The 56,228-nt window shown below is 62.9% G+C and carries 55 protein-coding genes and 1 pseudogene (2 of these 56 cut by a window edge); 20 read left to right on the forward strand and 36 right to left on the reverse strand.

Annotation, left to right across the window (positions count from 1 at the left end):
* The 3 genes from G3N94_RS03975 to G3N94_RS42180 form a co-directional block, all read right to left on the reverse strand.
* Window positions 1–1,173: the 5' portion of a Na/Pi cotransporter family protein gene (locus tag G3N94_RS03975; protein ID WP_205790797.1), read on the reverse strand. Its footprint begins 489 nt before the window's first position; the window shows 1,173 of its 1,662 coding nt (coding positions 1–1,173); its start codon is at window positions 1,171–1,173; its stop codon lies off the left edge, out of view.
* 118 nt (window positions 1,174–1,291) lie between these two features.
* Window positions 1,292–1,999, reverse strand: a complete 708-nt coding sequence (gene phoU, locus G3N94_RS03980; protein ID WP_205790798.1) for a phosphate signaling complex protein PhoU — start codon at window positions 1,997–1,999, stop codon at window positions 1,292–1,294.
* A gap of 80 nt (window positions 2,000–2,079) precedes the next feature.
* Entirely contained in the window at window positions 2,080–2,490 is a 411-nt protein-coding gene (locus tag G3N94_RS42180; protein WP_241021563.1) for a hypothetical protein, read from the reverse strand.
* 336 nt (window positions 2,491–2,826) lie between these two features.
* Between G3N94_RS42180 and G3N94_RS03990 the strand changes: the two genes are divergently transcribed.
* On the forward strand, window positions 2,827–4,002 hold the full coding sequence (locus G3N94_RS03990; protein WP_205790799.1) for a hypothetical protein: 1,176 nt from the start codon (window positions 2,827–2,829) through the stop codon (window positions 4,000–4,002).
* A gap of 94 nt (window positions 4,003–4,096) precedes the next feature.
* Window positions 4,097–4,477 (forward strand): hypothetical protein, encoded by a 381-nt coding sequence (locus tag G3N94_RS03995; protein ID WP_241021564.1) that lies wholly within the window; start codon window positions 4,097–4,099, stop codon window positions 4,475–4,477.
* 80 nt (window positions 4,478–4,557) lie between these two features.
* Here G3N94_RS03995 and phoU (G3N94_RS04000) read toward each other — a convergent pair whose 3' ends face one another.
* Complete coding sequence (gene phoU / locus G3N94_RS04000) at window positions 4,558–5,265, reverse strand: phosphate signaling complex protein PhoU (RefSeq protein WP_205790800.1); 708 nt, start codon at window positions 5,263–5,265, stop codon at window positions 4,558–4,560.
* 525 nt (window positions 5,266–5,790) lie between these two features.
* Here phoU (G3N94_RS04000) and phaP (G3N94_RS04005) point away from each other — a divergent pair.
* The 3 genes from phaP (G3N94_RS04005) to G3N94_RS04015 all read left to right on the forward strand — a co-directional run bounded on the left by phaP (G3N94_RS04005) (window position 5,791) and on the right by G3N94_RS04015 (window position 7,198).
* On the forward strand, window positions 5,791–6,141 hold the full coding sequence (gene phaP, locus G3N94_RS04005; RefSeq protein WP_205790801.1) for a TIGR01841 family phasin: 351 nt from the start codon (window positions 5,791–5,793) through the stop codon (window positions 6,139–6,141).
* A gap of 183 nt (window positions 6,142–6,324) precedes the next feature.
* Complete coding sequence (locus G3N94_RS04010; protein WP_205790867.1) at window positions 6,325–6,522, forward strand: hypothetical protein; 198 nt, start codon at window positions 6,325–6,327, stop codon at window positions 6,520–6,522.
* Window positions 6,523–6,985: 463 nt separating this feature from the next.
* Window positions 6,986–7,198, forward strand: a complete 213-nt coding sequence (locus G3N94_RS04015) for a hypothetical protein (protein ID WP_205790802.1) — start codon at window positions 6,986–6,988, stop codon at window positions 7,196–7,198.
* A 20-nt stretch (window positions 7,199–7,218) separates the two neighbouring features.
* On the opposite strand, the gene G3N94_RS04020 is transcribed toward G3N94_RS04015, so the two are convergent.
* On the reverse strand, window positions 7,219–7,518 hold the full coding sequence (locus G3N94_RS04020; protein WP_205790868.1) for a hydrogenase maturation factor: 300 nt from the start codon (window positions 7,516–7,518) through the stop codon (window positions 7,219–7,221).
* A 67-nt stretch (window positions 7,519–7,585) separates the two neighbouring features.
* Window positions 7,586–8,008: an NUDIX hydrolase gene (locus tag G3N94_RS04025; protein ID WP_205790869.1), complete on the reverse strand. Its 423-nt coding sequence runs from the start codon at window positions 8,006–8,008 to the stop codon at window positions 7,586–7,588.
* A 430-nt stretch (window positions 8,009–8,438) separates the two neighbouring features.
* Between G3N94_RS04025 and G3N94_RS04030 the strand changes: the two genes are divergently transcribed.
* Both G3N94_RS04030 and G3N94_RS04035 read left to right on the forward strand, forming a co-directional pair.
* Entirely contained in the window at window positions 8,439–11,378 is a 2,940-nt protein-coding gene (locus tag G3N94_RS04030) for a Tn3 family transposase (protein WP_205790803.1), read from the forward strand.
* 106 nt (window positions 11,379–11,484) lie between these two features.
* Window positions 11,485–11,895 carry a hypothetical protein gene (locus G3N94_RS04035; protein WP_241021565.1) on the forward strand — a complete coding sequence of 137 codons (411 nt, stop codon included), beginning with the start codon at window positions 11,485–11,487 and terminating at the stop codon, window positions 11,893–11,895.
* On the opposite strand, the gene G3N94_RS04040 is transcribed toward G3N94_RS04035, so the two are convergent.
* The gene (locus G3N94_RS04040) at window positions 11,892–13,373 is read right to left on the reverse strand and encodes a tyrosine-type recombinase/integrase (RefSeq protein WP_205790805.1); all 1,482 of its coding nucleotides are present in this window, start codon (window positions 13,371–13,373) and stop codon (window positions 11,892–11,894) included. The genes G3N94_RS04035 and G3N94_RS04040 overlap by 4 nt on opposite strands.
* A 42-nt stretch (window positions 13,374–13,415) precedes the next feature.
* Window positions 13,416–14,366 carry a DNA-binding protein gene (locus tag G3N94_RS04045; protein WP_205790806.1) on the reverse strand — a complete coding sequence of 317 codons (951 nt, stop codon included), beginning with the start codon at window positions 14,364–14,366 and terminating at the stop codon, window positions 13,416–13,418.
* A gap of 517 nt (window positions 14,367–14,883) precedes the next feature.
* Between G3N94_RS04045 and G3N94_RS04050 the strand changes: the two genes are divergently transcribed.
* Together G3N94_RS04050 and G3N94_RS04055 are read left to right on the forward strand one after the other, a co-directional pair.
* On the forward strand, window positions 14,884–17,748 hold the full coding sequence (locus G3N94_RS04050; protein WP_205790807.1) for a phosphoesterase: 2,865 nt from the start codon (window positions 14,884–14,886) through the stop codon (window positions 17,746–17,748).
* A gap of 182 nt (window positions 17,749–17,930) precedes the next feature.
* Window positions 17,931–18,215 (forward strand): annotated as a pseudogene (locus G3N94_RS04055) (hypothetical protein); the annotation flags it as partial.
* Between the two features lie 98 nt (window positions 18,216–18,313).
* Here the strand turns inward: G3N94_RS04055 and G3N94_RS04060 are convergent.
* The 6 genes from G3N94_RS04060 to G3N94_RS04085 all read right to left on the reverse strand — a co-directional run bounded on the left by G3N94_RS04060 (window position 18,314) and on the right by G3N94_RS04085 (window position 23,179).
* Window positions 18,314–19,255 carry a CopD family protein gene (locus G3N94_RS04060; RefSeq protein ID WP_205790808.1) on the reverse strand — a complete coding sequence of 314 codons (942 nt, stop codon included), beginning with the start codon at window positions 19,253–19,255 and terminating at the stop codon, window positions 18,314–18,316.
* Window positions 19,255–19,629, reverse strand: coding sequence for a copper homeostasis periplasmic binding protein CopC (gene copC / locus G3N94_RS04065; RefSeq protein WP_205790809.1), 375 nt, complete (start codon window positions 19,627–19,629; stop codon window positions 19,255–19,257). The genes G3N94_RS04060 and copC overlap by 1 nt, the downstream gene beginning before the upstream one ends.
* Window positions 19,630–19,691: 62 nt before the next feature.
* Entirely contained in the window at window positions 19,692–20,039 is a 348-nt protein-coding gene (locus G3N94_RS04070) for a copper-binding protein (RefSeq protein ID WP_205790810.1), read from the reverse strand.
* 65 nt (window positions 20,040–20,104) lie between these two features.
* Window positions 20,105–21,400 carry a copper oxidase gene (locus G3N94_RS04075; RefSeq protein WP_205790811.1) on the reverse strand — a complete coding sequence of 432 codons (1,296 nt, stop codon included), beginning with the start codon at window positions 21,398–21,400 and terminating at the stop codon, window positions 20,105–20,107.
* Window position 21,401: 1 nt separating this feature from the next.
* Window positions 21,402–22,883 carry a TolC family protein gene (locus G3N94_RS04080; RefSeq protein ID WP_205790812.1) on the reverse strand — a complete coding sequence of 494 codons (1,482 nt, stop codon included), beginning with the start codon at window positions 22,881–22,883 and terminating at the stop codon, window positions 21,402–21,404.
* The gene (locus G3N94_RS04085; RefSeq protein ID WP_205790813.1) at window positions 22,880–23,179 is read right to left on the reverse strand and encodes a hypothetical protein; all 300 of its coding nucleotides are present in this window, start codon (window positions 23,177–23,179) and stop codon (window positions 22,880–22,882) included. The genes G3N94_RS04080 and G3N94_RS04085 overlap by 4 nt, the downstream gene beginning before the upstream one ends.
* A gap of 266 nt (window positions 23,180–23,445) precedes the next feature.
* Here G3N94_RS04085 and G3N94_RS43135 point away from each other — a divergent pair, with 266 nt between their 5' ends.
* A complete protein-coding gene (locus G3N94_RS43135; RefSeq protein WP_205790814.1) occupies window positions 23,446–23,682 on the forward strand; it encodes a hypothetical protein in 237 nt (78 codons plus the stop codon).
* 185 nt (window positions 23,683–23,867) lie between these two features.
* Here G3N94_RS43135 and G3N94_RS04095 read toward each other — a convergent pair whose 3' ends face one another.
* Window positions 23,868–24,470 (reverse strand): phosphatase PAP2 family protein, encoded by a 603-nt coding sequence (locus G3N94_RS04095; protein ID WP_205790815.1) that lies wholly within the window; start codon window positions 24,468–24,470, stop codon window positions 23,868–23,870.
* Between the two features lie 18 nt (window positions 24,471–24,488).
* On the opposite strand from G3N94_RS04095, the gene G3N94_RS04100 reads away from it, so the two are divergent.
* Window positions 24,489–24,956, forward strand: a complete 468-nt coding sequence (locus tag G3N94_RS04100; protein ID WP_205790816.1) for a hypothetical protein — start codon at window positions 24,489–24,491, stop codon at window positions 24,954–24,956.
* A gap of 183 nt (window positions 24,957–25,139) precedes the next feature.
* On the opposite strand, the gene G3N94_RS04105 is transcribed toward G3N94_RS04100, so the two are convergent.
* The 7 genes from G3N94_RS04105 to phaP (G3N94_RS04130) all read right to left on the reverse strand — a co-directional run bounded on the left by G3N94_RS04105 (window position 25,140) and on the right by phaP (G3N94_RS04130) (window position 30,293).
* Window positions 25,140–25,439, reverse strand: a complete 300-nt coding sequence (locus tag G3N94_RS04105) for a hydrogenase maturation factor (RefSeq protein ID WP_205790870.1) — start codon at window positions 25,437–25,439, stop codon at window positions 25,140–25,142.
* A gap of 70 nt (window positions 25,440–25,509) precedes the next feature.
* Entirely contained in the window at window positions 25,510–25,929 is a 420-nt protein-coding gene (locus G3N94_RS04110) for an NUDIX hydrolase (RefSeq protein WP_205790817.1), read from the reverse strand.
* 583 nt (window positions 25,930–26,512) lie between these two features.
* Complete coding sequence (locus G3N94_RS04115) at window positions 26,513–26,776, reverse strand: hypothetical protein (protein ID WP_205790818.1); 264 nt, start codon at window positions 26,774–26,776, stop codon at window positions 26,513–26,515.
* A 161-nt stretch (window positions 26,777–26,937) separates the two neighbouring features.
* On the reverse strand, window positions 26,938–27,117 hold the full coding sequence (locus G3N94_RS43140) for a hypothetical protein (RefSeq protein WP_346778642.1): 180 nt from the start codon (window positions 27,115–27,117) through the stop codon (window positions 26,938–26,940).
* 158 nt (window positions 27,118–27,275) lie between these two features.
* Window positions 27,276–28,019, reverse strand: a complete 744-nt coding sequence (phbB, locus tag G3N94_RS04120; RefSeq protein ID WP_205790819.1) for an acetoacetyl-CoA reductase — start codon at window positions 28,017–28,019, stop codon at window positions 27,276–27,278.
* A gap of 234 nt (window positions 28,020–28,253) precedes the next feature.
* Window positions 28,254–29,435 carry an acetyl-CoA C-acetyltransferase gene (locus tag G3N94_RS04125; RefSeq protein WP_205790820.1) on the reverse strand — a complete coding sequence of 394 codons (1,182 nt, stop codon included), beginning with the start codon at window positions 29,433–29,435 and terminating at the stop codon, window positions 28,254–28,256.
* A 294-nt stretch (window positions 29,436–29,729) separates the two neighbouring features.
* Window positions 29,730–30,293 (reverse strand): TIGR01841 family phasin, encoded by a 564-nt coding sequence (gene phaP, locus G3N94_RS04130; protein WP_205790821.1) that lies wholly within the window; start codon window positions 30,291–30,293, stop codon window positions 29,730–29,732.
* A 595-nt stretch (window positions 30,294–30,888) separates the two neighbouring features.
* Between phaP (G3N94_RS04130) and G3N94_RS04135 the strand changes: the two genes are divergently transcribed.
* The 3 genes from G3N94_RS04135 to G3N94_RS04145 all read left to right on the forward strand — a co-directional run bounded on the left by G3N94_RS04135 (window position 30,889) and on the right by G3N94_RS04145 (window position 33,066).
* Window positions 30,889–31,401 carry a hypothetical protein gene (locus G3N94_RS04135; RefSeq protein ID WP_205790822.1) on the forward strand — a complete coding sequence of 171 codons (513 nt, stop codon included), beginning with the start codon at window positions 30,889–30,891 and terminating at the stop codon, window positions 31,399–31,401.
* Window positions 31,402–32,052: 651 nt separating this feature from the next.
* Entirely contained in the window at window positions 32,053–32,250 is a 198-nt protein-coding gene (locus tag G3N94_RS04140) for a hypothetical protein (protein WP_205790823.1), read from the forward strand.
* 249 nt (window positions 32,251–32,499) lie between these two features.
* The gene (locus G3N94_RS04145) at window positions 32,500–33,066 is read left to right on the forward strand and encodes a phasin family protein (protein ID WP_205790824.1); all 567 of its coding nucleotides are present in this window, start codon (window positions 32,500–32,502) and stop codon (window positions 33,064–33,066) included.
* A 787-nt stretch (window positions 33,067–33,853) separates the two neighbouring features.
* Here G3N94_RS04145 and G3N94_RS04150 read toward each other — a convergent pair.
* Both G3N94_RS04150 and G3N94_RS04155 read right to left on the reverse strand, forming a co-directional pair.
* Window positions 33,854–34,390 (reverse strand): dirigent protein, encoded by a 537-nt coding sequence (locus G3N94_RS04150; RefSeq protein ID WP_241021567.1) that lies wholly within the window; start codon window positions 34,388–34,390, stop codon window positions 33,854–33,856.
* 608 nt (window positions 34,391–34,998) lie between these two features.
* Window positions 34,999–35,802 (reverse strand): hypothetical protein, encoded by an 804-nt coding sequence (locus G3N94_RS04155; RefSeq protein ID WP_205790825.1) that lies wholly within the window; start codon window positions 35,800–35,802, stop codon window positions 34,999–35,001.
* A 416-nt stretch (window positions 35,803–36,218) separates the two neighbouring features.
* Between G3N94_RS04155 and rpoD the strand changes: the two genes are divergently transcribed.
* Entirely contained in the window at window positions 36,219–38,087 is a 1,869-nt protein-coding gene (gene rpoD / locus G3N94_RS04160) for an RNA polymerase sigma factor RpoD (RefSeq protein ID WP_241021568.1), read from the forward strand.
* Between the two features lie 105 nt (window positions 38,088–38,192).
* Here rpoD and G3N94_RS04165 read toward each other — a convergent pair whose 3' ends face one another.
* Window positions 38,193–38,396, reverse strand: a complete 204-nt coding sequence (locus G3N94_RS04165) for a cold-shock protein (protein WP_205790872.1) — start codon at window positions 38,394–38,396, stop codon at window positions 38,193–38,195.
* Between the two features lie 552 nt (window positions 38,397–38,948).
* Between G3N94_RS04165 and G3N94_RS04170 the strand changes: the two genes are divergently transcribed.
* The 5 genes from G3N94_RS04170 (at window position 38,949) to G3N94_RS04190 (ending at window position 42,490) form a co-directional block, all read left to right on the forward strand.
* The gene (locus G3N94_RS04170) at window positions 38,949–39,230 is read left to right on the forward strand and encodes a hypothetical protein (protein WP_205790827.1); all 282 of its coding nucleotides are present in this window, start codon (window positions 38,949–38,951) and stop codon (window positions 39,228–39,230) included.
* Between the two features lie 87 nt (window positions 39,231–39,317).
* Entirely contained in the window at window positions 39,318–39,530 is a 213-nt protein-coding gene (rpsU, locus tag G3N94_RS04175; RefSeq protein ID WP_205790828.1) for a 30S ribosomal protein S21, read from the forward strand.
* Window positions 39,531–39,807: 277 nt separating this feature from the next.
* Window positions 39,808–40,092, forward strand: a complete 285-nt coding sequence (locus tag G3N94_RS04180; protein WP_205790829.1) for a hypothetical protein — start codon at window positions 39,808–39,810, stop codon at window positions 40,090–40,092.
* A gap of 427 nt (window positions 40,093–40,519) precedes the next feature.
* Window positions 40,520–41,269 carry an MgtC/SapB family protein gene (locus tag G3N94_RS04185; RefSeq protein WP_205790830.1) on the forward strand — a complete coding sequence of 250 codons (750 nt, stop codon included), beginning with the start codon at window positions 40,520–40,522 and terminating at the stop codon, window positions 41,267–41,269.
* Window positions 41,270–42,202: 933 nt separating this feature from the next.
* Window positions 42,203–42,490 carry an HU family DNA-binding protein gene (locus G3N94_RS04190; protein WP_205790831.1) on the forward strand — a complete coding sequence of 96 codons (288 nt, stop codon included), beginning with the start codon at window positions 42,203–42,205 and terminating at the stop codon, window positions 42,488–42,490.
* A gap of 289 nt (window positions 42,491–42,779) precedes the next feature.
* Here the strand turns inward: G3N94_RS04190 and G3N94_RS04195 are convergent, their stop codons facing one another.
* The 11 genes in view from G3N94_RS04195 to G3N94_RS04245 are tightly spaced (at most 40 nt apart) and all read right to left on the reverse strand, a layout consistent with a single transcriptional unit that may run on beyond the window.
* Window positions 42,780–45,839 carry an LPD7 domain-containing protein gene (locus G3N94_RS04195; RefSeq protein ID WP_346778643.1) on the reverse strand — a complete coding sequence of 1,020 codons (3,060 nt, stop codon included), beginning with the start codon at window positions 45,837–45,839 and terminating at the stop codon, window positions 42,780–42,782.
* Window positions 45,829–46,230, reverse strand: a complete 402-nt coding sequence (mobC, locus tag G3N94_RS04200) for a plasmid mobilization relaxosome protein MobC (protein WP_205790832.1) — start codon at window positions 46,228–46,230, stop codon at window positions 45,829–45,831. Before mobC ends, G3N94_RS04195 begins: the two co-directional genes overlap by 11 nt.
* Before the next feature lie 13 nt (window positions 46,231–46,243).
* Window positions 46,244–46,444 carry a hypothetical protein gene (locus G3N94_RS04205; RefSeq protein WP_205790833.1) on the reverse strand — a complete coding sequence of 67 codons (201 nt, stop codon included), beginning with the start codon at window positions 46,442–46,444 and terminating at the stop codon, window positions 46,244–46,246.
* Window positions 46,445–46,484: 40 nt separating this feature from the next.
* Entirely contained in the window at window positions 46,485–46,991 is a 507-nt protein-coding gene (locus G3N94_RS04210; protein ID WP_205790834.1) for a hypothetical protein, read from the reverse strand.
* The gene (gene stbB, locus G3N94_RS04215; protein WP_241021569.1) at window positions 46,984–47,721 is read right to left on the reverse strand and encodes a StbB family protein; all 738 of its coding nucleotides are present in this window, start codon (window positions 47,719–47,721) and stop codon (window positions 46,984–46,986) included. Before stbB ends, G3N94_RS04210 begins: the two co-directional genes overlap by 8 nt.
* A 35-nt stretch (window positions 47,722–47,756) precedes the next feature.
* On the reverse strand, window positions 47,757–50,315 hold the full coding sequence (locus G3N94_RS04220; RefSeq protein ID WP_205790835.1) for a DUF5710 domain-containing protein: 2,559 nt from the start codon (window positions 50,313–50,315) through the stop codon (window positions 47,757–47,759).
* The gene (locus G3N94_RS04225) at window positions 50,308–52,608 is read right to left on the reverse strand and encodes a type IV secretory system conjugative DNA transfer family protein (RefSeq protein WP_205790836.1); all 2,301 of its coding nucleotides are present in this window, start codon (window positions 52,606–52,608) and stop codon (window positions 50,308–50,310) included. The genes G3N94_RS04220 and G3N94_RS04225 overlap by 8 nt, the downstream gene beginning before the upstream one ends.
* A complete protein-coding gene (locus tag G3N94_RS04230) occupies window positions 52,605–53,333 on the reverse strand; it encodes a GntR family transcriptional regulator (protein ID WP_205790837.1) in 729 nt (242 codons plus the stop codon). The genes G3N94_RS04225 and G3N94_RS04230 overlap by 4 nt, the downstream gene beginning before the upstream one ends.
* Window positions 53,330–54,448: an ATPase, T2SS/T4P/T4SS family gene (locus G3N94_RS04235; protein WP_205790838.1), complete on the reverse strand. Its 1,119-nt coding sequence runs from the start codon at window positions 54,446–54,448 to the stop codon at window positions 53,330–53,332. The genes G3N94_RS04230 and G3N94_RS04235 overlap by 4 nt, the downstream gene beginning before the upstream one ends.
* A gap of 32 nt (window positions 54,449–54,480) precedes the next feature.
* On the reverse strand, window positions 54,481–55,683 hold the full coding sequence (gene virB10 / locus G3N94_RS04240) for a type IV secretion system protein VirB10 (protein WP_346778644.1): 1,203 nt from the start codon (window positions 55,681–55,683) through the stop codon (window positions 54,481–54,483).
* Window positions 55,676–56,228: the 3' portion of a TrbG/VirB9 family P-type conjugative transfer protein gene (locus G3N94_RS04245; RefSeq protein WP_205790839.1), read on the reverse strand. 284 nt of this gene lie beyond the right edge of the window; only the last 553 of its 837 coding nucleotides appear in the window; its start codon lies off the right edge, out of view; its stop codon occupies window positions 55,676–55,678. Before G3N94_RS04245 ends, virB10 begins: the two co-directional genes overlap by 8 nt.

The raw sequence follows: 56,228 nt of genomic DNA on the forward strand, positions 1-56,228 counted from the left end.
GCTCAGGTAGGTCTTGATTGCGGTATTCAGACTGTCCAGGATGTCGTCGCGCTGGCGGGTCTCCGCGATCAGCTTACGATCACCAAAGGCCAGGACTGCGCGGGTACCTGCCAGCATCTCGCCGAGCACATCAGCCAGTCGAAGTGCCTCACGTGCCGCGTTGCCGAGCGCCACCATCGGAATTTGCTGCGCGGCCGGATCCAGGTACAGTGGCCGCGACGGATCGGTGGGGTCCGTGCGCTGCGGCAACAGCCGCCCTAACAGTCCCGCATATGGAGAAAGGACTGGCAGGAAAAGGCAGGCAAGAATCAGGTTGAACAGCGTATGAAAATCGGCCACCACCCGCGCATTGTCCGGCTCGATCACAACCATGAAACGACCGATCGGCCCGAGCGCCGCGAGCGCCAGTACGACGCCCGCTGCCCGCGAGAGCAGGTTGCCAATCGGCAAGCGCTTCGATGCGGGGTCGGCTGTCGCCGTTCCCTCCAGCACCGGGTTGATCGCGGTGCCGAGATTTGCGCCCAGCACCAGTGCAAAAGCAGTATCAGGCGGCACGACGTTCTGCGCACACAGCGACATGATGAGCAGCACGATCGCGACGCTCGAATGTGCGGCCCAGGTCAGCCCCGCGGCCAGCAGCACGTCCACGAGGGGCACGGTGGATGCCGCACCCAGCAGCATGCGAAGACTGGGTGCATCCTCGTAGTCCGTCATCAGACCAAGCAGCTGGTGCAGCGCGAGTAGCATCAGGCCCAGGCCGATCAGCACACGTCCCAGGTCGTGTGCACGCGTATTCGATACCTTGCGAAACATCAGCACGCCAACGAGTATCAGCGCAGGCGAGACCGCCGCAACATCGAACGACAACACCTGCACGATTAGTGTGGTACCGACATTTGCGCCGAGCATGACAGCGAGCGCCGGAACCAGTTCGACATGCCCGCCTGCGGCAAAGCCGGCGGTCATGAGCCCGGTCGCTGTACTGCTTTGCAATACTGCGGTGACGCCCAATCCAGCCAGAAAGGCGCGCAGTCGCCCATGCAGGGCCCGCCCGAGCAGGGAACGCAGCCCGGCACCGAGGGCACGCTGGATGCCGGTCTGAACCATATGGGTGCCCCACAGCAGCAGCGCAACGGATCCGGCCAGATCGATCAGTGTGAACGTAAATGTCATGACCCAGAGCCCTCGATGCCGAGCGATTGCTCATCTGACGTTGACCCAGGGGCGTGCCCAGTATTCCCGGACCACGGGTCCTTACGGACCTTGATCGGTCTTCCTTGCTGCCCGGTGCTCAATCACGCAGTGCTTCGCGCTCAAGTTGCTCCTTGGAAAGGTGGCGTACGTCCGTGCCCTTGGCGACATAAATGACGAGCTCCGCCAGATTCGTTGCATGGTCTCCGATACGCTCGATGGCCGACGCGATGGACAGATAGTCCAACGCAGAGGTGATGCTGCGGGGATGTTCGGGCATATACGTCGCGAGCTTGCGCACGAAAGCGCGGTATTGCTCGTCGATCGCTTCGTCCTCGCGGACAATCTGGGCGGCAGCGACGACATCGAGTCGAGCGAATGCATCGAGTGCGTGATGGAGGATGGCTGCCGCCAGCTGACCGGATAACTGGATTTCCGCTATGTCGATAGTCTTGCCCGCATCGTCATTCGCGATCCGTCGAGTCCGCTTCGCGATCTTGTGTGCTTCGTCGCCAGCCCGCTCGAGATTGGTAATGGCTTTCGAGATCGCCATCAGTAGGCGTAGATCGGATGCCGCCGGCTGGCGCCGCGCGATGATGTTGCCGCACTCCGCGTCAATTTCGACTTCCATCGCATTGAGTCGATGCTCCACGGCAATGACTTGATCGACCAACTCCAGGTCAAAGCGGCTGAGGGCCTGCATCGCATTGGTCAACTGCGACTCAACGAGCCCGCCCATCTCGAGTACCTTGGACGAAATGTGGTGAAGGTCCGTGTCGAATTGGCTGGTGATGTGTTTGTCTGACACGAGAAGTTCCTCCTTAACCGAAACCAGGAGCCGGGCGGGGACGCTTCGCAAGCCCCTGTCCGAGCAACCCCAAGACCGATCTAACGCGATTTTGGTGGCCGGCCAGTCTTGACTCTTTCGACCGCCGATACGGCTTCAAGCAGGTGCTTCTGCGGAGCGGACGCCAGCAGAATCAGGGCAGCCCGAAGCAGCTCGCCCTTTTTCACCGATACGCCTGCGTCGAGACACCGCTGGATCAGCACCGTAATTTTCTCGTAGTCCGAGCGCGGCATCGTGAAGGTGTCGCGTACAACCTTCTCCTTCGTCAGACGCTCCTTGCCATGCGGAGCAATGTTCGCGGAATCTGCCTCAATATGCGCTGTTCGCCTCTTTCCAGGTTTCGCTGGAGCGGATTGCCTGTCGGCAGCGGACTCCGGTATTTCCCTGTCACTTGCACGCTTGCGCGACGAGGGGACTTCCTGGCCTTTTTCCCTGGTGGCCCGGTGCTTCATAGTTGTTCGCAATCTTGACAATACTGTACAAACAGTATAGCTATTTTTACATCAAATGAATTCGGCAATGGCCTATACGGGGGCAGATCCCCCTTGCGGCAAAGCGTTTCAATTCTGAAACGCATTCGGTTGATTTTTCCATCCTCACTCCCTGCTTAACCTCGTATATCCCCGCAAAGCAATGAATTACCTAAGCGGGAACGATACATGCGTGGCAAGTGCTGTCGACGATGCGCGACCCATCCTGTTGGACCAGTAGTCGGGAGGCACGGGACCGGAATGTCGAACAGTGGAAGCTGATGGCGAGATAACAACGAATCATTGAAGGGGATTCACTTGCGCAATCCATTTGGCGCCTTGCTGCACTTGTGGGCACGACATGCGTGTCGACTGGCAACGGTGATTGCGGCCCTGGCTTTCGCCGCGGCGGCGCCAGACACCCACGCCCAAGAGAACTCCACGCCCGTCATGGACGGAACCTACCTTTATGCGGCAGTGCCGGGCGTCGGAAACCACTTTGAGAAAGGCGGCGACGGGATAGTCGTGTTCGACGTTGATCATGGATTCAAATTCGTCAAACGCATCCCGCTGCCGACCCTGCGAAACCGGCCGCCGGAGCTCGCCAAGGGCATCGTCGCAAGCCTGGCGACGCGAATGCTTTATGTCGCCGAGACCAACCGTTTGATCGCACTCGATCTCGAGACCGACAAGCTGTTGTGGATGCAGGCATATGACGGCTGGTGTTGCGATCGGCCGGACATCTCCCCGGACAGTCAGATCCTCTATTTGCCCGCGCTGGATCATCCCGCCTGGAATGTCGTCAGCGCACTCAACGGTCAACTGATCACCGTGATTCCGGCAGCGGCACGCAGCCACAATACGGTTTTTTCTCCACGAGGCGATCGCGTCTATCTGGTGCCCGAGAGCCCGACTATCTACGTCGCGGATGCGAGACGCGCCCGTATCGTCGGCGAGATCGGCCCGTTCAGCGGGCGCGTCCGACCGATCGTGATCAATGGCGCGGAGACACGCGTTTTCGCCAGCGTGAACGGCCTGCTCGGTGTCGCGGTCGGCGATCTCCAAACCGGCAAGGTCATCGCCGAAGCGAGGGCCCCGAGCCAGTACCCATGTCTGATGGACCATCACGATCACAAGGGCGCATGCACGCACGGCGTGGCACTCACCGCGGATGAACGGGAGGTATGGGTCGCCGACGTGAACGCCTTCGTGCACGTCTTCGACGCGACGAGCACGCCACCCAAATACGAGAGGTCCATCGCTACACGCACCTCCGTCGGTTGGCTCAGTTGCAGTATCGACGGACGGCGGATGTACCCGTCAAGCGGCGACGTGATCGATATCGCCAGCAAGCAGATCATCGCCCGCCTGACTGACGAAAACGGGCGTGCGCTCGAGAGCGAGAAGCTGCTGGAAGTCAAGTTTGCGAAGGGAAAGCTGGTCGCCGTGGGCGATCAATGGTGCAACGGCAGGGTCGACAGGCCGCCGAGGTGATGCCTGTCTGATAAAGCACCGCTCTTGCCAAGGTGAAGGCGACACTCGAGCGTCCACATTAGGGTGGGCATGGTGCGACGTGCCCGCCAGCAGCATGCAGGCGCTTGCCGGCGGCGTTGAGGCGGGACGGGTGACTGCTGTCAAGGCAGGGCTATGCCTGCGGGGCATCTACACTTCGGTTCCGTCTGGCGCCGCACTTGCCGGCGGATTCCGCGTGTTTCTGAGGCCCGGCAAGGGCGGTGGTACGGTGGAGGCTCCAGCAACTGCCGGCGGGTATGTCGTGTATCTCGCCATCGATCTCCCAAAAGTCAGCCTGCCGGGAGAAGGCCGGTTAGCGCAGGTGCCGGTGCGCACGGACGACAGGAATCCCATCGGAGCGCTGACGGAACGGCTCGACAAGGTGTTCACCGGCTTGAAGTGGCTTGCTGCGCTGGTCGTAATCCTGGTTATCGTGCTTCTGATCAAGGGGCGGTGACAACCGGCGAGCCCGGGTCTGCGGATCAAGTTCTGGCTAATTCAACCGACCGCTCGAAGTCGCCGCGTCGTCAGCGAGCTTTATTGGCGCAGGGCTTCTTGCTCGATTTGCTCGCGTGGCATGTGCCGGACATCCGTTCCCTTAACGATATAGATGACGAGTTCCGCCAGATTCGTCGCATGGTCACCGATGCGTTCGATGGCCGATGCGATGGCCAGATAGTCAAGCGCGGCGGAGATGACACGCGCATCCTCGGCCATGTATGTCACCAACTTACGCATGAATCCGCGGTACTGGTCATCGATCGCATCGTCTTCGCGCAAGGTTTGAGCGGCGGCGCTGGTATCGAGGCGTGCGAAGGCATCGAGTGCATGGCGCAGGATGGCCGCGGCCAACTGACCGGACAACAGAATTTCTGCGATGTTGATCTTCGTGCCGGCGCTCTCTTGGGCAATACGGCGGGTCTGCTTCGCAACCTTACGCGCTTCGTCGCCGGCGCGCTCGAGATTGGTGATGCCCTTCGAGATCGCCACCAGCAGACGCAGGTCGGATGCGGCGGGTTGGCGTCGCGCGATCACGTTGCAGCACTCGGCGTCGATCTCGACTTCCATCTCGTTGAGCCGATGCTCCGTGGCAATGACTTTCTCGACCAGATTCGAGTCGAAGTGGTTAAGCGCTGCGATCGCATCATTCAATTGCGACTCAACGATGCCCCCCATCTCGAGAAATTTGGACGACAGGTGCTGCAGCTCCGCGTCGAAGTGGCTGGAAATGTGTTTGTATGGCATGGAGAACTCCCGTCGACGAATCGACCGGCAATGTCATCGTCGTTTTTAGTTCGGTGACTGCCCGCAAGAGGCAACCGCCCGTGCGTCCGGGCTGCAGGCGGCGACCAAGAAACTTGGTTGCATCATTGTGGTCAGAAGAATGCGTCACTGTCTATCGCGACAAAGATTCACGGCTTCGACATCAGCGGGGCACAGCTCGCTGGTCGCCCCTCAGCGCGATCGACGTCTTGTGCAGGAACGACCGACGCCGAGTGGATTGTTGGGTGACGGACGTCGGACGATCCGAGCCTCCTGTCGTTTCGCATCTCTGTTCAATCGGTGCGACTGGGAACGTTTTGGAACTGGGGCATCTACTTACAGGGCGGCACCCCCGATTCAATCATATCAAGTTATGATGTTTCCACTAAATGAACATTGTGTTCTGACGGGAAATAGTCGGGGATGCCCAGCTTGCCCTTGCCGCCCGCGTACCTTTCCGGCGGGCAAATGCAAGGTCTGCGTCGAACCACACAAGGGAGCGTACGAATGACGGGTTCCACGCCGGATCAACTGGTTGCGTCAAGCAAAGCCACTGCGGTCGCCATGTTTGCGCTCGCGAACCAGGCGTTCCAAGGTTGCGAGCAAATGATCCAGCTCAACCTGCAGGCGGCTCGACAGGCGCTTGCCGAAAGCCGGTCATATTGGTCTGAAGCGCTGTCGTACCAGGCGCCGGAGCAAGCCATCGCACACCATACGAAGCTCTTGGAGTCGAGCACGAAGAACACGTTGTCGTATGGCGGTCAACTTGCTGCCATTGCCTCGAACAGCCACGCGGAATGGTTGAAGATCGTCGGATCGCAAGTCGAATTTCATTCCCGCAGCCTTCCGCGCTTCTAACCGTCTTGCGTGGCACACACCGGCCCGCACGGGCGTTACGACGAGCACGCTGACTGCGTCGTTTCAGCCGCGGTCATTGACCTGCGTCGCGTTGTTGTTGGCACCACAGCGATGTGGTGCCGCCATGTGTCGGCGCATGCATCCCTAACCCGAATGTTTCGATGCGAGGCCCCTATGCTCACGATGCTAAGCCCGCACGAAATCACCACGTTGATGATGGTGTGGGACGCCCCGGATCAGATTGGATCTGACCGCGAGGAGCTTTTCACATTACTGGAGCGCCAACTGATCGCCTTCGATCCGTTGGCGTCAGATGATCGGCATATTCAGGTGACGGCTGAGGGCCGTGCCGTCCTGAAAGCGGTCTCGCGAATTCGTTAAGCGGAGCTGGCGATTCGGCAACGCCCGCCTGGTCTATTCAAGCGGGAGGGGCCGCGCGATAATCGACCGTCACTCTCAGACTCGGTGGGGGTCGCCGTTCGTCGCCAGGACGGGACACAATGACGGAGGCAACGATGGACGGATCATGGGTTGGAATGGTGATCGGGACGTTCGTGCTGGCCCTCGCGGCGATCGCTGTCGCGAGCCACTATCGGCGCGAGCATCGTCGTGCGGAATTGCTCAGAAACCTGGATCACCACGACTGGTGTCGATTTACACATGCTCATCGAGCCGGCTCAAGGGCAGTGAAACGATGAGACGGCGTTTGCTGACAAGAGGATTCAAGGAGTAGAAACCGGCAACACGCTCGATGCCCGTATTGCTGGTTCCACTCTCTCCCCATGGCTTGTCGTAGGTTTTTTTTACCGACATGATCGGAAAACCACCAACTACGGGGGGCGATATGCTGAATCTTGACGAAGTACCGGCTGGGCCGGTCTGGGGGGTGATTGCAGGCGTCTTATTGGTGGCTGCTGGAGTCGGCCTTGGACTCGCCTCAAAATTCGTGAGTGGCTCCGGCAAGTTCGATGAGTCCTTGGCCATTAGCGCCACGATGTTCGGCGTACTGCTCGCCGTGTACGCCGGTCATGAAATGATGCGCAAAAAGCGACGCTGAACGGAGCAGGCGCCACTCCGCTAGTTCCGTGATGGCAGATCGCACATCGAGACGCTCAGCAGCAGGTCATCAACGATGATCTGTCCTGCTGCGCGCCCCGCACGCAACGCGTCCAAACTTTCGGCGAACGGCTTTCCATGATCGCCTGCCAGTCGAACCGGAGTGAAAAGTAGCGAAGACGTGTCGGCCATCCGGACCTGCACAACGGCAACGTATCCCCGACTGCTGTTCGCGGTCTGGGTGCAGGCGTCAGCGAGGCCGATATCGACTTCGCATCGCACCTCAATCGTGTAACCGTGATAATTGTACGTACTGTTCATCGGCGCCTCGACATGTTCGGATTGACGTTGCAGTCGGCTCATCCAATCCAGGTATCCGATGGTTACGTTATCGGCCCGGAGACACATCTTCTGCGGTCACGCGTGAACGGTTATACAGAAGCTCGACGATCTGCAGGGTGGGCACACTGGTCGGAAGCGAATTCACCTCGAAATGTCCGAACCATCGACATCGCGTGATCTCCATGCCCGGTTGCGGTTTGGCGTGCATCGGGACGTCGGCCAAAAACACATGGTGCAGCTTCGTCAATCCCCCGAACTGAAAAACATAGGTCAATTCCAGCCCGATTAAACCCGTTTCTTCCTTGAGTTCACGACAGGCTGCATCAAGGGGCAATTCGTCAGACTTAACGGTGCCACCCGGCAATGCCCAACGCGACGCGGTACGCGCCACGAGCAAAACTTTCTGCCCTTGACGGCAGACGATGGTGGCTCGCTCTTTGAGATCGGGCGTGCTTGATCGAGGGGACATGGCTCTGGTTACGTTGCGAGGGACAATGGCCAAATTCGGGCCGGACGGATAGTACCTCACTCGTGGTGAATTACCACGTACCTGACGAATATCGTAGCGCAACGTAAGCTCGCTGACAGTTAGGCTCGACGCCAGACCCTGCCGCACCAGGCTTTCCATGCTGCGCTTGGCGGAACACGACTGGAGTCGGCACGCTGGCAAGCGACCAGACACGAGGCGTGCTTCCCCAAAGGAAAAAGCGGGGCCGAATCGATCGCGATCTGCGAACAGCTGCATCCGACTTCAGCGCCGTCGATATGAACGACAGCCGCGGCGTTGCCCATGGTCGTCATGTGACACGTCGCCAGAACGTCATGATCGGTTCGCGATTGTTCGTAAGATCATTTCTCGCTACGCTGCACAGTCCGTCTTTCGCTCGGGGATGCGCACGATGGACCACTGGCGGCTCGCTTACCTCGGCTTGCGGCACTTCCCGCAGGAACTGACCGAGTTCGAACTGAATACGTTCTTCACGTTCTCCGCCCGCGAGCGCGCGCTGATCGACGGACGGCGCTCCCATCTTTATCGCCTGGCGGTCGCGTTGCACCTGGGTTTCGTGCGGATGACCGGCCGCACACTCGACGCGTACAAACAGGTTCCCAAACACCTTTGGCAGCATCTGGGCGAGCAACTCGGCATCGACCCGCCCGACCTCGGCACATTGCGAGCCCTATATGACGACCGCACCGACACGCTCACCGATCATCAGAAGCTCGCTTACGAGGCGCTGGGGTTCCGTCCAATGGCCGAGCATCAGCGGCGCTACATCGTCCGCTGGCTCAAGGAACGGCTATCGGGACGGCAGGATCGCAGCACGGCACTGTACGACCTCAAGCAGTGGCTTTACGAGCACCGGATCCTGATCGTCCACGACCGCGCGCTGCGACAGCTCATCGTCCAGGCGGTACAGGACGTCGAGGCCGCACTGACGCACTGCCTAGAGGCGTCGTTCGGCGCTGCGACGCTCGATCAGTGGGGCGTGCTGTTGCCCCGACCCGAGGCGGGCGGCGCTAGCCTGCAGCAGTGGCTCTGGTCCGTGCCGTTACGGAACTCCACGAACCAGATGGGGGCGCTGTTTCGCAAGATCGAACGCCTGACCAAGCTCGGTATTCATCGCCACTGGCCGGAAGAATGCAACGAGGCGGTGGTTCGGCACTACGCCCGACGGTGCGCCAATCGCCCGCCTTCGATGAGTAAGCGCATCCGGCAACCCGTGCGTCGACTCGAGGGCGCGTGCTTCATGCGTTACGCGATCTGCGTCGCAACCGATCAGCTTCTGTGGATGCTCGGTCGCTGGCTACGCAAGGTGGTCAACGAGGCGCGCAGCAAGGTCGACGCGACACGGCCGGACCTGAAGTCGCAACTGCACTATTTCGCGACGGAAGTGAAGGCGCTAGCGACTGACACCAGTCTGGCGCACGACACCCTAGTCGAGCGTCTCGTGCAACTGGCCGATGCGACGCTCGCGCAAAGCGGCCCGAGTCGGGCGAGCCTAGTACGAACCCAGCTCCTGACCAAGCAGCGCGTCGCGCGCGCGATGCTCGCGCAACTGTTGGCGTTACCGTTCGCGTCGCAGACGCCGCACCCGGTCATCGACGCGCTGGAGGTGCTCCGGACGGTCTACGTCTGCGGCGAACGCGAGTTGCCAATTGATGTACCCGTCCAGATCGGGCGTGCTTGGCAGCGGATCGTAGCGGATGCGGACCGCATCCGGGCGCTGCTCGCGTTCGAGTGGGCCACCTTGTCGGCCTTGCGGGTCGCGCTGCGCAATGGTTCGGTCTTCGTCGACCATAGCTTTGCCTTCCGCAGTCAGGCGACGCTACTGATTCCCGACGAAATCTGGAAGGCTCAGCGGAACCACTACTACGGTCACCTCAAGCTGTCGCAGGACCCGAAGGAGTTCCTCGGGCCCGTCTGCGACCATCTGAACGAGGGGTTCGAACGGTTGGACGAAGCGGTGTCGCGTGGCGAGGTTCGCGTCGACACCGCGATCCATCTCGATCCTGTGTCGGCCGAGCGGGCCGAGCCCGCCGTGGAGGCGCTGCGCCGTGCGATCTTCGATGTCCACCCCGACGGCCAACTACCGCGCATCATCCTGGAGATCGACAGCGAAACGCGATTCAGCTGGTTGCTGCTCGGTCGCGAACCCCGCTCGCGCAGCGAGCTGCTGATGGTCTATGCCGCTGTGCTCGCGCACGGCACGTCGATGGCGGCCGCCGAGGTCGCGCGCATGGTGCCGGAGTTGTCGGCGGGCGCGATCCGGCAGATGATGCAGCGCGTCGCTGACGAGCGTGTGCTGCGCGAGGCGGCCGATGCGGTGCTCGGCTTCATGCACCGCCATCCGATTGCCGCGCACTGGGGACGCGCCGACCTCGCGTCGTCCGACATGATGTCGCTCGAAACCACCCGCACCGTCTGGCAAGCGCGCGCCGATCCACGCCGGCGCACGGCGTCGATCGGCGTGTATACCCACGTGCGCGACCGCTGGGGCATCTTCTACGACCAGCCGATCGTGCTCAACGAGCGGCAGGCCGGCGCGGCGATCGAGGGCATCATCCGTCAGGAGGGCACCGACGACGTGGCCCAGCTCGCAGTCGATACCCACGGGTTTACCGATTTCGCAATGGGGCTGGCCCGCGCACTCGGATTCGATCTTTGTCCGCGACTCGCGCACCTGCGTGACCGGCGGCTGCATGTTCCGGTCGGCCATGCCGTTCCTGATGAGCTAACCGCTGTCGTCGACCGTGACGTCAGACTCGATGCGATCGAGGCCGTCTGGGACGACTTCGTGCGCATTGCGGCTTCGGTGCAAAGCGGGCACTGTACGGCCGTGCAAGCGCTGGTGCGCTTCGGTTCTGCCGCACGCGGTCAGCCGCTGTACGACGGCGGCGTCGCGCTGGGACGTCTGTTTCGGACGATTTTCCTGATCGACTATTTCACGATGCCGGCGTTCCGGGCTGAGTTGCAGCACGTGTTGAATCGCGGCGAAGCGCTGCATACCGTCCAGCGCGCAATCCATCAGGGGAAGATCCCGGCCGAACTCACGCGTCATCGCCACACAATCATGGCCGTGTCGTCAGCGCTGAGCCTGCTCACCAATGCCGTCCTGGCGTGGAACACGAGGCACATGCAACGAGCGGTTGAGCGCATCGAGACAATCGGCCAAGCGCCGGTGCTCCCCGAGTATCTGCGGCGCATCGCGCCGACGTATCTGGAAGGCATCAATCTGCGCGGCACGTTCGATTTTCCGGTAGCAGACTACGCGCATCGCCTGATGCCGAGTGTCACGCTCAGCGTGCCGATCGCGCGCTCGAGCGAGGCACGCGGATGACGCAATCGTGGCTCCGGCTGATAATGCCCGGCTGCCTGTTTTTCGATGGACTGCCATGAGTCAAAAATCTTCCCGACGTCCGGGCCACCGCCCTTTGAGCAAGGACATGCTGCTGCCACTCCCGCTTGCCCGGACCCGCGCCTTGTCGCTCGAACATCATCTCGCGCTGGCCACCACGGCGGCAGGACATGGCAATGCCGATTCGATGATTTGCCTGCTGAAGGCTGTCTACACGGCGTTCTATCTGCGTAACGATACGGCCGAACGTGGTGACGACCTTCCGTTCCAGCATGCCGAAGCGGCGCTGGAGCGATGCATCGCCCGCACCGAGCGCGGTGAGACCTGGATCATGCTCGACCGGGACAAGGCCGCGATCGAGCACATTCTCGTGCTCCACGACGAACAACTTGTGACCGTACCGACGCATCGCTACCTGACCGCACTCGAAAAACTGAACCGGTTTGCCCTCGATAGGCTGAACTCACCAATTCCGCCGTTGCCGGTGGCCGATCGCTAATCGACAGCGAACGCGCGATCGACGAATCCGCGCAACTGTGACAGGTCGGTCTTCGCATAGCCGGCCGTGGTCTGAATCGAGGCGTGGCCGAGCAGCGCCTGTGCGGCGGGCAGCGGCACTTGCCGGTCGACTACTAACGTACGCGCATAGGCATGGCGCAGCCAGTGCGGCGACGCCCGCCGCAGGGTGGCGGCACTTGCCGGATCGGTCTGGGCGAGCAGCGCAGCCGCCGACTCGAAAATTGCCTTGACCTCGTCGTACAGCCCCGAGCCTTGCAGCGATCCCCCCTTTAGGCCGTGAACCAGCGCAATGCGCTCGCCCGGTTCAGGCTGAGTGGGGAGGCCACGCAATCGCCGATAGACCTGCAGGACCGACACACAGGCCACCGGCAACGGAATCGCACGGTGTTTCTCTCCTTTGCCGCACACGTGCAACGTCCAGTTTCCCTTGGCGTCGACGTCGAGTGCGGGCAGGTGCCGTTCGTCGGACCACACCAGCTCGACGAGCCGCACGCCGGCGTAGCGGTACAGGCTCCAGATCGCTCGGCGCCGTGCGGCCACCAGCGGCTCAACATCGCTGTCGACGCGATCGACTTGCGCGTCGCAGGCGGCCAGTTGCGCGGGCGTCAGCATGCGGGTCGGCGCGAAACCGGCGTGCCGCGGCTGTCCGCGCACCAGGCCGGCAGCCGGGTTCGCCGTCAGATAACCGGTTTCGGTCCAGTACCGGAACAGGCTCGCGATCACCGCAAGCGCGCGGGCCTGCGCCGCCTCGGAAAGCGTGCCTTTGAGTCGCGGATCGTCAGTTGCCTCACGCGAAGGACGGCGCAACATCCGCTTGTACTCGAGTAGATCGTGGCGCGTCAGATCCGACAGCGGTCCCCGTTCATGGGCGATGCACCACACTGCGAGGCGACGGATCTCGGTCAGATACGCGCGCGTGGTATGCGGCGACCGGCTGCCCCGATCGCGCAGAAACATGCCGACCGCTTGGGCGTCGTCACCGACGCCGAGTGTATTGGTCGCGCTCGCGAGATTGGCAAAGCGGCCCGCGCGAGCGAACCATTGTCGTAGCGCCAATGGTATGCCGGCGACCATCGGCACCGACTCCTGTTTCCTCTCACCGTCCGTTGCAGCAGGCAGAGGGGCCTGGCCATATTGGAAGCGTCGCACGTGTGCACGCAGCACACGTGCCAACACCACGTCAGGCTCGGGCGCGTCGTCGATCGGCACGACCCGCGCGCGCCCGCGATCCCAGTATTCAACCGCCGCCGTCTGATCCAGTAGCAGACGCATCACGGTCGGTTTGGCTGCCTTCGCGTCGGCGAGCGACGGATAGTGCCGCTTGACGACCGCCAACGTCCAGCGCACGTAGACGACGTGGCCGAGTACGTCAGTCACGTAGGCAATGGCGGCATCGATGCCGTCAGGCAGGCGTTGCGGCGGCGTCGCGCCGGTGTCAATCCAGTCGGCAATGTTCATCGGCGTGGCTGATCAGCAAACGGAGGCAGGCGGCCGTCCGCGTCATTTTCCCTTGCGTTTCGCGGTCGTGCCACCTGTCGTGCGCTTCGCCGTCGCGAGACCCGCGTGCGTAGCGGTCCGCGTCGGCTTGGGCGCGATGTCACGCAACAGGTCGCTGAGCTGGGCATGCTGCTGTGCGTTGACCGCCTTCAGGGCGAGGGCTTCGCCAGCGGCATGCTGACGTGCCTCGCGTTCGCGCGCCAGCTCGCTTTCGAGGCGGTCGCGCTCGCCCTCCAGCGCGGCGATCCGGCGCTCGGCAAATTTCAGTTGCGACGCCGCCTGCGCGTGTTCTTTCTTCAGGGCCTCGCGTTGATGTGCAGTTTCCTGCAGCAGCTGCTTCGACAGCGCTTCATAGCGGTGCTGCGCCGCCTCAAGCGCCGCAGTGTGCGCGCGGTCACGGTCGGCCTGGTCGGCTGCCAGCGCGTTGAGGGCAGCCTGACGCTCGTGAGCCTGCGCGTCGAGGGACGCGCACCGGTCCTGTAGCACACCGTGCTGTGCACGCAGGTCGGCTAGCTCCGCGTCGCGGGCCGTCAGTGCGGTGCGCAGGTCCTGGACCTCCTGACGCAGCAGTTCGACGCGCAGTTCGGCATCGGTGCGGGCCGCCTCGGCGGCGCCGACGCTGTCATCGGCCGCCTGCTTGAGGCGCGCCACGTCGTCAATCTGTACGGCGACGGCGGCCTGCCAGAGCGTGCGCATCAGGTCGGCAATGTCGGGCGGAATGTCAGGAATCGCGATCTCGGCGAGCCCTGCGCGCACGACTTCCGCCTCAATGGTGTTCAGGGCGCGCGCGAGCGTCGCGGGGTCGCCGACGCCCAGTCGCGCGCGGAGCTTGCGGACCGACACGATCTGGCGAAAGCGCGCGCCGGTCGCCGGCGCGGCATCGCCGGCCTCGGCGAGCATCGCGAGCACGGCGGAGCGAATCTGTTCGGCGGAAACGGCGGCAGGACGGGGCATGGTGCGCAAATTCGGTCAAGGTGGCCAAATTATTCCACACAATTATAACGTTAGAAAACCATATTTATGATGGCATCTGAGCATCTATCCACGATAAGTTTTCTTATCGCGTCCAAACGGGCCCCAAGACGCCGGCCAGCGCGTGCCGACGGCGGCCGGGGCTCGGCCGAGAGGTGTTGAGGAACGATGGAAGGACCAGTCAGGAAGTGACTGATTTGATTGATTATTGTTTTGGGGGCGGAGCACTACGCCTTGTCGCAGCTAGATCGGTCTACACCGGCAAACTGCATCGAAATCAACGGGACCCCAATGTTTGCCGCGTCGCTTGCCTTACCCGTGATCGCCAGCCGCGGCCGGCGCCGACGGAAAGCGCGAAGAAAGAAACTGCGGCGCATTTGGCAAGCTTGCTGTCACCGGCGGTTCATTCGCGGTCATTATCCTGCCGCTCGTTACGAACAATTACGGCCCGTTACCGCGGGCCCGTGAAAACGTTTTTATCCGACGAACAGGAGCATCCGTGTACAAGATTCTCGTTCTTGCCGCTGCGGTTGCCGCGACATTGACCGCGTGCAACAGCGATTCCGTGAACACGACGGCGACGCTCGGCGATACGACGTCGACGCTGCTGTCGACCGGGCAGCGCGTCACGCCGGCAGCCGCGCCGGGCGCGACGCTCGTCGCGCTGAATCCCGGGCTGCAGGGCCTGCCAGCCTTCGTGGCCGGCCAGCCGGTGTCGGAGGCGCTCAGCCCGGACCGCAAGACGTTGCTCGTGTTGACGAGCGGCTACAACAACGTGGTCGATGCGGGCGGCCACCTGATCAATGCCGATTCGAACCAGTACGTATTCGTGTTCGACGTGTCGGGCGGCACGCCGGTGAAGAAGCAGGTGCTGCCGGTGCCCGATACCTATGTCGGCATTGCTTTCGCGCCGGACGGCCAGCATTTCTACGTGACGGGCGGCGGCGACGACAACCTGCACGTGTTCGCGCTGTCGCAGGGCGCATGGGGCGAAGCGGGCGCGCCGATCGCGCTGAATCACAAGGGCGGCAACGGGATCGGAAGCAAGCCGCTCGCGACCGGCGTCGACGTGACGGCGGACGGCAAGCGTGCCATCGTCGCGAACCGCTATCACGACTCCGTCACGCTCGTCGATCTCGCGGCGGGCGCGGTCATCGCCGAGCTCGACATGCGGCCCGGCAAGAGCGGCGGCGCGTCCGGCACGCCGGGCGGCGAATATCCGAACGCGGTGCGCATCGTCGGCAACAAGACCGCCTACGTGTCGAGCGAACGCGATCGCGAGGTCGTCGTGGTCGACATCTCGACCAATGCGCCGCAGGTCGTCGGGCGTATCGCGGTCAAGGGCAATCCGAACAAGATGGTGCTGAACCGTGCGCAGACGCGTCTCTATGTCGCGTCCGACAACGCTGACGTCGTGTCGGTGATCGACACGACGTCGAACAAGGTGGTGTCGAGCGTGTCGACGATCGCGCCCGCAGGGCTCGTCACCGAAATGCAGTATCGCGGCGCGTCGCCGAACGGGCTCGCGCTGTCGCCGGACGAAACCACGCTGTACGTGACCAATCGCGGCACCAACGACGTCTCGGTCGTGTCGCTGTCCGGCGATTCACCGAAAGTGACCGGACTGATCCCGACCGGCTGGTATCCGTCCGACGTCGCAGTCGGCGCGAACAACGCGCTCTACGTCGTCCACACGAAGAACATGCCGGGGCCGAACTCCGGCAACTGCCTCGGTTATGGCACGTCGCCCTGTCCCGTGAAGAACTCGCCGGTCGCGCAGGTGCAGAACCAGTACATCGAGCAGTTGAGCAAGGGCGGCTTCACGTGGATGCCCGCGCCGGACAGCGCGACACTCGATCTGCTGACGAAGCAGGTCGCGGACAACAACAGTTTCAATGCGGCGCTCTCCGCGGCTGACGTTGCGACGATGACCGCGTTGCGACAGAAGATCAGGCACGTGATCTATATCGTCAAGGAGAACCGCACGTACGACCAGATCCTCGGCGATCTGGGCCGGGGCAACAGCAATCCGTCGCTTGCCGAGTTCCCGAACGCGACGACGCCGAACATGCACGCGCTCGCGAAGACGTTCGTCACGCTCGACAACTTCCACGATTCCGGCGACGTGAGCGGCAACGGCTGGCCTTGGACGACCGGCGCGCGCGAATCCGACGCGGGCGCGAAGATGCTGCCCGTCAATTACTCGAGCAGCCCGCTGCCCACCGGTTCGCGCGGCGGCTCGTACGACTGGGAAGGCACGAACCGCAACGTCAACGTCGGCTTGACCGGCGCGCAGCGCCAGGCGGCCAATCCCGCGCTGCCGGCCGACCCGGACCTGTTGCCCGGTAACGGCGACGTGTCCGCGCCGGACGGCCCGTCGGACGCGATCCAGCAGGGCTATATCTGGAACGCCGCGCTGCGCGCAGGTCTCACGGTCCGGAATTACGGCTTCTTCATCGATCTCGCGCGCTACAGCGGCAGCAACGCGATTCCCCGCGATCGCGCGCCGTTTGCCGACAACGCGCTGCAAGCCTATGCGACCAGCCCGGCGCTGGTCGATCGCACCGATCCGTTCTTCCGCGGCTACGACAACGCGTACCCCGATCTGTACCGGGAGCTGGAATGGGAGCGCGAGTTCAACGGCTTCGTCGCCAGCGGCCAGTTGCCGTCGCTGACGCTGCTGCGCCTGCCGCACGACCACACCGGTTCGTACAAGGCCGCGATCGACGGCGTCAACACGCCGGAGTTGCAGCTTGCGGACAACGACTATGCGGTGGGGCGCGTCGCGCAGGCAGTCGCGAACAGTCCGTATGCGGCGGACACGCTGATCTTCGTCGTCGAGGACGATGCGCAGGACGGGCCGGACCACGTCGACGCGCATCGCAGCACGGCGTTCGTAATCGGGCCGTACGTGAAGCAGAACGCGGTGGTCAGCACGCATTACACGACGGTCAACATGATTCGCACGATCACGGAGGTGCTGAACCTCGATCACCTCGGGCTGTTTGACGCGACGCAAGGGCCGATGACCGACGTGTTCGACCTGAGCCAGCCGAAATGGACGTACAAGGCGGTCGCGTCGGGGCTGCTCGCGAACACGCAACTGCCGATTCCGGCGGGCGACATCAAGACGGCCGCGCTGAAGCCGACGCACGGGATGCGTTACTGGGCCGCGGTCACGCGCGGGATGGACTTCTCGGTGGAGGACCGGCTCGATGCGGTCGCGTACAACAAGCTGCTGTGGAAGGGGCTGATGGGCGCGAAGGCGTATCCGGTGCGGCCGGGCGACGCGCAGCAGGCAACGCGGCGGCGCAATGACGATGACGACGCGCCCGCCGCCGCGAAGCGCGCGGTGAAGGGCTGACGTCCGCGCGTTGCTGAAACCGGGCGCTGAGCTTGGCGGGAGGCGCGCCGGAACACCGAGAACGGTCCGCTCGACGGGCCGTTCTCCGTTTCGAACCCGTCGTCGGGCGTGATGGCGGTGATCGGATCATCGGCCCAAACGGCTCCGGCAAGACCGCCCTGATGGAATGCCTTGCGGACCCCGCACAGCGCGTCGTCCAATCGTTCGATATCGGCAGCGACCCCTATGTGCTTGCGTTCGATTCGTCGGTGGGCACCCTCTATGTTGCAGGCGAAGCCGGCATCAGTTCGATGTTCAGCGTCCGAGGCTCGAATGTCATCAAGATTGGCGAGGGTCGCCTCGGGCCGTATGCGCATATCGTCGCATTCGACCCGGCCACACACCGGTCGTACTTCCCTCTGAAAGATATTGGCGGCCAACCGATGCTGCGTGTGATGGAACCCGGTAGACCCGCCACGAAAAAATAGCCCGGCTACTGAGCCGGGCTTACAAGAGGTGGTCACCCAGGAAAACCGTATCTTCATGGGCGAACCACCCGCGTGGACGTACGTGAATATAGCCTGGATTATGTCGTACCAGGCAACGGGCTAGAAACCAGTACGGCGGCCACCATCAGAACACCGGCGAGCACGATGGACTCGACGTGAAGGACCAGGCCAAAGCGGCGAAGAAGGCCAGTGGGCTCGGCTGCTGATGGGCTCTTGAGTGCCGACATGAGTTTCGGCATCTCGAAGAAACGGTTGTGTCCGCCCAGCACTGCCGCAATCAGCACAAGCGCCAGCTTGAGCAGCAGCACCTGGCCATACGTCGACACAAGAAGATTGACCGGCGCGTTGACGCCTCGCCATCCGTTATACGCACCCGTGGCGAACAGGACAATGAGCGCGTACGTTGCTACGTCCGACAGCGATTGCACGAACGATGCGCTGCTGAGCCGTTCACAACTCGGAGCATCCAGCAGGCGCGGCATGACGACGTAAGTCGTCACGAGTACGAGCCCGACCCATGCGCTGATGGCCAGCAGATGTAACCAGTCGACCCACACTGGCATGCTGAAGAGCCCCGAGTCCACCGGATGCCCGCCGTTACTACGCGCCAGCGCCACGCCAGCGAGAGCGACCCACATCGCAAACGGGAAACGGGCCTCGTGACCTGAGCGCAGGAACGACAGAATCACGATGCCGAGCATGAATGCGGCCGCGACCAACCACGCATGCCCAAACGCGGTTCCAACCAGCATCGACCAAACGGCCGGTCCAGCCTCGAGCAACGTCGAATCGCCCATCAACGCGCAGTGCGCCCAAAAAGACAGCATGCTTGCGAGCAACGAAACAATGGCTGCGACACGTAGCGTCATGGCCAGACGCCGTCCGACACGGACTTGCCATGCTGATGCACCGCGTGCAAGCCATTGGCTGCTGAGCAACGCACCGACGATGACGGCGAAGCCAACGTTCTGGATAGCCACCGAGACCAGTCGGAGGATGCCGAGGAACCCTTCGTTCATCACTTCACCTTGAAGGTATACGTGCCCTTGGTTTTGTGCGAATCGGCGGTCATCACGGCCCACTGCACCGTGTAGGCGCCGGATGCCAGCTTCGGCAGCGCGACCGTCATGACGTTGGGACTGGAGGCATCCACCTTCGCCTTTTCCTGCGTGACGGCTGCGCCATTCGCGTCGGAGATTTTCACCGAGCTGAACATCGGCTCGAGGCCTTCATTGAAGGTCAGCCGCACGGCTTCGGGCGTAACGTCGGCCGTGCTGCCGGCGGCAGGCGTCGCACTTTTCAGTATCCCGTGTGCCAGTGCCGCAACCGGCGCCAACGCAACGACAGCCGCCGAAGCCAATCCGGCCAAATGCTTGAGAGTCAGGGCTTTCATGTTTTTCTCGTCTCGTAGAGTCAACGCGGGGACACGTCGCAAGCGCTCCCCGCCGGACACCGTTACTGCTTCTGCAGCTTCATCACGGTAAGTGCGCCGTTCGCGTCATCGGCCACGAAATCAATCTTGTCGCCGACCTTGACCTGCGACAGCATGGCCGGGTCCTGGACCTTGAACACCATCGTCATCGCTTCCATGCCGAGGTTCTCGAGCGGACCGTGCTTGATGGTCAGCTTGCCGTTGGCGGTATCGACCTTCTTGATTTCGCCATGCGACATGCTGTTCTTCGCGTCACCACTTTGCTTCGCAGTGGCATTCGCATCCGTATTTGCCGTGTCGCCTGCCGCATACGACGCAGCGGAAAACGCCAGCGCGCAACCCATCGCAATCGAAACAAATGCCTTTTTCATCGTGCTTTCTCCAGAGTTGAAGGGATGAATTCAATGGTCGGTTAGCGCCGACCTTGTTGTGTAATTCAGCTATCCGGCAACTCGCCGGTGTATTCGTAAGCCACGGTTCCCTTGGGGTGCTTGAACCAGCCCGGGTCGCGGTAGTCATTGCGGCCAAGGCCTTGTCGAACCTTGACGACCGTGAACATGCCGCCCATTTCCAACGGACCGAACGGCCCGATGCCAGTCATCATCGGCAGCGTGTTGTCGGGCAGCGGCATCTCCATCTCGCCCATCGCGCCGCCGGTACTCCCCATCGCCATATAGTCGGGCACCAGCTTGTTGATGCGTTTCGCCAGGTCCTTCTGCGGCACGCCAATCAGGTTGGGGACCTGGTGCCCCATCGCATTCATCGTGTGGTGAGATTTGTGGCAATGGAATGCCCAATCGCCCGGCCTGTCGGCCGTGAACTCGATGGCGCGCATCTGACCGACCGCGACGTCAGCCGTCACTTCGGGCCAACGTGCCGACGGCGGAATCCATCCACCATCGGTGCCTGCCACTTCGAAGCTGTAGCCGTGCAGGTGAATCGGGTGGTTCGTCATGGTCAGATTGCCGAACCGAATGCGTACGCGGTCGCCCGCGCGAACCGGCAATGGGTCGATGCCGGGGAATACGCGCGAGTTGAACGTCCACATGTTGAAGTCCGTCATTTCATTGACGCGCGGCGTGTAGCTACCGGGGTCGATGTCGTACGCGGCCAGCAGGAACACGAAGTCGCGGTCAACCGGCATCACACTGCGGTCTTTCGGATGGACAATGAACATGCCCATCATCCCCATCGCCATCTGCGTCATCTCGTCGGCGTGCGGGTGGTACATGAACGTGCCGTGCTTCTCGAGCTGGAACTCGTAGACGAACGTCTTGCCGGGCGGGATATGCGGTTGCGTCAGACCACCCACACCGTCCATTCCATTGGGCAACAACATGCCGTGCCAGTGAACGGTCGTGTGCTCGGGCAGCTTGTTCGTGACGAAGATTCGGACCTTGTCCCCTTCGACTGCTTCGATAGTCGGACCGGGAGACTGACCGTTGTAGCCCCAGAGATTTGCTTTCATGCCGGACGCCATTTCGCGCACGACCGGTTCAGCGGTCAGATGGAACTCCTTCCAGCCATTCTTCATCCGCCACGGCAGCGTCCAGCCATTGAGCGTCGCGACCGGCGTGTACGGGCGTCCGTTGGGCGGCACGAGAGGCGGCTGCGTGGTGGCTTTCGCCATCGTGGGCGCTTCAGGCAGCGTTGCAGCGCCAGCCTTGCTGACCATTGCAGCACCCAGAAGGGCGGCCCCCGAGCCGCTCAGAAATTGTCGACGGGACACCATGTCATTTACCTTCCATATTTGTTGCCGGCGCCGATTGCGCCGCAGGAGCCGAAGGAGATTGCGCGGCGGGCTGAGCCGCGTTGGCCGCGTGTTCCCCCTTCGCTCCTTGAGCCTCATCCGCTCGAGGCAGACGCCCGCCGAGCGCTTGCTGGAGGTCCGTTTCTGCCAGCCAGTAGTCCTTCAGCGCATCGATGTAGCTGTTGACTGCACCGACCTGCTCGCGCGAATCGGCAAGCAGCTCGAACACGCTGGCCAGCATGCCGTTGTATCGAAGCAGCAGCTCGTCCGAGATGGTTTTGCGTAGCGGAACGACCTCGTCGCGATAGTGCTTGGCGACGTCATAGCTGGTCACATAGGCGGAGTACGACTCGCGAACCTCCGAACGTGCATCGACGGCCGTCTGCGCAAGCCGGTTTGCCGACTGCATGTAGATGGCCTCCGCGCGGGCAACCTTGGCGCTGCCGAAGTCAAAGAGGGGAATTTCCACGCTGATTTCGTAGCCGTGCTCTTGCCCCTTGTCGGTCTCGTAGTTGTTCAGATAGCCAACGTCGAGTGCATTGATGAAGCGCGTGGCCTTGCTCAGTCCCAACGACGAAGCCACGCCTTGGTTCCGTAGCTTTGCCGCCTGAATATCGAGGCGGTTCTGCATCGCGTAGCTTTCCAGGTCCTTGAGGTCCGGACGCTCCTTTGGCAAGTCGGGCAAGCGCTCCGGAAGCTGATATTGGGTTCCCGTGCCCCACACGCCCATCGTGCGCGTAAGCTTTTCGCGTGCAGCCACGGCCTGTTGACGCGCCTTGGCCTGTTGCGCAATCGAGTCGGCATAGAAAGCCTGCTCGCGCGCGTAGTCGAGCTTGCTGAAATTGCCCGCCTGACGCATACGCAAAGCGAGCTCGGCACCGGCTTCGGCCGAATTCTTCACCTGCTCCGCGTACTTTGCCACCTGTTCGGCGGCGACTGCGTTGACATAGGCGCGACGCGCATCGGCGGCCACCTTCAGCATCGCGTCGGCGGTTTCGAGTTTCGTCTGCTCGAACCGACGGCCTTCGATGTGCGCGGCGAACGGCAGCGTCAGAATGCTGAGAACATTGGCCGAGAACGTTCGTCCTATGCTCAGGTCGCCATTGCCGGCACGCGTCCGGCTGAACGTGAAGCCGGGATTCGGGAGCCGGCCGGCCTGCACCAGGTCTGCTTCCGACAGCCCAAGCTCCGCGTAGGAAGCCTGGAGACCGCGATTGTTTAGCAACGCGACCTGTACCGCATCGTCCATCGTCAGCGGCTTTGCCAGCAGGTCTTGCGTGCGTTTGGCAACCGATTCCCGGTCAGCGTCGGTCTTGACGATGACGGCTTCCTTCCCGAGCCGCTCCGATGCCGTGGACGAGACCGTGTTGAATCCGCCATCCTTCGAAAAAGTCGTACAGCCGGCGAGGAATGCCATCACGGCAAGCCCGGTGCCTATCCGCGCGGAAATGAATCGCTTTGTCATTTGGCAGCTTCCCCGTGCATCGAGTGGTGCGTATCGCTGCTGTCGGTGGGCTTCTTTGGCATGGCGTCGTGCTTCATACCGCCCTTCGCGGGTTTATCCATCACGGCTTGATTGAGTTGTTGCCATGTTGGTCCATCGCTGTCCCGATACGGGTGGTATCCGTCGAAGGCGGACGGCACAGTGATGGCCGGCACCGAGGCCGCTGCGTCAGTGGGGTCAGGAGTGGTTGTCGTCGCGTGTACGAGCGACGGCAAAGTAGCCGCCGCGCCGAACAGCGCTGCAAAAATCAGTCGCATACGTTTTCTCGTCGTGAGTCGACTGGCGGTGTCCTGCGAAACCGCCAGAATGGAACGCGTCGCGGCGTACTAACCGCGATAGATGACTAGACGAGAAGGCTGCGTGGAGGTCGCTCGATGCCGTCGGTCAAGAACGACGGGGCACCGGCGGAAGGCGGGAACGGAACAGTAACGCGGGTTACATCAGAAGAATGGGCTACGACCGGAACGACGGGTAGACCGGCTCCGAAACAGCATGACGCGCATGTCGAACACGAATGCGCGTGGTGGGTATTACCGTGGTGATGATGCAGATGCTCGCCGTCGGCAAGCGCCAATCCATGTGCTTCATGGTGGTGCTCCGGCATCGATTGCTCTGCGTGCTGAACTGCCGGTTCACCTGCTTCAGCGCGGGCAGCAATGCATTTCATCGAGATAGCAGCGAACGACTGAACCGGAAGGCTCAGTGCCAGCAATACGACGATGAAGAGTTTGCGCCAGTACGACATGGTTGCGGAGTCTAGCACGCGTCCATCGAGCCCGAAAGGTCGAGAACGTGTCAGGGTGTAACCGGCATCGGGCTCCCCCTGCCGATATGTGCGGCCGCCTCTCGTCGCTGATGCCTCGCTCCGGGCTCCGGGTGCGTCGTCGTCCTCCCGACGCACCGGATCACGAACAAACGCTGGATTTCTACAGCGAGATCCTGCGTTTACGCTCGCAGCCAGCCACGGTTGATTGGCCACGCGAGCAGCGTACGGTAGAGCATGATTGCGAGACGCGTCACGGTCGGGCCACTCATTCTCCAGAACGGCGCCATGACTGCATACGCAATGCATGTGACGGCCACTGCACCAATCATGTCGAGCGGAAAGTGCACGCCAAGAAATACCCGCGCCCATGCAACCGCGATCCCCACGACAAGCGTCATGCCTCCCAGCCATCGCATCCGCCCGATGAGCAGCGTCAGCGCAATGCTGGCGAACACAGTGGCGTGATCGCTCGGAAAAGACGAATCGGGCGCATGCGGAAGAAACGCATGTCCAAGGCCGATCGCAAACGGTCGCGGATGTGACCAGACAAGACCGATCAGTTGGTTGCCGCCGAGCGCCAGCAGCGCGAGAAGGCACGCGCGGATTGCCAGTTCACGTTGTCGATTGCTACCTGAGAGCCACATGGCGATCATCAGCAGCGGAATCAGCCAGACCATGTAGTCCGCGAGGACAAGCGCCGCGCTGACTAGCCAGGGTGGCGTCATCGGCGTGCCGTTGATCATCAGGAAGAGCGCCTGGTTAAATGCCTCGATTGTTTCCATAGAACGATTCGTAGTGAGATGAAGAATCCGTCAGCAGCCATTTGTCCGCAGCAGCTGCGTGGCACGGTAGACGTCGCCGCGTTGCTTGCGCTCGGTCACCTCGGACCCAATGGGGCCGTCCGGGCGTGTGGTCGTCGCATGCCGTTCGTCCAATGGCACTTCCTCTTCCGGCACGAATACTACGCAACCGGATGTGAAGTTTTTGTCAAGAAGGTGTCGTGCCGGTCAGCGATGGAGTCAGGTCAGACGGCATTGACGATTTCAATGTCAATGCCGCAAGCGTTGCTCAGTCTCAGCGGTGCCTGTATTGCGTCTGGTCAGATGGCTGTGACATCGGCGCGCCTGCTTGAGCGCTTCACGCCGACGCCCCCCAGGCAGCCAGCGCACCCGCGATCAGACTCGTTGATCCATTATGCCGTGCCATTTTCCATTTCCCTGCGCGTCGGCGTCTTTAACCCGTCGCTCGACTCGATGTCGACGGCCTGAGAACGACTGACCCTCGTGAAAGGCGCGGAAGAAGGGTAATCAGGAAGCCATTGAATTCACTGGAGATTATTTAAGGGGCGATTCGCAAGCCCTTGTCGCATCTAGACGGGCCAACACCGGTAAACCGCACTGAAATCAAGGGGAGGCCAAAAAGCGACACTGACCGGAGCCGGCACTACTTGGCTAGTTCCGCGATGGCAGGTCGCACATCGAGACGCTCAGCAGCAGGTCATCAACGATGATCTGTCCTGCTGCGCGCCCCGCACGCAATGCGTCCAGACTTTCGGCAAACGGCTTCCCGCGATCGCCTGCCAGTCGAACGGGCGAAAAGAGTAGCGAAGACGTGTTGGCCATCCGCACCTGTACAACGGCAACGTATCCCCGACTGTTGCTCGTGGTCGCGGTGCCGGCGTCAGCCAGGCCGGTATCGGCTTCGCATCGCACCTCAATCGTGTAACCGTGATAATCGTACGTGCTGTTCATCGGTGCCTCGCCATGTTTGGACTGACGTTGCAGTCGGCTCATCCAATCCAGATATCCGATGGTGAAGTTATCAGCCCGGAGATACATCGTCTGCGCTCACGCGTGAACGGTTGTACAGAAGCTCGACGATCCGCAGGGTCGGTACGCTGGTCGGGAGCGAAGTCACTTCGAAATGTCCGAACCATCGACACCGCGTGATCTCCATGCCCGGTTGCGGTTTGGCGTGGACCGGGACGTCGGCCACAAACACATGGTGCAGCTTCGTCAATCCCCCGAACTGGAAAACATAGGTCAATTCCAGTCCGATTAAACCCGTTTCCTCCCTGAGTTCGCGACAGGCGGCAACGAGGGGTAATTCGTCAGACTTAATGGTGCCACCCGGCAACGCCCAACGCGACGCGGTACGCGCCACGAGCAAAACTTTCTGCCCTTGACGGCAGACGATGGTGGCTCGCTCTTTGAGATCGGGCGTGCTTGATCGAGGGGACATGGCGCTGATTACGTTGCGAGGGACAAAGGCCAAAATTGGGCCGGACGGATAGTACCTCACTCGTGGTGAATTACCACGTACCTGACGAATATCGTGGCCCAACGTAAGCTCGCTGACAGTTCGGCTCGACGCCAGACCTTACTGCACCAGACTTTCCATGTCTGCGCTTGGCAGAACACGATTGGCGGTGGCACGCTGGCCAGCGACCCGTCACGAGGCGTGCATCCCCAAAGAGGGAGTCGTACCTTTCGTGCATTTATAGGCGGCTTTGACAAAAAATCTCTTGTAATTCAACGACTTGCAAATATGAAAGCAGCGAGGCCGCAAAGGCCTGCAGTACGCGCCTCTGCGAGCGGTCACCGCCACATTTCGCACGATTCGAACGAATACCCCAATAACCATCGTCACTTCATCGTCGCCCAGTGCCCGGCTTACGCGTGTGGAGCGCGCCCGATCATCGCGGCGAAGAAGGACTGAAAATGGGAAGCCGCCTGGCTGCGCTCGACGCGCAGGTCCCGGACATCAATGCGTGGGGGGACCGTCCAACCTCACGTCGATGCGCCGGTGATTCGACGAATTGCGTTCAACACAGTGCGGCGTCGGTCACCCACGACATTTTTCCGATATGGTCGGCCAGCGCCTGCAGCCTCTCACGGGCCGCATGCGAAAACGAGACCGTGATATCCGCGCATCCATGCTGCTGACTGGTGGCGATCGTGACGTTTTCGATGTCCTGCGCGACTGGCATCAATACCTGCCAAACAGCAGCGATCCTCATGCTGTGTAGATTCGCGCGAACGTTGAGGCGCTGGCGTTCGATTGCCGCCTCTTGTGCGTGGATTACCATGCTCTTTCGTCTCCAAGTTTGTTTTTGCTGACGTGCCGATCGATGTGCGGCGGGTTTCGTCGCCCCGCGTGCGACCGGCCCAATCAGCGTGTCGAGCCGACCGGCAATGCGGAGCGCGCCGACTTCATGCTCCGCGGCCCTCATCCGCCGAGACCATTTTCTTATCGCGCACGGCAACGCCCAGCCTTGCGCCGGTAAGGCGTGTACCAACAGTCATGGCGATTGTGATTGCGCAGCACGCGTGCCCGGTGCCATTCACGACAATAGTGAGCGATCGCCATCGGCAGCGCGATGGCGAGGGCCGCGCCCCCGATTGCCAGTCCAATCCATGTCTCGCTCATCTTTACCCCAAGAATTTCAAGTTGCGGTGTCGCGAGGCCAGGCACAGCGTTACCACGCACAGCGACAGCCTGCCAGTCAAATGCGCGCGCACCGCAATCAACAGTAGATGGCGCGCATGCCGCCCGAACTTCGCGCGGGAGGTTCGGGCGGCAAAGCGTCACTGCATGTGCTGGCCACCGTTGATGGCGATATTCGAGCCAGTCACGAAGCCCGCTTCGTCAGAGCACAAATAGGCGACCAGAGCGGCCACTTCCTCGGGCTTGCCAAGCCGACCGGCCGGAATCTGAGGCAGGATCTTCGTGTCGAGGATGTCCTGCGGAATCGCCGTCACCATCTTCGTCGCGAGATAGCCGGGCGAAATGGTGTTGACCGTTACGCCCTTGCGCGCCACTTCCAACGCCAGCGCTTTGGTGAAGCCATGCATGCCTGCCTTGGCCGCCGAATAGTTGGTCTGCCCGACCGAGCCCTTCGAGCCGTTGACCGACGAAATGTTGATGACCCGGCCCCATCCACGTTCGACCATGCCGTCGCACAGCGGCTTCGTCATATTGAAGACGGAATCCAGATTGGTGCGAATCACCGCGTCCCAGTTGACCTTGTCGAGCTTACGCAGCGTCATGTCGCGCGTAATGCCGGCGTTGTTCACCAGAATATCGATCGGCCCGACCTCGTCCTGGATTTTCGCTACGCAATGCTGGCAGGAGTCATAGTCCGCGACGTCAACGGCGTAAGCGCGGAACTGGCGTCCCGCAGCGCTCATATTCGCCAGCCAGTCGTCAACGCCGGCATTGTTCGGGGAATGGGTGACCACCACCTCGTAGCCCGCGTCGTGCAACTTGATGCTGATTGCTTCTCCGAGGCCGCCCATGCCACCGGTCACGACTGCTGTTTTCTTAGTCATCCTATTTATTGCCGAGAGTAGATGTGATGCATCAATGATGCGGCACGATAACCAGGCACCGGCTGTCGTGCGCACCGCCACGATGCCCGATCGACTCCGGCCAGGCCGGAAACGACGCAGGCATCGCCAGAATCGCGCGGATTATTGTGAGTAACTTATGGCGCGAATGATGTGCGGCCCGTCCATGCGCGCTTGATCACGCGATGGACGCACCGCGACATGCTTATGACGCGACTAGTCGCGTTCGAGCGCGAGCGCGACGCCCATCCCGCCGCCGATGCACAGCGACGCGAGGCCGCGCTTCGCATCGCGCTTGACCATCTCGTGCAGCAGCGTCACCAGGATCCGGCAGCCCGACGCGCCGATCGGATGGCCGATCGCAATCGCCCCGCCGTTCACGTTCACCTTCGACGTGTCCCAGCCCATCTGCTTGTGCACCGCCAGCGCCTGCGCCGCGAATGCCTCGTTGATCTCCATCAGGTCCAGGTCGCCCGGCGTCCAGCCCGCGCGCTCCAGGCACCGGCGCGATGCCGGCACCGGGCCCATCCCCATCACGCTCGGATCCACGCCCGCATTCGCGTATGCCTTGATCCGTGCGAGCGGCGTCAGCCCCAGCGCCTCGGCCTTCTTCGCCGACATCACCAGCACCGCCGCCGCGCCGTCGTTGATCCCCGACGCGTTCGCCGCCGTCACCGTGCCGTCCTTCGCGAACGCCGGCTTCAGCCCCGCCAGCGATTCGGCCGTCACGCCGTGGCGCACGAACTCGTCCGTCGTGAACTGCAGCGGCTCGCCCTTGCGTTGCGGGATCGACACCGGCACGATCTCGTCGTCGAAGCGGCCGGCCTTCTGCGCGGCTTCCGCCTTGTTCTGCGACAACGCCGCGAATGCGTCCTGCTCTTCGCGCGTGATCCCGTATTCCTTCGCGACGTTCTCCGCCGTGATGCCCATGTGGTACTGGTTGTACACGTCCCACAGGCCGTCGACGATCATCGTGTCGACCAGCTTCGCGTCGCCCATCCGGAAGCCGTCGCGCGAGCCCGGCAGCACGTGCGGCGCCGCGCTCATGTTCTCCTGGCCGCCCGCGATCACGATGTCCGCATCGCCCGCGATCACCGCGTTCGCCGCCAGCATCACGGCCTTCAGGCCCGAGCCGCACACCTTGTTGATCGTCATCCCCGGCACCGCGCTCGGCAGCCCGGCCTTGATCAGCGACTGGCGCGCCGGGTTCTGGCCCGAGCCCGCCGCCAGCACCTGGCCCAGGATCACTTCGCTCACCTGCTCCGGCTTCAGGCCGCTGCGCTCCAGCACCGCGCGGATCACCGTCGCGCCCAGTTCCGGTGCTGCGATCTTTGCCAGCGTTCCGCCGAATTTGCCGACCGCGGTTCGCGCGGCCGATACGATCACTACGTCCGTCATGTTCAGTTCCTGCGTCAAAGTCACTTTCCTGATTTGCCATCGACATGTGCGTGGCATGCAGTGGGTCAGTCGCGGCCATCCAATCCGGCCACCCGTTGCGCGCATCGTGCGTCGCGCCGATGTCACCCCGCACGATGGCAATGCGAGCGCGCACGGACTGTATGCCCGTACGCGTAATGTGCCGGACCGATCGCCCGCGCCACCGAGGGTTCATCCTGGGCGGCGTGCGTCACACGTCCAGCCCGCAAACGTTGTCCCTTCGTCGTGCCATAGCACGGCGCCGGATCATGCCGCTTACTTGGGTGCGTTGTGTGCGTGAGGGCTCGCCGGCTGGCCAATCTGGGCTGAAGCAGCAGCAGCGGCTTGGACGCCGCGTTGCGCGGCCTCAATTACCTGCGCGGCGCCAGCGCGCATCATTTCGGCCGCACCGTTGGCGGTCGACCATGCCGAGTTCATCGCGGCGACCGCGCCTTCCGAGCCGGCCGGCACATGTTTCGTGAATTGACGCAGCCACTCCTTCGATTTCGCGTCGAAGTGCTCGTACTCGGCGTGCGTGACCTTCGTCCAGTCGGCCTGCATGTTCGCCGCAATCTCGACCAGGTGGCGAGCGTACGAGGCAGCCTTGCCGACCGCTTGCTGCGACGCATGCAGTTGCTGAGTAAAAAATTCCACCGGATTGGCGCTGCCGAGCGCGCCCTTGAGGTTGTCCTCGCACTCAATAAGCACCGCTCGGGCGGCCTGGGTGTTGAGTTCGACCACGGCCTCGAATCCCTGGAACGCCGGATTTGCAACGGCAAACCATGCCGCGACACCAGACTTGTGATAAGCCATGAGCTCTTCAGGTGCGAACACGGTCATTGCTTATGCTCCTGTTTTTACTGATGCAAACGAATGTACAAAAATCAGTGCGTTCGTTTCGGATCGAAAGGTTTAACTGCCTGCCGCCCAATTCAGCAGGCGTTTCAAATTTAGAGTGAGCATTCTAATGCACCAATTTGACAATTCAACCGACCCAGATCATGAGTGAAAACCCTAATTTTCTAATTTCGGGTTTGTTTTTTGCATGGCCGAGATGGCGGCAGCAGTTTAGTGACGACCTCCACCGCCAGCCGTGCCGGCATTCCCGGTGGTTCGCTGGGCCCGATGCATCGGACGGTGATCCGTCTCGTCGTGGCTTTCCGGAACGACGATGATCGGAGTTTTATTGGGGCCAATATAGATTGAATCTGCCTCGATAGTTGGCGCACCTCGACATCGATTTCTCCCAACCCCCTTGGGCAGTTCGATCGGTCTGCCGGGCGACAGAGCCTGAACTCGACGACCCATTGCAATGCCGGCCTTCGATGGCATCCGACGCGTCCTCGTACCAGCGCGCACTTTGCTGTGCGGGTCGCACCGGAGTCACATCCACCCGCCCCACAGCTCACAGGAGACGGTTGCGGCGCGGTTCCAGATGGCCGATGCCGTTGAAATGAGTCTGAAGTCGTTTCCGGCGCGCTTCGCCTGCGAGGGGAAGTGCGACTCCGACATTCCCGCCGACGTCGGCCGTATCACCGCGGTCGAGCGCCGGACCGACAGCGATTACCTGGATTTCGAGGCGGATCCCAACGTGCCCCCGATTCCGCAGAAGACCTCGCTTGAGTTGGCTGACGCGCTGGACATCAATACCCGTGGCTTCGGTGATCTCAGTTGCACGCACTGGTCCGTCAAGCAGGTCGACTTGTACAGCGTGCTGGAGCGGCACCATCTCATTGCGCCGCAACCCGTCGCGGGCGCTGCCGGCGCCGGCGTATTGAAAGGCGTCGGAGAGCACGCTCGTTGCCCACGAAGCAGCTTCACTTCTCTCGGTAGTGAACTCGCGCGGGCGGCATCGCCGCGGCCGCACAAAGCGCGAAGCCACAGGTTGCGGCGCTTCCTGCGGGCATCGACACACCGGGCCGCTCGGTGCCCATGCTTGTTCGCCTGACGCCCCGTCTCGTGTGTTCATCGTGCATGGCTGTCCCCCACGCGCGTGGGGATGAACCCTAACATGCGGCCACCTTCCGAAAGCCTTCTGGGCAGCGTGGCGACGAGGGCTATCCTCGACTGCCTCTGGGCGCAACCACGGCGTTAGCCTGAATGCTCCGGACAGTCGATACTGGGTGACGCCTGAGGTGCTGCTCTGCCCCACTGAAATGGTAGGGCAGCAACTGTCCCCCGAATTGGGCAAGCGCACTGGAAGGCGTGCACCTTATGCGGGACAAATGTTGCACTTCAGATTTGTGGCACCTGCCATTCGAAACAATCCGGGTTGTCGTTTACCCGCCTGAACGGCCGTCGCCAAGCTGGCGAACCGTACCCCTGAAAATCTTCAAACGCCTTTACCAGCGGGGCGCACGCCCATATGCATGCAGGAGGCGACCCACAGTTCGAACACAATCGTAAGGAAGAAGCTGCATCCCACATATTGATTATGCGGATAGGGAAACATTAAGATGACTTCCCCGGGCGCGCAGTCAGCATCCGGTGATGCGTGGATCTTGCGTAAAAGTCACATTTCGCGAGACGCGGTTCCGGTCGTCACGCGAGAACGGTTTGAGCTGTCCAGCAAATTGATACCTATCTACAGGAGACAAAGATGCTGAGCCCTCATGAGTTCGCGACATTGATGCTGGTCAAGGATGCTCCCGATCAACTCGGACTGGATCGTGCAGATCTGGACATGTTGCTCGAACGGCAACTTGTCGCCTTGGAAACACTTCCGTCCGGCCAGCAACGCCCCCAGATAACCAACGACGGCGTTTCCATACTCAAAGCTGTCGCGCGGTTCGGCTGAAGGCGTTCGCTAGCTGATCGTTGTCCGCCCCATCAATCTGAGCCCTCGCGTCCGTCGGGCAAGTACCGCAGTTCCTCAACATCGGAATAAGGAAATTCATTAGTACTACCATGAATTAGCCTGGCATGTGCAATGCGCGGTCGGCATTGCACATGTGCTTTCCCGTTAGCCTAGCCACACGACTGCAGCGCGCCCATTGCTATCCGATTGTTCGGAAAGGCGCCGGGTCGATTTTCCTGGAGTTTCGCAATGAATCTATTGACCTCGGAGCGAATTGCAGCAGCCCAGAAGGCCAACCTTGACGCCGTTTTCGGTCTGGCCAACAACCTGGTGGAGGGGATAGAAAGGCTGGCCGAACTGAATCTGAAAACGATCCGGTCGACGCTCGCGGAAACTCAGGAGAATGCGTTGAAAGCGTGCTCCGCCAGGGAACCGCGAGAATGGCTCACGCTGCAAACTACTTTCGCCGCACCGACGGCAGAAAAAGCGCAGTTGTACGGCCGTCAGCTGTTCGAGATCGTGTCGGCCACCCAGGCCGAATTCGCACAGCTCGCGCAGACGCAATACGAAGCATACAACCGTCGAGTGCAAACACTCGTCGAGGATGTCGCCAAAAGCGCGCCAGCGGGCTCCGAAGCCGCCATCGCAGCGTGGAAGTCGACGATCGACGCCGCCAGTACGCTGGTCGAAACCCTGCAGAAAACCAGTCAGCAGGCCGTGCAGGTCGCGGAAAGCAACTTTGACGCACTCGCGACCGCTGCATCGAAGAATGCCCTGCGAACCGCTGAGCAAGCGTCGGCCGGCGCCAGGCGGTAATCTTCAAGCCCGGCCATACGCCTGCGTCAGTCAGTTGAACTGATCCGTCAGATCATCGCGGACCGGCGTGGGCTGGCGCGCGGCCAGTCTGCTGAACCGAAACATGCTATCGACACGCGCTGATCGGCATCGCGCGGCATCCGGCTGATTACAGGCGTCGGTAACGACCGTGACCAGGGAATTGCAATGGGCGAATCATGGGTGGGGATTGTCATAGGTTCGTTTGTGTTGGTGATCACATCGATGTGTGTGGCCGGCCACCGTCGCCGCGAACATCGCCGGCAGCAGCTCCTTCGGAACCTGGACCACCACGACTGGTGGGACTGGACCCGACACTGACATGAACCGGCCTCAGATCGGCGATTGCCTGACGAGGTCGTGTCGCACGTTATCGACCTGCGGGTTATCAATCGAATGGAGGTCGCGCGTGTCGAATCCGCCGGCCGAAACGGCAACACGAAAGCCTGGTGAAGACGTGCGCATGTCGTCACATATGGGGGGCTCAAGATTCGGATTTTTTTCGGGTGCTAGGCGTTCAGGGCGCGCGGTTCAAATGTCGCCGATCGACCCATCAGAGACGCTCGCCTCGTCGCTATCTAACTGGCTGCTTATGAGGTGCTTCTGTCACTGGGGTTTGCGAGCACGAGTAACCTCGAGGCGTTGCCCCGTCGCTCGTTGAGTGTGATAGCTTCAAGCACGGGCGAGTTGGACGGGTAACCGTTCCCACTTTCCCTTGGAGTAAAGCTCCCGAGTGGCCAAACCGCAAGCCCCACAGCCTCGCCGCGCATCAGTTATTTCTTATGTCCAGGCCGGCCGGAACCAGGTCTCCCTCAAGGATGAAATTGCGGTCCGTTGGTGAAACCCGATGGATGTGAAGCATTCCCGTACCCTTCAGTCCCTTGAATTTCCCGGTGCCGCCGACGACTTCCCAGACACCGTTGTCAACCAGCTCGGGCTTGCCCTCGGGGCCCGGGAGGAAGACCGCACGCATCGACCATTTTACGTAGGCGATGTCGCCCTCTGCCGCCTTGAATACCAAGTAGCCACTCGGGTCCCCGCCGACGCCCGGCACGATGTCGTGTCGACCGTATTCCGTCACAGAAGTCCCAGCCAGCGGACCCTGCCCGGTGGCTTTGCCCTCGCGCTTGACCATCAAGACGAAGTGTTCGCTGCCATCAGCGAAATCAAGGCGGATTTGTTCGCTTGGCGTCAGGACCGCTTCGATTTTCATTGGGGCCGCAAACGTCAGCGGCGCTGTCGCTCCAGCCAATGCAGCAGCAAAGAGCGCCACACGCAGCGCAAACCTTCGGTGATTGCACTTCATGATTCCCTCCATTTGTTGCTGAAGGTGCCTGGCAAGAACGGTCGGGCAAGTCGGCATTGGTCCGTGGTCTACGATTACATGTTAACGGGTCCATTGCAGGTTTGGTCGAGGCTCCTGGCTCTTCCTCGGGGCAATCTCCCAGCTACCTGTCTTCGATTCGAAGCTGCTGGAGAACGAGACGCTTGTGCAGCAAGCCGCTATCACCACCATGCGACCTCGAATTGCGCGCATAGCTTGTCCGTCGGGTTCGGGATGTAATGCAGCCGTTCCAACTGCAGGTTTCTCGACTCGCTGAACGGCAGCTTGTGGCCGAGGGTGTGTCAAAACGTGAGACTTCGACATGAGGTGCGAAAGTCGACCCACCAGAACGCGCTGTATCGGCTTCGCGGCACTTCGGGAAGAGTAAAGCGACACCCGGAAACCGGGTAAATTCGAGTTTTGACACACCCTCGGCCGCACTGGGACGTTGCCGCTTCGCAGAGGCTCAACCCGCACGAACACTCGGCGGTTTCGCCCTATTTACCCGATGCAGTCGCCACCCGCCGAGCAAAAGGACCTAACCCTGATGATTCGGCCGCCTCCGACCCGGCGTTTCCCGCCAACTTCAGTCAGGGCTTCGCATCCTCTGGCTTGAGGCCCCTAGCCGCAGCAATGCGGCCTTGTACAGCGACGAGTTGGTCGTCAGTGGTCGCCACCAGCCACAAATGTGCGTGCTCCGCGATTTGCCGGTTATGGTCCTTCAACGGGCCCATTGCGGTCGCTGCCTTCCAGACCACCGGGCCAATTCGGCTGCTCCTGCCCGAAGGCGCGCCTACCAGGAGGCAGTAAGGTCCAAGCGGAAGTGATACGAATGGAAGTGCCGGACTCGCGCGCACGCGCCAGTCGATGAAGGGCGTCTCGCTGATAAGCAGCGGCATGGGCAAGCCGTAAAGCACACTGAAATCGTAGAGCGCCAGTTGCTCCCGCACGCTCGCGTAAATACGCCGAATATCGACGACAACCGCTGCGCGGATTTCATCCTCGAACATTGGCTCCTGCGCGTAGCGCGCGAATGCCACCCGGGCGTCCAACTGATATGCGCTGAACAGTCCGAGCTCCACGCAGTCCTGAACCGCGCGCTGGACCTCCGCGACAGAGCCGGCCTCTTCTGGCTTGCCCAACTGCGCTGCCCGCAAAAACCGGGCAAGTCCCGCCTCCTGGATCGCAGGGCCATCCACAGACGCATCGTCGTCAGCGTCCTTATCGAGCGGCACATAGACATATTTTTCGGCGGCGAAGCGCGATTTCTTACCTTCGTCAAACTTGATTTCGCCGTCGACGCAGTCCAGATAGCGAGTACCGATTCGTCCATGCTCCCAAACCCAATTCTTCAGGAGCGGGCGTAGTGGATGCAACGTGTCGTGGTTAGCCATTGAAACCCCCCAGTGCCTTCGCATAGTTCCACGTGGTCGCCTGTTCTGTCGAGGTCAGCGGCAGTCTTTCGCCTTCCCATCAACTTGACACACCCGTGCCCACGGCATGGTGCACCGCACAATGACGTCTGCTATCATTCATAGTCCCACAAGCTGCGCACACCGGATTCCGCCCGAGGCCCCCCCGGCCTCGACTGTCCGTGCGCCATTCCACGATTCCGTTCGCAGCCCGGCAGGCAAACTATCCTGCTGTCAGGCTCGCGACGCTCGTCGGCCAACCTGTCGAGGAGAATACATTGGCAAGTCCTGATCGGGACGATTCTGCGTCCCGCGCGATCGCAGTTCCGTCAAAAGCCGGCCGCCGTGTGTCAAAGGGCAAAACCCCGGCCGTCGCAACCCCGCTGGAGATCGCGTCGATGGCGCGCCAGGACGCGGAGCGCCAACACCAGATGCGCGCGCTGATCGCGCTTGGCCGCGAGCGCGGCTATCTCACCCACGCGGACATCAACGATCACCTGCCCGACAACTTTACGCAAACGGCGGCGATGGAGACCATCGTCAGCACGTTCGGCGACATGGGTGTAGCCGTGTACGAGCAGGCGCCCGACGCCGAGACGCTCCTGCTAAACGACGCTGCGCCGGCGGCCGCATCCGACGATCAGGCGGACGAGGAAGCGGAAGCGGCGCTATCGACCGTCGATTCGGAATTCGGCCGCACCACGGATCCGGTCCGGATGTACATGCGCGAAATGGGCGCCCGCGAGCTGCTGACCCGTGCCGGCGAAATCGAGATCGCGAAACGTATCGAAGACGGGCTGCAGGACATGATTCAGGCGATTGCCGCGTGTCCGTCGATTGTGTCCACGATTCTTGCCGATGTCGACCGCATCGTTGCCGGCGAACTGCGGATCGACGAACTGGTCGACGGCATCAGCGTCGACGCCGACGGAAGCGAAATGACGCCGGAGTCTGACAAAGATGACGAGCAATCACACGCTGCCGACGATGACCCGGACGGCGATGACGTTGAAACGGACGCCGGGGATTCGGAGAAGGCCAACGCGGCCCGTCTCGAACAGCTCACGAACGACAGTCTGGCGGTTTTCGCGCGCGTACGGGTCCTGTTCGAGCAGTTGCCGGATGTGCCCGTGACTGGCAACGCCGGCTTTGCAACCGCTGCGCAAGTGCGCTCGGAGATCCAGCGCGAACTGGCGCCGATCCGCTTTACGGCCAAGACCATCGGCCGCCTGTGCGCCGACCTGCAGGAACAGGTCGCTCAGGTTCGCGCGATCGAGCGCGACATCCTGCAGATCGTCGTCGACCGGTGCGGCATGCCGCGCGAGGCGTTTGTCGAATCGTTCCCGAGCCACGAGACCGACCTCGAATGGACGAACCGCACGGCGGCGACCTCGCAGCAGTTTGGCGCGGCGCTCGAGCGACATCAGCCGGCGATTCAGGCTGCGCAGCAGAAACTCGTCGACATCGAGTCCCGGGTCTCGTTGCCGCTCAAGCAGCTCAAGCAGATCAACCGCCAGACGAGTGCCGCGGAATCGAAAATGCGGCAGGCCAAGCGGGAGATGATCGAGGCGAATCTTCGTCTTGTCATTTCGATTGCAAAGAAATACGTGAACCGCGGCATGCAGTTCCTGGATCTGATCCAGGAAGGCAACATCGGCCTGATGAAGGCGGTGGACAAATTCGAATACCGACGCGGCTGGAAGTTTTCGACGTACGCCACCTGGTGGGTCCGGCAGGCCGTCACGCGCGCACTCGCCGATCAGGCGCGGACCATTCGTGTGCCGGTGCACATGATCGACGCGATCAACAAGCTGAACCGGATTTCGCGCGAACTCCTGCAGCAGACCGGGCAGGAAGCGCTTCCTGCAGTGCTCGCGAAGCGCATGGAGATGTCCGAGGAGAAAGTGCGCAGTATCCTCAAGATCGCCAAGCAACCTGTTTCGCTCGAAACCCCGGTGGGCGACGATGCCGATGCGACGCTCGGCGACATGATCGAGGATGTCTCGGCGAGCTCACCGGCAGAGGCCGCGACCCATGCGAACATGCGCGCGGCGATCGACGAGGCACTCGACGCGCTGTCGCCGCGCGAGGCCAAGGTCCTGCGGATGCGATTCGGGCTCGACACGACCTCCGATCACACGCTTGACGAGGTCGGCAAGCAGTTCGACGTGACCCGCGAGCGCATCCGTCAGATCGAAGGCAAGGCGATGCGCAAGCTGATGCATCCCGGTCGCGCCGACAAGTTGAGGGCTTTTCTCGAGCGCTGAGAAAAGCCGGGCGTGATGTCCGTTCGACGCCCGGCTCCAGACCCGTAGCGATCACGCGTCGGCATGATCGCTGTCCTGACCGGGCGTGTTCGCTGCGGGAAAAACTTACAGCGGCTTGATGCTGGCGGCCTGTTTCCCCTTGGGGCCCTGCTTGATCTCAAAGCTGACCTTCTGGCCCTCCTGAAGGGATTTGAAACCATTTCCCTGAACCTCGGAGAAGTGCGCAAACAGGTCTTCGCCGCCGTCGTCCGGCGTGATGAACCCGAAACCCTTCGCATCGTTAAACCACTTGACAGTACCTGTTGCCATTTTCTGAATATTCCAAGGAGATTGGTTGTCGATGACGCGACTGACCTGTGCCAGACGTGCGGCCATTTTTTATCACAAGGGAGCCGTCGCCGACAATCCAGGTTTTTTGTAAGCCCCGCCGGTATATTGGCTCAGGCGGCCGATGCGCCTTCTGTCCGGCAACACGGCGTCGCAAGCGGTATGACGGAACGCTTGGCGCCCGCGGCCGGATGAAAATTGGCGTTAGCCCGACCTGAAAGGGCGCGCCAAAGCGCCGCCGCCCGACGTCACGGTTGGATGAATGGAAATACGCTGACGCCGCATCGGCGTCAGGTGCACGGAGAGGCCGCCAAATTCACGGTGGCGAATGCGTGACTGCGATGCCCGCTCGTCGTCGCTGCCGACGATATTGCGGAGACGCCGACCGACTACGCCAGTGCTTCGATTGCCGCCTTCCGACGATGTGCGAGTTTGCGCCAACTTGCAAAAATTGATGTCGCCGGCGATTCGTCGCCCGCTTCCCCCCACAAACGGCGTGTATAGTCAGGCATCCCCTTGCCGGAGAGAATTGTCATGTCGACGCTACAATCGGGTATCTACAAGGGGTTCGAGCTCTTTCCGCTGGTCTTTTCGCGCACGTTCTCCCGTTTTGATGCGCATTCCAGGTATGCCGAAGGCTACGACATTGCGGTACGTATTTGTCGTGCGGGGGCTGGAGCGCATGGGGGCCGCGTGTTTCGGCTTCATCTGGAGGATTCCGTCGCCGACTTCGGCGCAGCCAGAAGGACCGCCTATCAGCGAGGCAGAGATATCATCGACGGAAAGGTGGATGGCGCATCCGTTGCCGACTTGTAACCCACTCACGCTCTAGCAGCGACGAAAATCCTCCCCATATTCGCATGGGAGCCGATCCCGTCGTTCAAGGCGAACTCAAGGACTGATTTGACCACCATAACGCCGAAGCTAAATGAACCGCTTGACGTCGCGCTGCGCCGCTTCCGTCGGGCCATCGAGAACACCGGCTTGCTGAAGGAGCTGCGCGCACGGATGTCTTATGAGAAGCCGACGGCCGAACGCAAGCGTAAGAAGGCAGCTGCCGTTGCGCGGCAGCGCCAGCGCATTCGGCGGTCGAAACTGCCAAAGAAGATGTATTGAGACGGTTCAGTTTGCCCGTCGATGCTACCCCGGGACACAGGCGCGAAGTGGCTGCACCCCGGGGCAGCGGCGCGCAATGACGTCACGCACGGAAGGCACGGGTAGTCGCCGTGCCGATACTACCCGCAGAAGATAGAGCAAGCACGCCTGATATCGGCCCCCGCCCCGCCCACGCGACTAGTCGGTTCGGGCGGAAGCCCAGTCAGACGGACAGCAATCGGACGCGGCCAGAACAGGCCACGCATACGATAAATGCCGGAAGTCGCCGGAGCAGTCAATGAGAATCGACCGACGTTCCATTCCTCACTACCTGGTTATTCGTACTGGCTGTGCACCCTACGTCCTGAATGCTGATCGCCGGTTGCTTCGTCGCGAAGCAAGTCGCATTTTGTGCACGTTCGCCAAGACGTGCGGCAAGCTGACGTCCATCGAGGGCGCACTTTGGGATGGCTTCGCCGAGGCCGAAGGCTTCTCAATGACCGAACGTCAGCGCCCGTGTTTCTACACCTTGGTGCGAGGGAATGAGACCGAGCACCAGTTGCGATTGCTGACTACCCTGTGACGTCGTAACAGCCCATTGGCCCGCTGCCTGCCCGCTGTTCGCGGGGCTGGACACGTTCCGTGTTGGCCATCTACAGCCGTAAGCGACTGATTCGAGCGGACGATCGCCAATCTTGTCTGAGCGGCAGAAACCGTTAAGGGTTGTTCTAGCCGGCAGCAGCCCTTGTTATGTTGTCGCCGACTCCGTTTTGATCCGGATGCCGAGATCCACGTGAACCTGCCCGAAGCCGACCTCATTCTCGAACTGGCGGCCTTGCGAGCTCGCAGCCCGGATCAATAGCGCGTCGGCGACTGGTTCATTTCGACGTCGACGGCAACAGACCGGGTGCACTGGCCACATAGTGGGTGTCGTGGCAGCCTTTTCGGGCTACCCTCAATGACAGAACAAGGCAGCTTGCATTAAAGAAAACAGGGGGCTGGAGGCAGCCATGAATATCCTTTCCGCACAACAGTTGTCGGCCTATTGGTCGCCTCCAGAGTTGGCGGCCAACATCGTGATTTTCCTGAATCTTCTGGGTGCGCTGCTGCTGGGGCTCCTGGTCGGCTACGAGCGCTCGTATCGCGGCCGCGCTGCCGGCATGCGCACGTACGGACTGGTGTGCATGGCCTCGGCGGCCTTGACCGTGAGCGCTGGATACCCTGAATTCTGGTTTGGAGGACACGCAGCCACGCCACAGTTCGCCGACCCGACACGCGTCGTCCAGGGAATCGTCACCGGTGTTGGCTTCCTGGGAGCCGGTGTCATTGTCAAGGAAGGCTTCAGTATCAGTGGGCTCAACACAGCTGCGTCGATCTGGGCTGCTGCGGCAATCGGTGTGATGGTTGGCATCGGCTTTTACGCCGCCGCGATATTACTGGCGGCATTGTCTGCGCTGTGTATGTCAGTGATATCAAGACTGGAACAGCGACTCCCCTCGCGCAGCGGGGTCGCGATTGTAGTGCGCTACCATAAGGACTTCCGCCCGAACGAAGGAGCGTTGCGCCAAGTGGCGAACGAATACGGCTACGAAATCGCTCGCGAATCTCTATCGATTACTTTTCGCGACGGACAGCCCGAGTGGCACTTCGTCGCCTTTGCCCGGGACAAGCGCAAGGGTACTTCGGTCTCCGAGCTGGCACACATGATGAGTCAATACAAGGGCGTGGAGAGCTTCAATGTATCCCCAACGCGGCACTGAACCTCGAGCAACGCCTGCACAGGAGACGATCCGCGACAGGCGGGTCTCCCTGCCAACGCAACCTCACGATCGATACGTTGTTGCGCCGAGCAAAGCTAATTGACAGCCAATCACTGTGAGTACAACCAAATCCACCAGAAAGGTACAACGGAGCCTTCGCCGAATCACCTCGGCGCCGCGTCGAAGTTCAGCGACACTCGACGCTCCCAGCGTGACTTCACTCGCGGTAGCAGTAGGTTCGACTTGTCTGTTGCCCCCCTTTCGCCAAAGGGGCAGAAGTAATGCTTCCGGCGTCGAAAGACGCGTTATCTATGAGTACAGACGCAGTGACTAACGGCAGGAAGCGGAACCGAAATGAACGCACGTCATTCTGCTTCGAATGGCCGAGAATGGCCGGACAGGGACGTTTGCAGTCGGTCAGATCCAACTACAACCCAAGTGCTTGTCGAGCTTCCGTAGCCGAGCCGGAGACGCTTTCCGGATGTGGTAACTCTTGTGTGATCTACTCGGTGACCGAGAGAGGGTTGCCTTTCGATTTCGAAGTTGATGATGGCAGCACGCTTACCGTGAAGGCTCGATAGGTCACGCATCAATTTCGCTGTTCTTGCTCCGATTGACACAATTCCCGTCATTGCGAGTGCAGGGAAATGTGTCACTGCCCGCGTTCTGCCCCGCCGCACCGAGATTAGTCCGATGACAGTTTTCCCGCGGTTTACGAGCATGAACCGCGCAGAGCCGTAGGCGAACAGCAACGCAAGCAGCAAGGCTGCGACGACCAACACCGATCTCCACGGCCGCTGCCCCTGCCCGCCGCGCGCTACCCGCGCGTCATGCCCCCATCTGAAGGTACGGCACGGGTAATCTGCCCGCCTGTTTCGCACTTCGCTAGAATAAGCGCGCAACGCCCATTTTACCGACAGGAGAGTCTGCAACATGAACAAGAGCGAACTGATTGATGCTGTCGCTGCGCAAACCGAAGCCAGCAAGGCTCAAACTGGCGAGGCGCTCGACGCCATCATCGAAGCCATCACGGTCGCCGTAACGAAAGGCGAGACAGTCCAGCTGATCGGTTTTGGCAGCTTCAGTAGCGGCAAACGCGCTGAACGCACGGGTCGCAATCCGAAGACGGGTGAGGAGATCACGATTCCGGAAGCGAAGACCGTCAAGTTCACCGCTGGCAAGGCGTTCAAGGACGCGGTCAACACTTCGAAGAACAAGTAAGTGCGCAGTTGCTGACGGGCGCAAGGCCTGTCAGCGCAGATCCCCACGTGGTCAGCATTCCTATGTCTCTGCATTGATTTTTCATGCCCCGTTCATCATCCCGCCACTGCACTGGAAAGACCGCCCGCAAGCCCCTGACCCGCGAAATGCTGCTACCGCTGCCGGTTGCCACGGTGCGCGAAACGTCGCTCGAAAACCATCTGGCACTGGTGGGCGACCCTGAGCAGACAGCTCATCTGGTCGACACTGCCGTTGCCGGTGCGCGAAACAGGTTGCGGCCGCTCGTACATCAGAGGGTCGGCTTACTGTCGTCGGAAGGCATCGGCCGATCCTGCGCCGGCCGATCGGATTGCGGCTGCCGCTGCGGCCGTGGATCCGCAGCCGCGCCGGCGCCCGGCGTACCGAGCACATCGCGCACGTGCTGGTCGACGCGTGCATGGCGATACTCATCCATCGCGCGGTTCAGCCGTGCGTCGCTGAACTGCACGCGCAGGCCGGCGTCGACGGCGACCTTGGCGGCCGCCAACTGGTAGACGTCGTTGCCGGCGAGCTCGAGCGTGCGGCCGAACTTGCTCTGTGCGAGGCGCAGCCCGGTCTCGATCGCGGGCCGGTCGACCTGCAGCACCTGCACGCTTGCGCCGCGATCGCGCACGACATCGCGGCCGTCGTGCCGGTAGGTGACGTGGCCACGCTCGTCGACCGACCACGACAAGCCGGCCGATCGGAAAATGATCGCGTTGTAGTCGTCCTGGACGGACGGCCGTGACGGGTTCGGCCGGATCACGTTGAACGCTTCGTCGCCGGCGTCGACGTCGACGTCGTCCGACACCCGCTCCGGGCCTGCGGTGCGGCGCAGCTCCTCCAGGGCCCGCTCGTCGCCCTGCTCGGCCTGCGTGCGCAGCCAGTCGGAAAAGCTCGGGCCGCTCGCGGCTCCGAACTGCGTCTTAAGCGCCGCCCGCTCGCGCGCGATCGCCTCCCGCAGCGCGTCGTCGCGGCCCAGCTGTTCGGCGCGCGCCAGGGACGTCGCAGCACGCCGGCTTGCCGGCGTGAGCCGCACGTCCTGTTTGATTCCCGCGCGCGCGGTCTCGAATGCGGTGCGGATCTCACCGCGGCGCTGCTGCTCGCTCGCGCGCTGCGTGAGCCATGCGTCGCTCCGAGCGGCGACATGCGCTTCGCGCGCGACCGAGTACTCGCGCCAGAGCGCCGCGCGCGGCAGCTCGCGCGGCGCCGGGATCTGCTCGCCGGCCTGCTGTCGCTGATACACGGCGCGCAGCAGCGGCGCCGCTTCGCGCCACGACAGGTTCAGCTCTTTCGTCAGGAAGTCCGACACGTTCAGCGCGCGCTTGCCGGCGCGAATGCGATCGGTGCCGTCGCGACCTGTCACGACCGCGTATTTCGCCGGCCGCACGCCGTGCGTGTGCGACAACTCGGCAAGCAGGCGCCGGGCATCGAGGCCTCGACGGATCTCGCGAAACTCGGCGTACTGGCCGCCAGCCTCATCGTGCTGGCGCACCTCGCGCGCAAGCTGCGACAGCACGTTGTCGGAGACACGGCCGGTTCGGCGCCACGTGGCGAATGCGTCGTCGCCGGAGCGTGAGCGCCGCGAGCGATACGGCAGCACGTCCACTGGCATCTCGGGTTGGCGCAGCACGATCGGCCGAGCAGCATCAAAATCAAACGACGCGTCGATCGCATCGAACTGGTCGAGAAGCGGGTCACGCTGGCGGCCGGAAAACCAGCCTGGCGGCGACATGCCGGCCGGCGGCCGCATCGGCGGCAAGCTGTCGAACGGATCGCCGAACGCGTAGTGCGCCTCGAGCGCCCGGTGGTACGCGTCCAGCTCGCCGGGAGAGGGAGCAACTGCGGGGCCGCCTACTCGTTGCGCTGCAGGCTCTCCAGCGCGATTTGCAGCCCGTCGCAGGCGATCCGCGGATACGGTGCCGTCTGGCTCCAGCTGGTGAAGCGCATGATCCGGCAATAACACTGCAGATCGATCTCCGACGCCGTCCACAGGGCGGCCGGACACGTTTCGCAGAGCGTCGAAGGATTCGGGCGACGGGTGCGGCCCACCTGCGACAAAGTCAAACTGGGCATCGAGCCCGCCGACTCCATCGGCGACGTGCCAGAGGCCGTCGTTGGCGTCCCAGCCGGATTCCCGTTCGGGGGTGTCGAGGTCGATTTCGCGTGCGTCGAGCTCGTCGACGGCATCGGACGGCTGGGCGCCGAATTCAAATGCGCGTCCATCTCGTCGAAGATGTCCTTCGAGGCCGTGGAGGGTGTCGTCTGCTCGGTCATGGTATGCCTTCAGATGTTGTGCGTAAAAACCGCGTTCAAGATCCGCGAGCATCAGCTGGCGGTCGTGGGGAGATGATTCCTGGTAACGCTGATACTGACGGCTACCGCTGTTGAGGTACTTCAATTCGCGCGCACGGGTGGCGTGCCATTCGTCGAGTACCGCCGTGATTTCATCGGGCGTGCGGCGCGGCGCGACGCCGGCCTCGTACTGGTCCGCGGCGTCGGCCGACAGCGCCTGCAGCTTTTCGGCGGTTGGCAGTTCGATGAATGCGGGCGTGAACACGTATTCCTTCAGGTTCACGCCCTTGTCGGCGTCAGCCGGCTTCACGTTCGGGTACGCGTTGTCGCGGCCAGCATTGCGCATACGCACGGCGCCGTGCTCGTGCAGCAGCGCCATGAAATCGGCGTGGTTTTCGATCTGGCGATCGAGCACCGAATTGAGGATCTGTTCCTTCAACTCGCGGCTGTTCGCGCGGAACAGGTCGCCGCGATATCGGCTAATCATTTCCGACGCGTCGGTCAGCAGCGTGCGGCGATTGTCTTTCGGGCTTGCAAGCCCGTACTTTGCGTTCGTATGTTCCTGAAACGCGTCGATGAAATGCAGGTTTTGCTTGTCGTAGCCGAACGGGCGCAAGGTATGGCCCGAAATCAGGTTCAGTTTCGGGATCACGACGTGGATGTGCGGCTTGCGTTCGACCAGCTCGCCGGTCGACTTGTCGATATAGCTCTTGACGCGTGGCAGGTGCGCCTCGGCATAGAAGCAGTATTCGTCCGGCCGGTATGCGTGCAGCGCGAACGCCTCGAAATCGCGGGCGATCTGAAACAGCGTCTCACGGTCGACGTGATCCTCCTTGAAGGAGAGCGTGATCGACAGGTAGCGCTCGACGTTCGGCGCGGTGTCGATCGACTGGATCACCGCGTCGGTCAGGTCGAGATCGCCGGCGAGTACGACGCGCTCGTCCAGGTCGTCGCGGTCGAGCTCGCGGCCAACCTTGCGCCCTTCCTCGAGATACTGTTTGACGCCGTCGTGGCGGCCGGTCACCCTAATCAACACGATGGAGATGCGCCTTCAACAGTTGGGTAATCATCTCCAACTCGTCGACCAGCGCGACGAAGGTGGATTCGGACAGATGGCCAGACACGCATGCGGTGTGCGCCACGTGGGCTAGCTGATTGAGGTTGTTGCCGGTCTTGTTGATCACGTACATGATCCGCTGGCGCTCGACGGTCACCCGCGGCCGTTCGACGATCTGCGTGCGGTTCGTGAGGATGCAGTCGCGCAGGAACTCGGACGAACTCATGCCCGAGCGCTCGACCTTCTCGTTGAAGACCTTCCACTGCTCTTCCGTGAGCCGTGTGCTGACGGGCATGCCGAGTGCCTGCTGCGCTTTCTTGCGGCCGCGCCGCTTTGGTTCGGTCGCGATGCTGAGATCGTTGGCGCTCATGCGTCACCTGCTCTCATCGGATGCGATCGTAAGCGTCTCGAGAAACGGCGCAGTCGTCGAAACCGAGTCGGAATGACGCCTCGGGTAAGGCGTCAGCACGCGCGACGATACGCAATCGCCCGCCGCGCGAAGTGCGGACGTGGGACACCAGAAGACTCGCCAGCGCCATACCGATCACGGCGAGCAGCGCGGCGAAGAATGGTTTGTCGTTCATGGTTGGACGTTCCTCTTGACGAAAGGGTGTTGGGTCAGGGCTAGATCCCGAGCGTGCGCGACAGGTGGCCGACCACCCACACGAGCGCGGCACCGGCGAGGAACGCGATGCCCATCCGCACGGCGAGCGAGCCGAGCGCCGACTGCGTAGCAGCGGCCGCCGGGTGTGCGGCGACTACGCGATCGCGTGATTCGATCGCGACACGCAGCCGCGCGAGTTCGTCGGTCACTTCCGCAGCCGCCGCGCGGCGCGCCTGGTCTGCGGCCTTCGCGGCAATCTCGCCGACGAAGGCCTGGCGCGCCTGCGTGACCAGCTTCGTCAGCTGCGCGTTCTCCTCGCGCAGCGCCTGCACGGTCGCGGTCAGCTTCTGGTCGGTGGACTCCATCAGCGCGACCACGTGGTGCTGCGCATCCACCACCTTCATCTGCTCGATCAGAATCTCGGCAAGCACCGCCAGCTCGTTCGACGCCGGCATCGTGGCGATCACCTGGCCAAGGCGCTCCGAGGCCCTCTCGGCGCGATCCGATTGCGGCGTCGGGTCACTCATGCGTCGACCCGGTCATCAACGCGTTGAACGCGTGATCGAGCACCGGCTCGATCGACAGCGCCTTGCGCTTCAGGCCGACCAGCTTCACGAGGCGATCCTTCTCCGGGTCGGTGGCGGCGTCGACCAGCTGCGCCTTGTAGTCGACGCCGTCGATCGCAATGTCGTGAATCGTGCGGCCGGCCGCCGCCGCGAGCGTGAACACGTCGTTCTTTGGCACCAGCGCGTTGTGGTTCAGCAGAAAGGACGCGTCCTGCTCGTACAGATCGAACAGCTGCCCGAAGTGGCGACGCAGCGTGACCTCGCGCGCTTCGCTCTTTACCAGCTCGACCTTGTTCAGCAGCACGCGGATGCGCTCGGGTTCCACGCCGAGATCTGCGAGCATGTTGATCGTCTTCATGGTGTCCTTCATCTGCTTGCTTTCCGGCTCGACCGGCACAATGAAGCACGTGTAATCCTCTTGTGCCCCTTCGGACGAATCGAGGCGGTTCAGATATTCCTCGACGTTCGACGCGCCGATGTCGACCAGCAGCTCGCGGCCGCGCATCAATTCTTCGTGCAGCTCGTCGAAGCGCGCCGCAATCATTACCTCGACCCTCGGGCCGGCTGAGTCGTCGCTGTTGATCGACTCGACCTGGCGCACCGACATATGCGGCAGCCGAGGTGCCAGCAGCTCGCGCGTCACGGTGGTCTTACCGACGTTGCCGGAGCAGTTCACGATGGCGATACTCATTTCAATTTCCTTGTGTAAAGGGATGGGGACGGCGCTTACATCGCGTTCGGCATCGGGCCACGCGACGGTTGCTGCTCGGTATGCGGGTTGTTCGACGGACTCGACGTCGGCGCGGCCTTCGGCGCCGTCCATGCCGCGTGCAACTCGGCCGCGCGTTTGTCGATCTCGGCCGAGCCCGCGTCGCGGCTCAACTCACCCCGCGCGATGCGCGCCTCGACCTCGGTGCCGGCCTGCATCCGCGCGTCGAAACGGCGCATCACCTCGGTACGCATGCGCGCGGGCTCCCGCTCGAGCGACGTTTCGAGGATTTCCCGCAGCTGCGCGACCGTCTGGGAGGAATCGGCCGCAGCCGCGGATGCAACGGGTTTCGGCTCCGGCTTCGCCTCGGTACGGGCAGACGGCATGGCATCGGACGTCACGGCCGGCTTCTTGTTCTCGTCAACGGCTGCCCGCCTGGTGGTCATCGGCTCGGGCTGCTGACCGACGGTTGGTTCGGGCGACTTCCCGGCCTTGATCGTCAGCGCCGCGCGTTCACGCTTCGCGGCCTCGAGCAACGCCTCGTCGCTTTCGGTCGGCTTGAAGCCCTTCACGTCGACGCCGGCGAGTGACGCTTCGATCCAGGCATTACGGCGGAACGTCTCGCTGCCGCGCACGAGGATCGCATCCCAGTGCTTCGCCTGCGCCACCGCGACCATGTCGGCAATCGTCGCGCGATCGTTCTGCTGGGATGTCAGGCGCGAGCCCACGTCCTCGAAATGCGGTTTCGTGGTCGGCATCGCACCCGGCTTCGCGTCCATGCCGTCGAGCTTCCAGAACCGCCCTTCCTTCACCATGTAGCGCGACGCCACCTGCGCCGGCACCTCGTAGCCGTCCTTTTTCACGATCGGCTTGCGGGAGGCAGGATCGACGCCGATCTGGTTGTCGTTGGCGTCGACGCCGACCGTTTCGGCCGGCGCGCCGACGGAAGCGGCCTCCACCTTCGGCATCGGCTTGCGCTGCTCGCGCAGCAGCGTTTCGGCGGCCGCGCGCTCGCCGGCGCGCACCGTGCGCACGCGCTGCAAATCCTGCGTCGACACCGTGTCGAGTTCCGGCCGCGTCGTCTCGTTCGCCGCGTTTTTCGCGTCCGGTTCGTTTTGCGCGGGCGCCTGCGTGCGCTTGATCTGGGTGTCGACCGCGCCCGGTTGCGCTGCCACATTCATCGACACATCGTTGGCGGCTTGCCCCGGCTGAACATCCGGTTCGTTCGCCACCGCCGCACTGACAGTCGACCGTGCGGCGTCCTGGGTGCCCGTCACCGCGTCTCCGGTGAGGCCGCGGCGCCGCATCGCGTCGTCAATCACCGACGCGTCGGCCACGTCGGCAAACGTGGCCGTGTTGCGCTCCGGTGCTGCGGGGCCCGACTGCTCAGCCGACGGCGATGGCGTGCGTTCGCCCGGTGCGTTGTCGATCGCGGCGGCGTCGCCGACATCGGCGAACGTGGCGATCTCGCCATCCGGCTGCGACGGCGGTGTCTGCGCCTGCACGCCGGCCGCCGGCACGTCCATGTTCCCGGACGGCGCACGCTCGCGCATCGCCTCTTCCAGCATGAACGCCTCAGCGACGTCCGCGAAGGTCGCGATGCCATCGTCACGCCCCGGTTCAGGATGGCGATGCGGGTGCTGCGGCTCGACCCCCGGCTGGTCGACCGAACGCTCGTCGTCCGGCGGGTCGGAATCCGTCACATCGCGCGCGGGCGTGCGCTCGTCAACCTCCATCGGGCTCAGCTCGGCCGCGTCACGGAGCTTGCTCAGTGCCTCGGCCGCTTGCGGCGGCAGCTCCTCCGCCGCAAAGCCGGTGCGGGTGCGGATCTGCGCGCCAATCGCGCGATCACCGTCGGCCGCGTCGCCGGACTTGCGCCACGCGTCGCGATGAATCGACTCCAGCCGGTGCTCGAGCGCCAGCGTGCGGGTCACCTCGTCGCCGCGCAGCGTGACCGCCGTGGCGATCGACTGAATCATTTCGCGGTAGCGGCGGCCGAGCGCCGCGTCGTCGAGCTTCGGTCGCGCGCGCCGAACCGGTGCCTGCCGCGCTGCGCCACGCCGTGCACCCACGCTCGAAGTCTGCGGTGGCTGCACGCTCTGCGAATACAGGTGCTGCCGCTCCGCAAAATACTGGTGCCGCGCCTGGCGAACCGCCGCATGCACCCCGTCGATCGCGTCGAACGCGGATCCGCCTTGGTCCCGAAAGCGGTCTCGGGCATCCAGCGCGGCCCGTTCCTCGGCCGCGCGCACCGTTTCCCGGACGAGCTCGCGCGCCGCTTCGACCGGCTGCGCTAGCATTTCGCTCAGACGCACCGCCTCGCGCTCGACGTCGGCCTCGCTGCCGAGCAGCGTCTCCGGTTCGGCCGCACGCGCGGCGTCCGGTGTGCTCTGCGCTTTCTGCGGATCCTGCGTCGGCATCCAGCGCGCGAACGGTGCAACGTCGGCCCCGCCAGGCACATACCACTTCTTCGTGCGCCGGTCGAATTTCGCGCCCATCTCGTGCGCTGCGTCCTTTTCCTTGAACGGCACGTCCAGATAGGTCCGTTCGCGTTTCGGCTTGTTCTCGTCAGCCATGCGCCACCTCCTTCACTTCGTGGTCCGCCGGCGTCGCGGCCGGCTCAATCTGGGATTCGGCAGCGGCATCCGCCGCCGCCAGGTTGAAATCGAATCGAATGCCGGCCAGCATCTCCCGCACGTCGTCGCGCATCACCATGCCGAGTTCGGCCAGGTCGGCCTCGAAGCCGGTGAGCACCATGTCGGTCGTGAGCGGGCCCGGTTTCTGCTGATCGAGCGCCAGCAGCTCGGCGGCGGTCAGCGGCTTTGCGCCGGCCTGCCGCGCCAGCCGGATCTCGCCGGCAGCCTTCGCCGACAACACCGCGTGGTACGTCTCCGGGTTGTGGGTCGGGATGCCCGTCGCACGCAGCTCGCCGGCCTGCCAGGCCGCCTTGATTTCCTCTTCATTCGGCAGGCGCTTGTCGATCGCAGCCAGCATCGGACTAACCGAGCGCATCCGGTCGATGAACAGGTCATCCTCGAAATAGGCCGCCTTTTCGCACAGGATCGGGCGCTGGAAGCCCAGTACGATCTCCTGGTTGCTTTCCATGCGCTTCAGCTCCTGGTCCAACATCAGCGCGCGGCCTTGGTCCGACGTGTTCGTGCCGGTCGACGTGTTGCGGCCATGGTTGCGGCTCCTCGAGGTCGCCTTCTCCGTGAAGGTGCCCAGCGTCTCGGACAGTTCCTTCGCGTCTTGCTGATTGCGCGGCGCATACGCGACCAGCACCGCGTGGTTGGTCATCAGCGTGCGGGCGCCGGCCGCGCCGTACAGCTCGTTCGGCTCCATCTGGGCCTTCGACTGCAGAATCGTCAGCAGCCGCAGCCAGTAGCCCGCGATGAACGCGTTGCCCTTGTCGATCACCTCGATGCGACCGAGCGCGGTGAATTCGTCGAGGATGCCGAGGCACTGATACCGGATCGTCGGATCCTCGCCCGGCAGCACATCGAGGTTGTCCTCGATCCACTGCGTGAAAAACAGGTTGCCGAGCAGGCTCGCGACGGCGAGCTCGCGTACCGGCAGCACCACATAGATCGACATCCGCTCCCGACGCACGCGGTCGAGCTCGAAGTCACACGCGCTCGTCGCCTGGTCGACGATCGGGTTGCTGAACAGGCGCAGGCCGGCGTTGAACGTCGCGACGATGTTCAGCATCGTCTCGTCGGGCGATGCCAGCACGCGCGAGAGCGCACCCAGGCAGTCGCCCGACAGCGGCACGCCCTTCTGCGGCTCGTGCTGCATCAGCTCCATCAGGTGTTCGCGCACCTTCTTGTCGGGCGTGGTCGCGAGCCGCAACACCTGACCGAACGTGCAGTCACCGGTCATTTCCATCAGGTACAGCGCAAGGCCTATGAACAGGTCGCTCGCCTGTTCGTAGAAGAACTTGTTGCGCGCGTCCGCCGTGTGGTACAGGCGCGCGGCGATCGCCTGCAGGCGGCCGACGCGTACGAACGCCGGACTCTTCGCGATCTTGTGGAGCGGGTTCCAGCGGTGCGTGAATCCCTTCTGATCGAACGGCGCCCAGCGGACCACCTGCTGGCCGCACGCCTGCCGGTAACGCGACGTCAGGTCAAAGTTCTCGCCCTTCACGTCGAGCACGACTGCCGAATCCGCAAAGGTGAGGAGATTCGGGATCACAATGGCCACGCCCTTGAACGAGCGCGTCGGCGCCGCAACCATCACGAACTCCGATCCGCGAAACGTCAGGTACTGGTGTTTGTACTTGCCGACAATGATCGTCGGATCGCGGTAATCGCCTTTCCGACGCGTGCGGCCGTTCGCCTCGTCGAGCAGGCCGTAGCGGCGGACCTCGTAGCTGTAGGCGAAGCGTGCGTCGCCGTGCAGGTCGCGCTTCGGTTTCATCACCAGCGCAGCGACCACGGCCGCGATTGGCAGCAGCGGCACCATGACCGATACCGCCGTGGCGATCTGCAGGGAGCGCTTCACGGCCTTCATGTCGCCGAACGCGTGCCAGTAGTCGCGCAGCGTCCAGAGGCCGATCGCCGAGTCCGGCAACTTCTCCAGCTTCGCGAACAATGTCGCGCCGGCGTATTGGCCGGCCACGGCGAGCCCCGTCAGCACCACCAGCGCCACCAAGCCGAGCGCGACGACGCGATCGAGGACCGTCGCGGTTTTCAGCAGCACGGCGCTCGCGCATGCGCCCCACAGCACGCACACGACCACCATCAGGGCAATCACCGCGACGCGCTCAACGGGATCGGTGAGCGCGTCAAGATGCAACCAGCGGCCAGCGGTGAACACGAGCACGCCGGATATCACGCTCAAGAGACCGGCCAGAAGCAAACGGGATTTCATGGTTGATCCTCCAGCGTGCACGCATCGCGATTCCCTCCCGCGTGCGGCAAGTCCCACCGGTTCAGGCGCTCGATGCCCGCGCGGGCCGCACTGGCATCCCCCTTGCGGATCGCCGCCTCGAGCAACGCGAGCGCCTGGCGCTCGCCGTCCGGAATCGTCGGTGCCACCGCATCCCGATCAGTCGCCGGATCCGGCGTCGGCACGAGACAGGTGAGCTGATGCAGGACCTGATTGGAGCTGGCAGCCAGAAGCGCCACGTGCAGTTCGTGGCGCGCGTGTGCGTAATCGACCAGCGAAGTCGCGGTGAGCCGCGACGCGCACGCGACCGTGATGCGCGCACGTTGCGCCGGGCTCGCATGCCGTGCGGCGTCGGCGGCCGCGATCGGCTCGAGCACACAGCGAATCGCCGCGATATCCGCCGCAAAGGTCGGATCCGTCGCGCGCGCCAGGTGCCAGCCAATGACGTGCCGATCGACGATCTGCCACTGCCGTTCGTCGACCACGCGCGAGCCGACCTTCGTGCGCACGTCGACCACGCCGTGGGTGACCAGCCGGCTGACCGCTTCGCGCAGCAGGGCACGACTCACGCCCAATTCCTGCGCCAGCATCGCCTGCGGCGGCAGGGTGCCGGTCGCGTCGCACAGCGCCGGAATCCGCTCGGCCAGCCAGTCCGCGGCCGCGTGCGATGGCCGTTCGAGCCCTCCCCCGTCGATGCGCCCGTTCATGCCAGCCCCCGCAGCAGCTTCCACTTCGTGACCGGATCGAAGTAGATTTCCTTGAGTTGCTTGTTTTCCATGTACAGCACGACGTCGATCGTGGTTTTCACCTCGCGCATCAAGTGATCCCACGTCAGCGTCTGGCCAACCGGGCTCTGCTTCACGAGCGTCGCGATCCGCGCGAGCGCCGCGATCGCATCGTTCGCGTGGACGGTCGTGATGCCGCCCTGGTGGCCGGTGTTCAGCAGCGTCAGGTAGTCCCAGGTCTCGTCGCCGCGCAGCTCGGCAAGGAATACGCGGTCGAACTTCATCCGCAGCGTCGCCTTCACGATGCGCCGCGCCGGCAGCGACTCGCTGTAGAACAGGTGCACGTGGTTCGGGTGGTACGGCAGTGGCAGCTCGTGCGTGTCCTCGATCGTCGCGAGGCGGGTGTGCGCCGGCACCAGGTCTGCCAGCGCCTTCGTCAGCGTGGTCTTGCCCGAGCCGGTCCCGCCCACCAGCACGATGTTCAGGCGGTTCAGAATCGCGCGCGTCAGGAAGCGCTGAATGTCGCGCTGCGCGAGCGCATCGAGCATCTCCAGCTCGAACGCGCGCAGCGTGACGGCCGCCGGCGCGGCCAGCTCGCGCGCCGGATTGAACACCGGCGTCGCGCTCCGCACATCGACGTCGGTCGACGTGAAGCGATCGCGCACGAGATCGACGTCGCGGTCCGTGACATCACGAAACCCGCTCAGGAAGCCGCCCTGGACCAGCTCCGGGATTTCGAAGCGGCTGCTGCTCGGCACGCGGATCGTCAGCGACACCGTGCCCGGCTCGCACGCGGGCGGAATTACGATCTGGCCGCGCTCGCCGTCCGGCAGGCGCACCGGCTTCTCCGGTTCCATCGCCGACAGCGCCGGCTTCGCCTTGTTGTAGATCGCGAGCGCCGGCGCGAACTGGTTCAGCGCTTCCAGCGACGCGTTCGGCAGCTCGTGGCGTTGCCAGCCGTCCCGCGTTTCGGTCCAGCCTTCATACGGCCGGTTGATCGCGAACTCGGTCACGCCGGGCTGATTGAGCCACGTGGCGATCCCGAGCGTCTTGAGGTGACTGCGTACCGTCACGCTGTCGTCATATCGCATGTTCAAGAACACTCCGTTGCAAGGTCGCGTGATCCGGATCAGGGCGTGGCCAGCTCATACACATCGGAGAAGTCGACGTCGCGCGCGACAAAGATCGTCGTCATCGAGCCGTACTTCGAGTACGCGGTCGGCGGTACGTTGATCGTGTTGCGCAGGGTTTCGGCCGCCACCGATTCGCCGGCACTCGATGTATTGTTGAATTGGATCCCGTTGCTGCCCCCGCCGGAATTCGCCGCCAGGCTCGACAGCGCCTGGCCGACGTCGCCGATCAGGCTGACCATCAGCGCCCCGCCAAATCGGGTCCAGAAGTGCGTGTCGACGTAGGCCGGAATGCCACTGCCACCCAGCGCGTCCGCCGCCGGCGAATCGAGCTGCACTTTCACGCCGGCGGGCGTCGTCAGGCGCGTCCAGATCACGAAGATCCGCGCCTGGCCTTGCATCAACGCCTGACGCTGCTCGCCCACGACCTCGGATCCGCGCTCGACCAGCAGCACCTTGCCGTTCGCCGAATACACGTCCTTCGACACGTGGCACGTGGACATGCCCGGATAGTCGGTGACGATCTTCGCGCCCTGCACGCACGGAATCGTGGTGCCCGCGATCAGCAGGAAGTCGCGGGACGGCATCAAGCCGGCCTTGACCGTTTCCAGCTTGGACGGCTGCAGCTTCGTATCCAGGCCGTCCTTCGCGTATTCGATGCGCGAGCCGCCTGCGCCGGTCGTGCCCGTGCCGCCGCCGGGCGTTTTCTGGTCATCGAGCTTGATCAGCACGTCGCCGTCGAGCTTGCGCATCGCCGGCGTCTCGACCGCGCTGGCCGGCGCCGCGGCTGCCGCGCCGGTGCCGGTCGACGCGGTGGCCTGCGTCGCGCTGGCCGCATCCGCATGGGCCGGCGTCGCGAGCGCGGCGCTCGCCGCGGCTGCGGCTTCCTCCGCTCGCTGCTTTTCGATCTTCGCCTGGTCGCGCCCGAAATCGTGTCGGTCGTCGGACGGCTTGTCCTTCGCTGCCTCCACCTTCGCCGCCTCGGATTCCGCGTGGTGCTGCGCCGTCCAGCGTTTGATCGCCACGCCGACCGCGACCGCGCCGAACACCAGGATCAGCACGAGTCCGATCACGATCGGCAGCAGCCGGAACGGGCTCTTACGCTTGGTCCGACCCACGCCCGGCACGCCGCGCTCGCCGATGCCGGCCGGTTCCACCGGCGCCGGGGCCGGCATTGCGTTCTGGTTGATGTCGTTATTCACCGCTCGCCTCCTTTTGCTTCACGAGCCGCACCGTGCCGGGAATCGTGGTGGCCGACGGGTTCAGCCGGCCATCGGGCCGATACACGTTGTTGCGGATGCCGAGCACCGCGTCGCCCACGCGCAGGTTGAAGCGGTGCGCGGTGTCGTGCACGACGAGCACCGGCCCGCGCATGTCGTCCGGATTGACGAGCGCTTCCGAGCCGTCCTCGAACACGCGGTAGATCTGCGGCAGGTCGCGGCTCGTCTTGAACTCGAAGTAGGTGAACCGGCCGTCATCCCACAGCGCGGTCGGCGCCAGCGTCGTGTCGCCGTGCATGTCGTAGTCGAAATGGCCGGTCCCCACCGCGTTGCCGGTCTGCTCAAGCAGCGCGCGCGCTTCGGCTGAGCGCACGGCGGCCGCCGCCGACGCTTTCGCGCGCGTGTCCGGGTAATCGAACGTCAGCGACCAAACTGCCTGCTCGCGCTTCGCGACCGGGATCAGCTTCAGCACGTAGCGACGCTTGTTCGTCAGCAGGATCAGGTTCGTGGCCGCCTTCACCGCCTTC

This window comes from Burkholderia sp. Ac-20353, from assembly GCF_017104785.1.
Classification (GTDB): domain Bacteria; phylum Pseudomonadota; class Gammaproteobacteria; order Burkholderiales; family Burkholderiaceae; genus Burkholderia.

Excerpts from the sequence above, each read along its gene's own strand:
- G3N94_RS04125 (WP_205790820.1), bottom strand. The coding sequence starts at position 29,435 with ATGACGGACGTAGTGATCGTATCGGCCGCGCGAACCGCGGTCGGCAAA.
- G3N94_RS04100 (WP_205790816.1), top strand. The coding sequence starts at position 24,489 with ATGAAGAATCCGTCAGCAGCCATTTGTCCGCAGCAGCTGCGTGGCACG.
- G3N94_RS04030 (WP_205790803.1), top strand. The coding sequence starts at position 8,439 with ATGGACCACTGGCGGCTCGCTTACCTCGGCTTGCGGCACTTCCCGCAG.
- G3N94_RS04150 (WP_241021567.1), bottom strand. The coding sequence starts at position 34,390 with ATGAAGTGCAATCACCGAAGGTTTGCGCTGCGTGTGGCGCTCTTTGCT.
- G3N94_RS04155 (WP_205790825.1), bottom strand. The coding sequence starts at position 35,802 with ATGGCTAACCACGACACGTTGCATCCACTACGCCCGCTCCTGAAGAAT.
- G3N94_RS04220 (WP_205790835.1), bottom strand. The coding sequence starts at position 50,315 with ATGGCTGACGAGAACAAGCCGAAACGCGAACGGACCTATCTGGACGTG.
- phoU (WP_205790800.1), bottom strand. The coding sequence starts at position 5,265 with ATGCCATACAAACACATTTCCAGCCACTTCGACGCGGAGCTGCAGCAC.
- phaP (WP_205790801.1), top strand. The coding sequence starts at position 5,791 with ATGACGGGTTCCACGCCGGATCAACTGGTTGCGTCAAGCAAAGCCACT.
- G3N94_RS04210 (WP_205790834.1), bottom strand. The coding sequence starts at position 46,991 with ATGAGTGACCCGACGCCGCAATCGGATCGCGCCGAGAGGGCCTCGGAG.
- G3N94_RS04015 (WP_205790802.1), top strand. The coding sequence starts at position 6,986 with ATGCTGAATCTTGACGAAGTACCGGCTGGGCCGGTCTGGGGGGTGATT.
- G3N94_RS04170 (WP_205790827.1), top strand. The coding sequence starts at position 38,949 with ATGTCGACGCTACAATCGGGTATCTACAAGGGGTTCGAGCTCTTTCCG.
- G3N94_RS04180 (WP_205790829.1), top strand. The coding sequence starts at position 39,808 with ATGAGAATCGACCGACGTTCCATTCCTCACTACCTGGTTATTCGTACT.
- G3N94_RS04080 (WP_205790812.1), bottom strand. The coding sequence starts at position 22,883 with ATGACAAAGCGATTCATTTCCGCGCGGATAGGCACCGGGCTTGCCGTG.
- G3N94_RS04185 (WP_205790830.1), top strand. The coding sequence starts at position 40,520 with ATGAATATCCTTTCCGCACAACAGTTGTCGGCCTATTGGTCGCCTCCA.
- G3N94_RS04045 (WP_205790806.1), bottom strand. The coding sequence starts at position 14,366 with ATGCCCCGTCCTGCCGCCGTTTCCGCCGAACAGATTCGCTCCGCCGTG.
- G3N94_RS04025 (WP_205790869.1), bottom strand. The coding sequence starts at position 8,008 with ATGTCCCCTCGATCAAGCACGCCCGATCTCAAAGAGCGAGCCACCATC.
- G3N94_RS04115 (WP_205790818.1), bottom strand. The coding sequence starts at position 26,776 with ATGGTAATCCACGCACAAGAGGCGGCAATCGAACGCCAGCGCCTCAAC.
- phbB (WP_205790819.1), bottom strand. The coding sequence starts at position 28,019 with ATGACTAAGAAAACAGCAGTCGTGACCGGTGGCATGGGCGGCCTCGGA.
- G3N94_RS04165 (WP_205790872.1), bottom strand. The coding sequence starts at position 38,396 with ATGGCAACAGGTACTGTCAAGTGGTTTAACGATGCGAAGGGTTTCGGG.
- stbB (WP_241021569.1), bottom strand. The coding sequence starts at position 47,721 with ATGAGTATCGCCATCGTGAACTGCTCCGGCAACGTCGGTAAGACCACC.
- mobC (WP_205790832.1), bottom strand. The coding sequence starts at position 46,230 with ATGAGCGCCAACGATCTCAGCATCGCGACCGAACCAAAGCGGCGCGGC.
- G3N94_RS04105 (WP_205790870.1), bottom strand. The coding sequence starts at position 25,439 with ATGAACAGCACGTACGATTATCACGGTTACACGATTGAGGTGCGATGC.
- G3N94_RS04135 (WP_205790822.1), top strand. The coding sequence starts at position 30,889 with ATGGCCGATGCCGTTGAAATGAGTCTGAAGTCGTTTCCGGCGCGCTTC.
- G3N94_RS04075 (WP_205790811.1), bottom strand. The coding sequence starts at position 21,400 with ATGGTGTCCCGTCGACAATTTCTGAGCGGCTCGGGGGCCGCCCTTCTG.
- G3N94_RS04205 (WP_205790833.1), bottom strand. The coding sequence starts at position 46,444 with ATGAACGACAAACCATTCTTCGCCGCGCTGCTCGCCGTGATCGGTATG.
- G3N94_RS04020 (WP_205790868.1), bottom strand. The coding sequence starts at position 7,518 with ATGAACAGTACGTACAATTATCACGGTTACACGATTGAGGTGCGATGC.
- G3N94_RS04085 (WP_205790813.1), bottom strand. The coding sequence starts at position 23,179 with ATGCGACTGATTTTTGCAGCGCTGTTCGGCGCGGCGGCTACTTTGCCG.
- G3N94_RS04010 (WP_205790867.1), top strand. The coding sequence starts at position 6,325 with ATGCTAAGCCCGCACGAAATCACCACGTTGATGATGGTGTGGGACGCC.
- G3N94_RS43140 (WP_346778642.1), bottom strand. The coding sequence starts at position 27,117 with ATGAGCGAGACATGGATTGGACTGGCAATCGGGGGCGCGGCCCTCGCC.
- phaP (WP_205790821.1), bottom strand. The coding sequence starts at position 30,293 with ATGACCGTGTTCGCACCTGAAGAGCTCATGGCTTATCACAAGTCTGGT.
- G3N94_RS04060 (WP_205790808.1), bottom strand. The coding sequence starts at position 19,255 with ATGAACGAAGGGTTCCTCGGCATCCTCCGACTGGTCTCGGTGGCTATC.
- G3N94_RS04070 (WP_205790810.1), bottom strand. The coding sequence starts at position 20,039 with ATGAAAAAGGCATTTGTTTCGATTGCGATGGGTTGCGCGCTGGCGTTT.
- copC (WP_205790809.1), bottom strand. The coding sequence starts at position 19,629 with ATGAAAGCCCTGACTCTCAAGCATTTGGCCGGATTGGCTTCGGCGGCT.
- G3N94_RS04040 (WP_205790805.1), bottom strand. The coding sequence starts at position 13,373 with ATGAACATTGCCGACTGGATTGACACCGGCGCGACGCCGCCGCAACGC.
- G3N94_RS04035 (WP_241021565.1), top strand. The coding sequence starts at position 11,485 with ATGCTGCTGCCACTCCCGCTTGCCCGGACCCGCGCCTTGTCGCTCGAA.
- G3N94_RS42180 (WP_241021563.1), bottom strand. The coding sequence starts at position 2,490 with ATGAAGCACCGGGCCACCAGGGAAAAAGGCCAGGAAGTCCCCTCGTCG.
- G3N94_RS04145 (WP_205790824.1), top strand. The coding sequence starts at position 32,500 with ATGAATCTATTGACCTCGGAGCGAATTGCAGCAGCCCAGAAGGCCAAC.
- rpoD (WP_241021568.1), top strand. The coding sequence starts at position 36,219 with ATGGCGCGCCAGGACGCGGAGCGCCAACACCAGATGCGCGCGCTGATC.
- G3N94_RS04140 (WP_205790823.1), top strand. The coding sequence starts at position 32,053 with ATGCTGAGCCCTCATGAGTTCGCGACATTGATGCTGGTCAAGGATGCT.
- G3N94_RS04190 (WP_205790831.1), top strand. The coding sequence starts at position 42,203 with ATGAACAAGAGCGAACTGATTGATGCTGTCGCTGCGCAAACCGAAGCC.
- G3N94_RS04225 (WP_205790836.1), bottom strand. The coding sequence starts at position 52,608 with ATGAAATCCCGTTTGCTTCTGGCCGGTCTCTTGAGCGTGATATCCGGC.
- G3N94_RS04095 (WP_205790815.1), bottom strand. The coding sequence starts at position 24,470 with ATGGAAACAATCGAGGCATTTAACCAGGCGCTCTTCCTGATGATCAAC.
- G3N94_RS03995 (WP_241021564.1), top strand. The coding sequence starts at position 4,097 with ATGCAGGCGCTTGCCGGCGGCGTTGAGGCGGGACGGGTGACTGCTGTC.
- G3N94_RS04110 (WP_205790817.1), bottom strand. The coding sequence starts at position 25,929 with ATGTCCCCTCGATCAAGCACGCCCGATCTCAAAGAGCGAGCCACCATC.
- G3N94_RS04230 (WP_205790837.1), bottom strand. The coding sequence starts at position 53,333 with ATGAACGGGCGCATCGACGGGGGAGGGCTCGAACGGCCATCGCACGCG.